At 60.2% G+C, this 44,122-nt stretch carries 40 protein-coding genes and 1 tRNA gene; 24 read left to right on the top strand and 17 right to left on the bottom strand.

The window, feature by feature from the left end; translation table 11 throughout:
- A partial coding sequence (locus ACTO3O_RS06455; protein ID WP_482596595.1) for a hypothetical protein occupies positions 1 to 190 on the top strand: 190 nt, incomplete at its 5' end.
- Positions 191 to 1,366: 1,176 nt separating this feature from the next.
- Here ACTO3O_RS06455 and lepB read toward each other — a convergent pair.
- The 6 genes from lepB to ACTO3O_RS06425 form a co-directional block, all read right to left on the bottom strand.
- Positions 1,367 to 2,281, bottom strand: coding sequence for a signal peptidase I (gene lepB / locus ACTO3O_RS06450; RefSeq protein ID WP_297830484.1), 915 nt, complete (start codon positions 2,279 to 2,281; stop codon positions 1,367 to 1,369).
- Between the two features lie 33 nt (positions 2,282 to 2,314).
- The gene (locus ACTO3O_RS06445) at positions 2,315 to 4,189 is read right to left on the bottom strand and encodes an O-antigen ligase family protein (protein ID WP_297830482.1); all 1,875 of its coding nucleotides are present in this window, start codon (positions 4,187 to 4,189) and stop codon (positions 2,315 to 2,317) included.
- A 678-nt stretch (positions 4,190 to 4,867) separates the two neighbouring features.
- A complete protein-coding gene (locus ACTO3O_RS06440; protein ID WP_297830480.1) occupies positions 4,868 to 6,019 on the bottom strand; it encodes a DUF4934 domain-containing protein in 1,152 nt (383 codons plus the stop codon).
- Positions 6,020 to 6,119: 100 nt separating this feature from the next.
- Positions 6,120 to 6,374 (bottom strand): hypothetical protein, encoded by a 255-nt coding sequence (locus ACTO3O_RS06435; protein ID WP_297830477.1) that lies wholly within the window; start codon positions 6,372 to 6,374, stop codon positions 6,120 to 6,122.
- A 294-nt stretch (positions 6,375 to 6,668) separates the two neighbouring features.
- Positions 6,669 to 8,177: a Gfo/Idh/MocA family protein gene (locus ACTO3O_RS06430; RefSeq protein WP_297830475.1), complete on the bottom strand. Its 1,509-nt coding sequence runs from the start codon at positions 8,175 to 8,177 to the stop codon at positions 6,669 to 6,671.
- Between the two features lie 39 nt (positions 8,178 to 8,216).
- Complete coding sequence (locus ACTO3O_RS06425) at positions 8,217 to 8,507, bottom strand: hypothetical protein (RefSeq protein WP_297627538.1); 291 nt, start codon at positions 8,505 to 8,507, stop codon at positions 8,217 to 8,219.
- A 162-nt stretch (positions 8,508 to 8,669) separates the two neighbouring features.
- Here ACTO3O_RS06425 and ACTO3O_RS06420 point away from each other — a divergent pair, with 162 nt between their 5' ends.
- The 3 genes from ACTO3O_RS06420 to rho all read left to right on the top strand — a co-directional run bounded on the left by ACTO3O_RS06420 (position 8,670) and on the right by rho (position 11,179).
- Positions 8,670 to 8,828, top strand: coding sequence for a hypothetical protein (locus ACTO3O_RS06420; protein ID WP_297830473.1), 159 nt, complete (start codon positions 8,670 to 8,672; stop codon positions 8,826 to 8,828).
- 52 nt (positions 8,829 to 8,880) lie between these two features.
- Complete coding sequence (locus ACTO3O_RS06415; RefSeq protein ID WP_297830471.1) at positions 8,881 to 9,096, top strand: hypothetical protein; 216 nt, start codon at positions 8,881 to 8,883, stop codon at positions 9,094 to 9,096.
- A 346-nt stretch (positions 9,097 to 9,442) separates the two neighbouring features.
- Complete coding sequence (gene rho / locus ACTO3O_RS06410; protein WP_297830469.1) at positions 9,443 to 11,179, top strand: transcription termination factor Rho; 1,737 nt, start codon at positions 9,443 to 9,445, stop codon at positions 11,177 to 11,179.
- Positions 11,180 to 11,202: 23 nt separating this feature from the next.
- Here the strand turns inward: rho and ACTO3O_RS06405 are convergent, their stop codons facing one another.
- The 3 genes from ACTO3O_RS06405 to ACTO3O_RS06395 form a co-directional block, all read right to left on the bottom strand.
- Positions 11,203 to 11,475 (bottom strand): hypothetical protein, encoded by a 273-nt coding sequence (locus tag ACTO3O_RS06405; protein ID WP_297830467.1) that lies wholly within the window; start codon positions 11,473 to 11,475, stop codon positions 11,203 to 11,205.
- A 646-nt stretch (positions 11,476 to 12,121) separates the two neighbouring features.
- Positions 12,122 to 12,319, bottom strand: a complete 198-nt coding sequence (locus ACTO3O_RS06400) for a hypothetical protein (RefSeq protein ID WP_297830465.1) — start codon at positions 12,317 to 12,319, stop codon at positions 12,122 to 12,124.
- Between the two features lie 22 nt (positions 12,320 to 12,341).
- Positions 12,342 to 13,373 carry a quinone-dependent dihydroorotate dehydrogenase gene (locus ACTO3O_RS06395; protein ID WP_297830464.1) on the bottom strand — a complete coding sequence of 344 codons (1,032 nt, stop codon included), beginning with the start codon at positions 13,371 to 13,373 and terminating at the stop codon, positions 12,342 to 12,344.
- Positions 13,374 to 14,164: 791 nt separating this feature from the next.
- On the opposite strand from ACTO3O_RS06395, the gene ACTO3O_RS06390 reads away from it, so the two are divergent.
- A tRNA-Asn gene (locus ACTO3O_RS06390) sits at positions 14,165 to 14,238 on the top strand.
- Positions 14,239 to 14,303: 65 nt separating this feature from the next.
- Here ACTO3O_RS06390 and ACTO3O_RS06385 read toward each other — a convergent pair.
- The gene (locus tag ACTO3O_RS06385; protein WP_297830463.1) at positions 14,304 to 14,927 is read right to left on the bottom strand and encodes an ATP-binding cassette domain-containing protein; all 624 of its coding nucleotides are present in this window, start codon (positions 14,925 to 14,927) and stop codon (positions 14,304 to 14,306) included.
- 608 nt (positions 14,928 to 15,535) lie between these two features.
- On the opposite strand from ACTO3O_RS06385, the gene ACTO3O_RS06380 reads away from it, so the two are divergent.
- The 4 genes from ACTO3O_RS06380 to ACTO3O_RS06365 all read left to right on the top strand — a co-directional run bounded on the left by ACTO3O_RS06380 (position 15,536) and on the right by ACTO3O_RS06365 (position 19,450).
- The gene (locus tag ACTO3O_RS06380) at positions 15,536 to 15,733 is read left to right on the top strand and encodes a hypothetical protein (protein ID WP_298081013.1); all 198 of its coding nucleotides are present in this window, start codon (positions 15,536 to 15,538) and stop codon (positions 15,731 to 15,733) included.
- A gap of 1,467 nt (positions 15,734 to 17,200) precedes the next feature.
- Entirely contained in the window at positions 17,201 to 18,067 is an 867-nt protein-coding gene (locus ACTO3O_RS06375; protein WP_297624646.1) for a Cbp1 family collagen-binding glycoprotein adhesin, read from the top strand.
- A gap of 138 nt (positions 18,068 to 18,205) precedes the next feature.
- Positions 18,206 to 19,228 (top strand): tRNA dihydrouridine synthase DusB, encoded by a 1,023-nt coding sequence (gene dusB / locus ACTO3O_RS06370; RefSeq protein WP_297832271.1) that lies wholly within the window; start codon positions 18,206 to 18,208, stop codon positions 19,226 to 19,228.
- A gap of 75 nt (positions 19,229 to 19,303) precedes the next feature.
- Complete coding sequence (locus ACTO3O_RS06365; RefSeq protein ID WP_297624640.1) at positions 19,304 to 19,450, top strand: hypothetical protein; 147 nt, start codon at positions 19,304 to 19,306, stop codon at positions 19,448 to 19,450.
- A 1,454-nt stretch (positions 19,451 to 20,904) separates the two neighbouring features.
- Here ACTO3O_RS06365 and ACTO3O_RS06360 read toward each other — a convergent pair.
- Positions 20,905 to 21,822, bottom strand: coding sequence for a DUF8429 coiled-coil domain-containing protein (locus tag ACTO3O_RS06360; RefSeq protein WP_294594714.1), 918 nt, complete (start codon positions 21,820 to 21,822; stop codon positions 20,905 to 20,907).
- Positions 21,823 to 22,229: 407 nt separating this feature from the next.
- Between ACTO3O_RS06360 and ACTO3O_RS06355 the strand changes: the two genes are divergently transcribed.
- The 7 genes from ACTO3O_RS06355 (at position 22,230) to ACTO3O_RS06325 (ending at position 31,541) form a co-directional block, all read left to right on the top strand.
- The gene (locus ACTO3O_RS06355; RefSeq protein ID WP_294594712.1) at positions 22,230 to 23,465 is read left to right on the top strand and encodes an ROK family transcriptional regulator; all 1,236 of its coding nucleotides are present in this window, start codon (positions 22,230 to 22,232) and stop codon (positions 23,463 to 23,465) included.
- A 1,641-nt stretch (positions 23,466 to 25,106) separates the two neighbouring features.
- Positions 25,107 to 25,973, top strand: a complete 867-nt coding sequence (locus ACTO3O_RS06350; protein ID WP_297832531.1) for a hypothetical protein — start codon at positions 25,107 to 25,109, stop codon at positions 25,971 to 25,973.
- Complete coding sequence (locus tag ACTO3O_RS06345) at positions 25,930 to 26,193, top strand: hypothetical protein (RefSeq protein ID WP_297832528.1); 264 nt, start codon at positions 25,930 to 25,932, stop codon at positions 26,191 to 26,193. Before ACTO3O_RS06350 ends, ACTO3O_RS06345 begins: the two co-directional genes overlap by 44 nt.
- A 61-nt stretch (positions 26,194 to 26,254) precedes the next feature.
- Positions 26,255 to 26,494 (top strand): hypothetical protein, encoded by a 240-nt coding sequence (locus ACTO3O_RS06340; RefSeq protein ID WP_297832525.1) that lies wholly within the window; start codon positions 26,255 to 26,257, stop codon positions 26,492 to 26,494.
- An 810-nt stretch (positions 26,495 to 27,304) separates the two neighbouring features.
- Positions 27,305 to 28,069, top strand: coding sequence for a 3-deoxy-manno-octulosonate cytidylyltransferase (gene kdsB, locus ACTO3O_RS06335; RefSeq protein WP_297832522.1), 765 nt, complete (start codon positions 27,305 to 27,307; stop codon positions 28,067 to 28,069).
- An 11-nt stretch (positions 28,070 to 28,080) separates the two neighbouring features.
- On the top strand, positions 28,081 to 29,400 hold the full coding sequence (locus tag ACTO3O_RS06330; protein ID WP_297832519.1) for a CinA family nicotinamide mononucleotide deamidase-related protein: 1,320 nt from the start codon (positions 28,081 to 28,083) through the stop codon (positions 29,398 to 29,400).
- 950 nt (positions 29,401 to 30,350) lie between these two features.
- The gene (locus ACTO3O_RS06325) at positions 30,351 to 31,541 is read left to right on the top strand and encodes a cation:proton antiporter (protein ID WP_297831470.1); all 1,191 of its coding nucleotides are present in this window, start codon (positions 30,351 to 30,353) and stop codon (positions 31,539 to 31,541) included.
- A gap of 71 nt (positions 31,542 to 31,612) precedes the next feature.
- Here the strand turns inward: ACTO3O_RS06325 and ACTO3O_RS06320 are convergent, their stop codons facing one another.
- A complete protein-coding gene (locus ACTO3O_RS06320) occupies positions 31,613 to 32,293 on the bottom strand; it encodes a hypothetical protein (RefSeq protein WP_297831473.1) in 681 nt (226 codons plus the stop codon).
- Positions 32,294 to 32,577: 284 nt separating this feature from the next.
- Complete coding sequence (gene ribD / locus ACTO3O_RS06315) at positions 32,578 to 33,657, bottom strand: bifunctional diaminohydroxyphosphoribosylaminopyrimidine deaminase/5-amino-6-(5-phosphoribosylamino)uracil reductase RibD (RefSeq protein WP_297831475.1); 1,080 nt, start codon at positions 33,655 to 33,657, stop codon at positions 32,578 to 32,580.
- 47 nt (positions 33,658 to 33,704) lie between these two features.
- Here ribD and prmC point away from each other — a divergent pair, with 47 nt between their 5' ends.
- The 8 genes from prmC (at position 33,705) to ACTO3O_RS06275 (ending at position 40,376) form a co-directional block, all read left to right on the top strand.
- Positions 33,705 to 34,553 (top strand): peptide chain release factor N(5)-glutamine methyltransferase, encoded by an 849-nt coding sequence (prmC, locus tag ACTO3O_RS06310; protein ID WP_297831478.1) that lies wholly within the window; start codon positions 33,705 to 33,707, stop codon positions 34,551 to 34,553.
- Positions 34,554 to 34,681: 128 nt separating this feature from the next.
- Positions 34,682 to 35,266, top strand: a complete 585-nt coding sequence (locus ACTO3O_RS06305; RefSeq protein WP_294593738.1) for a regulatory protein RecX — start codon at positions 34,682 to 34,684, stop codon at positions 35,264 to 35,266.
- Complete coding sequence (locus ACTO3O_RS06300; protein ID WP_297831482.1) at positions 35,260 to 37,002, top strand: M23 family metallopeptidase; 1,743 nt, start codon at positions 35,260 to 35,262, stop codon at positions 37,000 to 37,002. The genes ACTO3O_RS06305 and ACTO3O_RS06300 overlap by 7 nt, the downstream gene beginning before the upstream one ends.
- Positions 36,996 to 37,745, top strand: a complete 750-nt coding sequence (locus tag ACTO3O_RS06295) for a copper homeostasis protein CutC (protein ID WP_297831485.1) — start codon at positions 36,996 to 36,998, stop codon at positions 37,743 to 37,745. The genes ACTO3O_RS06300 and ACTO3O_RS06295 overlap by 7 nt, the downstream gene beginning before the upstream one ends.
- Entirely contained in the window at positions 37,738 to 39,000 is a 1,263-nt protein-coding gene (locus ACTO3O_RS06290; protein ID WP_297831488.1) for a BaiN/RdsA family NAD(P)/FAD-dependent oxidoreductase, read from the top strand. The genes ACTO3O_RS06295 and ACTO3O_RS06290 overlap by 8 nt, the downstream gene beginning before the upstream one ends.
- On the top strand, positions 38,997 to 39,380 hold the full coding sequence (locus ACTO3O_RS06285) for a hypothetical protein (protein WP_297831491.1): 384 nt from the start codon (positions 38,997 to 38,999) through the stop codon (positions 39,378 to 39,380). Before ACTO3O_RS06290 ends, ACTO3O_RS06285 begins: the two co-directional genes overlap by 4 nt.
- A gap of 26 nt (positions 39,381 to 39,406) precedes the next feature.
- Positions 39,407 to 40,141, top strand: coding sequence for an ABC transporter ATP-binding protein (locus ACTO3O_RS06280; protein WP_297831493.1), 735 nt, complete (start codon positions 39,407 to 39,409; stop codon positions 40,139 to 40,141).
- Positions 40,142 to 40,217: 76 nt separating this feature from the next.
- Positions 40,218 to 40,376, top strand: coding sequence for a hypothetical protein (locus tag ACTO3O_RS06275; protein WP_297831496.1), 159 nt, complete (start codon positions 40,218 to 40,220; stop codon positions 40,374 to 40,376).
- Positions 40,377 to 41,673: 1,297 nt separating this feature from the next.
- Here the strand turns inward: ACTO3O_RS06275 and yajC are convergent.
- The 4 genes from yajC to ACTO3O_RS06255 form a co-directional block, all read right to left on the bottom strand.
- Positions 41,674 to 41,994, bottom strand: coding sequence for a preprotein translocase subunit YajC (gene yajC, locus ACTO3O_RS06270; RefSeq protein ID WP_294593805.1), 321 nt, complete (start codon positions 41,992 to 41,994; stop codon positions 41,674 to 41,676).
- 102 nt (positions 41,995 to 42,096) lie between these two features.
- Positions 42,097 to 42,570: a DUF1573 domain-containing protein gene (locus ACTO3O_RS06265; protein ID WP_297832895.1), complete on the bottom strand. Its 474-nt coding sequence runs from the start codon at positions 42,568 to 42,570 to the stop codon at positions 42,097 to 42,099.
- Positions 42,571 to 42,588: 18 nt separating this feature from the next.
- Complete coding sequence (locus ACTO3O_RS06260) at positions 42,589 to 43,578, bottom strand: transcription antitermination protein NusB (protein ID WP_297626351.1); 990 nt, start codon at positions 43,576 to 43,578, stop codon at positions 42,589 to 42,591.
- Positions 43,579 to 43,639: 61 nt separating this feature from the next.
- Positions 43,640 to 43,861: a DUF2795 domain-containing protein gene (locus tag ACTO3O_RS06255; protein ID WP_294593799.1), complete on the bottom strand. Its 222-nt coding sequence runs from the start codon at positions 43,859 to 43,861 to the stop codon at positions 43,640 to 43,642.
- Positions 43,862 to 44,122 lie beyond the last annotated feature (261 nt).

Here is a 44,122-nt window from a genome sequence, read left to right as displayed (position 1 = left end):
CGGCACCGCCCCGGGCTACCGCGAAAGAACTACGGGCGAGCTAATGAGTCTCGGCAAGCATGGGTTCAGTTGGTCTTCCGAAACGAACGGGATGCACGGTGTGGATCTGAGTTTCCACACGCAATACTTCGATGCTCACGGGGCGAGCCATCGGGCGCACGGTTTTCAGTTGCGTTGCCTCTCGGAATAAACGGGGGTGCCGCTCGCGGGGGCAAGGGGTTGGAGTTACTCTAACTGGGTCGACTTTGGCGGACGGAGCCAGCGGGGGCCGAACGAGGCTCACGAGTTGCGGCCCTACGCCGGGGATGGCTCCGGCCCGCGCGACCCAAAAGGGTCGCAGAAGCAGTGCCTTGTTTGACGCCCCATTCTGTTGGTTTTGGACTGCGCGCTCCGGGGGTGGGCCGAAGGCCCAGCGCGCAGACCCGGCGGTTCTACGAACCGCAAAAGCACAGCCCATTCGTCCTCGGGCGCGCCCCCCCGGCGCCCGCCTTCGGCGTTCGCTGCGCGCCGAGGACGGCGATTCCGAACGGAATCGCGCTATTCGCTCTTAACCTAAGTTCGCCGCCAGCGGAGAGCAGCAACGAGCTCCGACGAGTTGCAGCCCGCCGCGTGGGGTGGCGGCGAACTGCGCGGCTCAAAGAGCCGCAAGAGCAACGCTTTTTTCTCTTGGGTTCGGCCTGTCGCCCACTCCCCCCGAGGCGCTCCGCGCCTGGGCGACAAGGCCGGCGACCTAAAGGTCGCAAGAGCAACACCTCATTCACAGCCCAAATACGTTGAACTCGTCCTCGGACTAAAGCACAGCCAACAAGTTCAGCCCAAAGCACTGCCCAATTCTCTGCCCCGTGTCACCCTCACTGCGGCTCCGCTTGCGCTCCGCCGCATTCCCGTCGCCCGCTGGGATTTCATCTCATTTTTGCTAACGCAAAACGAGCGAAATCCCCATTTAGGCGGGCGGGCGACGGAGTTCGCGCGCCGTTCTTTGTTCGCGCGCCTGGGGAAATCTTGTCAAAACGCACAAGTGCATTTTGACGATTTCCCTCCTAAGGCGTGGCGCGCGGCTTTGGCTACAGGAGGAGACTGCCCTCGGGCCGGGCAGGCCCCACGTCCCGTGGACGGGAAATGCTCGCGCATTTCCACTGGCAGCCTCTACCCGATTCTCTGTTCGCGCGCCTGCGCGATTCATCTATATTCGGCTCACGCCGAAATAGTTGAATCGCTTCTTTAGACGGGGCGCGCGGATTTAGTTGGAGGGTACTGTACCTTTCTTGAAAGAAAGGTACCCAAAGAACTTTTAGAGCGCATCCCTACGGGATGCTCTGGCTGGGTCTACCCGCATATATAAAATTGCTGCGGCCTCTACCAAGCCCTACTCCGCCGGACGGTACGAAACGTCGCGCCAGAGGCGACGCCACCGAACCCGCTCGCGCTGGCGATCATAAGAATAAGCCACGCGTGTCACCACCCCCAGCACGAAAACTTCCGGCACGAAACCCCAATATCGGGAGTCCATCGACGCCGTCGTATTGTCGCCGCACGCAAAGTAGAAGTTGTCCTCGAACGTGTAGTGCGTCACGACGCTGTCGCCCAGCACCGTCCGACGCAGCGAGTCGAGATGCGGACGGTGGCCCGTCTCGTACTCCACGGCCGCCGCATACAGGGCGAGGTTCGAACTGTCCAGCGGAATCCGATCCCCACGGCGCGGCACGTAGATCGGCCCGAAATCCCGAATCGTCCAACGCCCGTAGGCCGAATCGGGAGCCACCGTAAACCGCGTCTCGGGCGGGTAGAGCGACAGATCGAACCGGGCCAGCTCCCGCTGGCTGCGCGGCAGGCCCACCGTCCCCTCCACCCCGCGCACCCGGATCACGCCCCGCTCGGCATAGACCGAATCGCCCGGCAGCGCTACGCACCGCTTGACGAACAACGTATTGAAATCGAATGCGATACGACCCCACCCCCGCGCATAGGGATAGTTGAAGACGATGATATCGCCGCGCTGCAACGGACGAAGCCCCCGGTAAGTCCACCGCCGGATGTCGGGTTTCTCGGCCCCCATGCTCTTGAAACTGCGGTGGAGGCGGGCGCCGAAAAGGGCCTTGTTGACGATGATCCGGTCGCCGGCCAGCAGGGTCGGATACATCGACTCGGTCGGCACGGTGAACATCTCCCAGCAGAAAAAACGAGACAGCACCATCACGCACCCCGGAAGAACCACCAACAGGAAGATCCCCACACCCCGAAGCAGGGTCTGCCACCACTTTCGTTTGTGCCGTATGCTCATCTTTCCGTGTGTTTTACGCCTGCAAAGATAGGGTTATTCGAGCCACTTCCGCACCCGGGCGCGCATCTCGCGCACGGCGGGCGAGGAGACCCGCTCGTCGAACTCCAGCACGCGGCGGCCCATGGCCCGCATCCGGTCCTCCTGGCCGCTCTCGCGGTAGAGGTCGGTCAGCAGGTAGAGCGGATAGAGCCGTCCCGGTACCACGGCCCAGGCCCGAAGATAGGCCCGCTCGGCAGACGGATAGTCGCCGAGCGCCCGATAGTCGTTACCCAGCAGGTTATAGAGCATCGGGTCGGAACTGAGCCCCGCGGCGCGCTCCAGAATCGCGATGCTGCCGGTCGGGTCGCCGACCTTGTTCCGCACGTTGGCCCACTCGAAAAGAAACGAGGGTTCGGCTCCCAGAGCGGGAGCAAGACGTTCATAGTCAGCGGCAACGGTCTCGAACCGCTCCATCCGATAGAGCGGTTCGAGGCGACCCCACGCCGCATAAGTCCGCCTCAACGGCCACGCCGTCCAAAAGGATAACGCGCTGACGACCAAACAAAATCCGAGCACTACCCCACTCCCGATCCGGTCGCCCGCACGCACCCCGGCAACAGGCCGGGCGTCGTAGAGCCCGCCGATGCCGACGGCAACGAGCATCGTCCAGAGGATGCGAAACGAAAGGAGCTGCAAGGGATACGAAGCCGCGGCGAAGACGGAAAGGGCGGCCAGCGCGGCGGCAAAACCGCATCCTCCGCTACGCCACCTTCGCCGAAAGCCGCGGAAGGCGAAAAACAGGGCGGCGACCATAAGCAGCAAGCCGGGCAGCCCCAGTTCTGCGGCGAGTTGGAGGTAGTCGTTAAAGGCGGCTCCGCTGCTCCCGGCGACCTGTCGTTCGCCGTCGGAGGCGTGCGGGGAGCTCAGCCAGGCGGCCTGATAGTCGCCGTAAACGCCGGCGAAACGCCCGGGGCCGACGCCGTCCCACGGTCGGTCGGCAACCATCCGGAGGGTGGTCTTCCACATCAGCAGCCGTCCGTCGGCGGAACGGGCTTTCATGCGGTAAGCGGCGGTTGTCCCGCCGACGAGCACCAGTCCGGCGAGCGGAACGAGCACCCACACAACCCATTTCCGCTCCCGAAGCCACCGCCGGAGGGGCCGGACGAGCGGTTCCCAGCCGACGATCAGGAGGGCGGTCAGGGCGCCGAGCCAGGCGATGCGGCTCTGGGTGGCGGGCAGCAGGAGCAGGACGCCGAGCAGAAAGAGGCCCGAGAGTCCGAAGATCCAGAAGCCGGGCAAAAGCAGGAGCTTGGGGCTCCACCCCCGCCATCCGAGGTACCGGGCCAAGGGTCGCCCGAGCCGCGCGATCCGGTCGAGGGCGATTCCGGAGACGAGGGCGAGAAAACCGCCCAGCGGGGCGGGATTATGGAAGGTGCCGGTCACCCGGAAGCGGGCGTGGTTCGAGAGGCCGTAGCCGTAGAGCTGGCGGAGGGCGATGATCTCCTGGGCGAGTCCGACGAGCAGGAACAACAGGATGAGTCCGCTGAGGAGTCGCCTGCGGTCTCGCTGGGTGCCGAGGGAGAAGCAGAGGCGCAGGTCGAGATAAAAAACGGTGAGCAACAGGTAGTTCCACACACCGATCCGTGGCAACGCTCCGCCGCTGGCGCCGCGCAGGGCGGCGTAGAGTCCCAGTGCGACGACAAGGCTGTCGCCCAGACGGAATCCGGTCGCCGAACGGGGTGTGGCGACGGGGGTTCCGAGGACGGCTAGGAGGGTCAGCAGGCCGACGAGGGGGAGAAAATAGAAGAATTGGGAGCTCTCCATCCCTGCGGGAGGCAGCGTGCCGGGCACGAAGAGGGTGCCGAGCAGTGCGCCGAGCAACAGGAGGCTCGACAGGCTCAAGAGGCGGGACGACAGATTGCGGAACATACAGGTTATGAATCAATTCCGATCGGGATCGGATTTTTTACAATCAGAATGAATCGACCTCTTTTTCGAAAAAAACGAATCAACGATCGGTTCGAAGAGATAAAGGGGCATATCTGTATTTTTCGCACTATGACAAACCTGGACAATGTGTGAATCTTCTGTCAAAAACAAACAAGGAGTCTCGAATGACACTTCGTTTAAAAGAAGCGGTTTGTCCATCGTCCATATACTCCCTTGTATATCGGACAAATCCAAACCGCAATCCACCTGACCGCCAGGAGTATAAACAACGACCTGCATTCGGGTTCCATAGTCTGAGTAAAACAACGAATCCACCAACTTCAAATTATGCTGGACGCAGGGTTTACACATTCTGTAGTCTACATATACCAACAATTTGCGTCCGGCCAACAAGTCAGACAAAACAGATGGCGTTCGATCTGAACGATTCCACACGCGACGCTCCTCTGGCAATTGACACGCTAAGGTCTGCCAATTGCGATACTGGAAAGAACACAGTTCATTGATAATCAGATGCAATGTGCGTTTTTCCTGATTCATTTGCATAAGTCGTCGCGTATCCCGCCATCGCAACCCTGTCAATACACAATCGACTATTACCCCCAGCAATAGACTGAGAAACAACACGACGACAATTCTCCGGAGCATAACGTCAACCTACGCTTTAAACCGAAACAAAAGCAACAATATTTTACGATGACCTTGCGTCTTGGCAACGATTTCACGAGTAATGGGAGAATCGCTCTCAAGATCGGGAGAAAACATTTCAGCAGGATCCACTAATGCCACATAATAATCCTGATAAATTCCTATCGGAATCAGGATCCCTTCGGCATCTTTAATCCGCAACCGATCAATCAAAAGTTCTTTTCCTGTTCGTGAATTTTTCACATAAGCATGCGAAGCAGGCGGCAATTTTTCTTTGTCCCCCGAATGCCAATACCAAAACGACAGGAGAGAATCGTTCATAATAAAATATTGCGGTTTCAAAGCATGATCGGAGGCAAAGAAATCATCTACGAACGTCAACATACGTTCCGTTTCAGTCCACGATTCCTCAGGCATATTCCAACTTCCAAAATCTACGTTCAATACGGGAGTACACCGTGCAGAATCTATTCTATAAAGTGTATTCAGATGAGAGGGATGACAATACAACAAATCTCCATCCCCGGCAACCGACACTGAAGAGGGGGAAGCAGTACTATATGCCATTAGTCCGGAAGTATTGATCCACTGGTTGGTAATATCCCGATGGTTGCCGGTAGCTTGATTTAGGATGGTCGATTTCCCGCTCAACCCTACCTCATCATAATTGGACTGGGTAAAATAATGATCGGCATCAATCGGTTTAAACACGACATAGCTATTCGGATCATCCTTTTTGTAAACAAACTCTAACGAAGGAACGCGATAAGCATTGAGCGAACTCTGACAAGAATTAACAAGCAATAAATGACGAGCAGTATCATAAGCATAAAGAGATGCCTCTAAATATTCCTGAGGCCCTTTTCCGTACCGATCCAAAGTATTCAGATACCTCCCGGAGGTGTCATAAATATGTATTTTATTCTGATATTTATCATGCAAAAAAACATACTCAGAAAAAATACTCGCCTCGACAATTTCGCCCAATATCACACTATCGTCGAGTGACACTATTTTATAGTCAAGTTCCACGTCATCCAAATCATAATCCAGCGCAAGCGCAGGATTAACGACAACAGTCGGAAGAGCAGTCAAAGATTCCGGAGAGGAAGTACAAGCCATTGCACTTATAAGTATTCCTGCAAATATAAATTTCTTCATTACATGAAATATTTAACGGAACAGAAGGGTTTGCTTTTTAAGCAAACCCCGATAACATTATTCCGTAATTTGTGAAAACATGCGTAAACTTAAAGACTGTTTAGTTACGAATTTCACACATCCCTGTTCTACCTGTACATCCTCTTCCAAAAGGATTGTTATGACAATCTGGGAAAACCCCTACTTGATTGTCATCTAAAATTGTAGGTTTTTTTGCCATTGCTTCCAAATTTTGAAGGGTCAAATCGGACACCTCCAACTGCGGAGTTTGCGCTTTGAGGTAGGTCATTATCGACCCGCCGCAAATCAGGGCTGCGCCACCGGCAGCCAACAAGATTTTGGTTAATTTCTTCATGACAACAGGAATTTAAAAAGTGAAAAAATAGTTTTACTGCTCGATTTGAAATCGAACCGCACTTCAAATATAAACATTGCAATTGAATATTTCTAAATTTCGACGAATTATTTTATTTTTAAAATTATTCGATAATAAATAGACACCGATTTAGACGTTCCAAACGACGGATCGCCACCGAAAAAACAAGGTTCGCCGCTAAAAAAGGCAGGGCGAACACTGCCGCCCTGCCCTGTATGAAATGCCTCTGTATTCCAACGGAGAAAAAGATATATATCCCTAACAATCAAAGCACTACTCGCCTGCCGCATCGCCGATGCCCAGCGCCGCTGCGTCGGCTGGGGTAAAGGCGTAGTGCTGACCTTTCGTCCGGTTCCACGCGCCGCGCGTGAAGTCCGGAACGGCTACCGGCGCGCTCCCGTTCTCGATCGAGAGCTCCGACAGGCCGGTCAGGCACGACATCTCGGCGGCGTCGTAAACGTCCATGTCCAGCGGCAAACCGTTCCGCAGGCAGTAGATCAGCCGGTAGTCCATCACGAAGTCCATTCCGCCGTGGCCGCCCACTTCCTGTGCCAGGGCACCGACCTGACGGATCACGGGGTGCCGATAGTCGGCCATCAGGCGGTCGAAGGTCTCGCGCGGAACGTAGCTGTGGCCGCTCAGGTTCTGATAATCCAGCCCCTGCACCGCTTCGTTGTCTGCTTCGAGCGAAATCCCGGCTACGGGATACTTCTGGGCAAAGCCTTTCGTGCCGCTCACCTGGTGGATCCGACTGTAAGGTCGGGGACTGGTGACGTCGTGCTGGATCATCATGGTCTTGCCGTTCTCGGTGCGGATCAGGGTGGTGGTGTGGTCGCCCATCCGATAAGGGGTCTTGGCATAGGCCGAGGTGTCGCCGAATTTCTTGCGGGCGTATTCGGTCATCCCGAACTGGTCGGTGTTCATCGAGACGAGGGTGTTCATCTTATCGCCGCGGTGAATGCCGAGTATCTGGGCGATCGGCCCGAGGCCGTGGGTCGGATAGACGTCGCCGGTGCGCCGGGTGTTCTGTTTCAGCCGCCACATGTCGGCGTAGTGCCCCGGTTCGCCCGCTTCGGCGAAGTTCATGGAGCGGAGGTCATGCAAATAAGCCCCTTCGGTATGCACGATGTTGCCGAAGAGCCCCTGCTGGGCCATGTTGAGGGTGGTCATCTCGAAGTTGTCGTAGACGCAGTTTTCGAGCATCAGGCAGTGTTTGCGGGTCTGCTCGGCGGTATTGACGAGCTCCCAGCATTCGTCGACGCTGGTGGCGGCGGGCACTTCGATGGCGACGTGTTTCCCGTCTTTCATGGCCTGTACGGCGATCGGGGTGTGGGTGTCCCACCCGGTGCAGATGTAGACGAGGTCGACGTCGGGTTGCGCGACCATCTTCCGCCACGCTGCGGTGTCGCCGAAGTATTCCTGTGCGGCCGGAAAGCCGTTCTGCTGCAACATGGCGTTGGAGGCTTTGACGCGGTCTTCATACACGTCGCACAGGGCGACGATCTTCACGCCGGGGATGTGGGTGAACCGCCGCACGGCGTCGCCGCCGCGCATGCCGAGTCCGACGAATGCCACGCGGACGGTGTCGATGGGGTCGAGCGCGAGCCCGAGCACGTCGCTCTGCCCCTCTGCACGTTCAGGAACGGGGAGTTCGATCACGCCGTCGGCATTCCGCTGGCCGACGCCGGAGAGGGTGCTATTCCGGGAAGAGGTGCCGCAGCTCTGAAAAACGAGGGTGACGGCCAGGGCGACCGAAAAGAGTTGAATGAGTCTGATTTTCATGGATTCAGGTCTGGTGATTCGGGTGAAGTGGATGTGGTTTTATTTGGTTTTGCAAATCTGGCTGAGTTCTTCGAAGAGTTTTTCGACGCCTTCGGTCATCTCGCGCCGGATCTGGGCGTAGTGTTTCTTCACGAGGGAAGGGTTGTGTTTCTCGGCGGGCCGGTTGATGCGGTCGAGGAGGGTGTTGTTCAGCTCGGCGGCTTTTTCGACGAGGCCGAAGATGGCGTCGCGCTGCGAGGCGGGCTGGAAGTAGAGGGCCACGGAGGCGTCGGAAATCACGGCGTTGACCAGATAGGCGAGGTCTTTTTTCAGGGTGCGAATGCTTGCCATAGTAAAAATCTAAGGGTTTGTTTTTGTGAATTTTCCTCCAAAAGTAACGATTTCGGCGGCAATATCCAAGGCGGGGGTGTTTAATCGGGGGGGCTCCGGGCTCTCTTCGGGTGCGGAGCGGCCCCCGCCCCGGGCTACCGCGAGGCGGGCAATACTGGGCGATTGGGCGCGCTGATCAGCGTCGGCTACTACGGGTTCAGTTGGTCTGCCGCCACGAACGGCCTCTACGGCCTGGACTTGAACTGCGGCGCGACGGCACTCGACCCCAGCAGCTCGGACTATCGCGCCCACGGTCTTCAGTTGCGCTGCCTCTCGGAATAAACGGGGCAAAGTACGCGCAGGGGCGATTAGGGTAGGGGCAGCCAACTTTCGAGTGCCGAGCGGCACCGCCCCGGGCTTCCGCGACTATGGACGAACTCCTTTCGAAGGCACGATCAGATATACCGGCAACTGCGGTTACTGCTGGTCGTCTACCCCCATGACTGGTGATGTCACTGTGAAATATTTGGGTTTCAGCACGCAAGATCTCGGCCCCAACGACGCATACAGTCGCGCTTACGGTTTTCAGTTGCGTTGCCTCTCGGAATAAACAGGTCGTGTGTTTACGGGGCAATTTAGAGTAAAGGCGGCCCGACAATTCACCACACACATTGCACCGTAAGAAAATTTATCTATCTTTGGGTGCTGTTTTCAACCCGACTCGCTCGCCGAAGCACTCACCCTGTCGAAGCGCGGTTCGCAGAAGCGAGACTTTCACATCGAAAACATTCCTCTTTCACACACCTTAATATTCCACGCCTCTCGGGGCGTACCGCGAGACCCGACCGCGCACCCTCTGCCGACCGAACAGCGGAGAGCACGGAACGATACCGCCCATGCGGCGAACCGTGTCGCGGAACGACTAAGGTGACGAACAACCGCAATTTATATCACGTATGTCAGATAAAGAAACGCTGAAACGGCTGCCGCTCGGGCAGTTGCGTTCGATGGCCGAGGCCGCAGGTGTGGTCACCGGCAAAAAATATGTCAAAAAACAGGAGCTGATCGCCCGGCTGTTGGGCGAAGCTTACGACAAGACGGAGGAGACTCCGGAGGAAGTGAAAGAAACGCCTCGCGCGGCTGCCGAAAACCAAAAAATCGCCCCCGCTGCGACCGACGAGGGGCAGGAGCGGAGACGGCGCAGGCGGATGACGGCACAGGAGGGAGAGGCGACGGAAACGACTGCCAATCAGGCGCATTGGGGGGCACAAAGCGGTGGGCAGCAGGAGACCTACCGGACGGCCAGACCGGAAGCCGGGGCACGCGGAGGAAACATCAGAAGCAGCTACAACGCCAGTCCGGAAAAAACCGCACAGGAACACAGCGGACAGGGACAGTTGCCGCAGGGGGGAGGCTATGCGCCGCGGTACGGAAACAACTATAACAACAATAATTACAACAACCGGGAGAACAACCGGGGGCGGTACGGAAACACCCCGAACACGGCGGGCGACGGGCAGGGAGTTCAGTCGGCGGGCAACGAACAGCCGCGCAAGATCGACCACCAGAACGATTTTCTGGGTATCATCGACTGCGAAGGGGCGCTGGAGGTGATGCCGGACGGATACGGATTCCTGCGGTCGGCCGACTACAACTACCTCAACTCGCCGGACGACGTCTACGTCTCGCCCGCACAGATCAAAAGCTACGGCCTGAAACAGGGGGATACGGTCAAGGGGATCATCAAACCGCCGAGAGAGGGCGAAAAATACTTCCCGCTGGTCAAGGTGATCGAGGTCAACGGCTTGGCACCGGAGATGGTGCGCGACCGGATTCAGTTCGAATACCTCACGCCGCTCTTTCCGGAGACCAAATTCGACATCACGGACAAGGGGCACAACAATCTGTCCACCCGAATCGTCGACCTCTTCGCGCCGATCGGGAAGGGGCAGCGGGCACTGATCGTGGCACAGCCGAAAACGGGTAAAACCATGCTGCTCAAGGCGATTGCGAACGCCATTGCGGACAACCATCCGGAGGCGTACATGATCATGCTGCTGATCGACGAACGGCCTGAGGAGGTGACGGATATGGCCCGGAGCGTCAAGGCGGAGGTGATCGCGTCGACGTTCGACGAACAGGCGTCGCGGCATGTCAAGGTGGCGGAGATGGTGCTCGAAAAGGCGAAACGGATGGTCGAGTGCGGACACGATGTGGTGATCTTCCTCGACTCGATCACGCGGCTGGCACGGGCTTACAATACGGTGCAACCGGCGTCGGGCAAGGTGCTCTCGGGAGGGGTGGATGCCAATGCGCTCCACAAACCGAAACGGTTCTTCGGGGCGGCCCGGAATACAGAAGAGCGCGGTTCGCTGACGATTATCGCGACGGCGCTGATCGACACGGGTTCCAAGATGGACGAGGTGATTTTCGAGGAGTTCAAGGGGACGGGGAACATGGAGCTGCAACTCGACCGGAAGCTCTCGAACAAGCGAATCTATCCGGCGGTGGACATTACGGCTTCGTCTACGCGGCGGGACGACCTGCTGCTCGACCGGGACACGCTCCAGAAGATCTGGATCCTGCGTCGCCACCTGACGGATATGAACTCGGTGGAGGCGATGGAGCTGGTCAAAAAGCAGATGGAGGGGACGGTCTCGAACGAGGAGTTCCTGGCGACGATGAACAAGTAGGGCACGGACAAAGGGGTGGGCTGTCAGCGGCTTGAGGATGCGCAAGCATCCGTCGAAAGTCTTTTTGGTTCTTTTTCTTCAGAAAAAGAACAGTTCGAGGCGGGGCAAAGCTTTTCCGCGCGCGACTGCTGGATAAGGAAATCATTCAAAGCGTCTTGCGCTTTGAATAAGATTTCCGCCAGCGCGCGGACAAAGGATTGGGCCGAGGCTGCCGCAGCAAAACGAAGTTTTGCCCGTCCACGGGACGTGGGGCCCGCGCGCAGTTTTAGGCAGCTTGAGGATGCGTCAGCATCCATCGAAAGTTTCTTTGGTTCTTTCTGTGAACAGAAAGAACAGTTCCAGGCGGGGCAATGACCAGACCGCGCGCCGCCGCCTAAAGAGGGAAATCGTCAAAACTCGCTTGAGTGTTTTGACAAGATTTTCCCAGGCGCGCGTAAGACAGCCTCAATCCAAAGCCGGCCGGAGCCAGCAAGCCGGAAACGAGCCTCGCGAAGTTGCAGGCCTACGCCTTGGGTGGCTTCGGCCCGCTTGAGCTGAGAGCGACGAGGCCGAACTCGACAGATTTGGGGCGAGTTCTTGGTTGTGCTTTGGGCCGTGCTTTTGCGGTTCGTAGAACCGTCGGGCCTGCGGCGGGACATCTTCAATGCCCGGGCCGGACGCCGCAGCCCGAACCTGAAAGAATAGGGCATTGCCAAACGGGTCGGACGCCCGGGCGGAGCGCAACGAACGTAGTGAGTTTGCGGGCCTCCCGAGGGGGAGGCGTCCGGCCCGCGCGGTTCTTCGAACCGCAATAAATGAAAAAAGGGTGACGCCTAATTTAGGATAGCTCCGGTGGGCTTCGGATAGAGAATGCAGATAGCTTGGGGCAGGCCTGTAGAGATGGAGGCTGCCCTTATTTTTAGGGTAGTCCAGCCCCTTGCCCACCGCGGGCACGCGGCCCGTTTATTCCGAGAGGCAACGCAACTGAAAACCATAGACACGGATATGTGTCCAACTGGGTTGATAATCGTTCGTCACGGAACGCAAGCCCAAACCATCCGTACCCTTGGTCGAGGCAGACCACATCGAACCCTCACGTCCGACAGCATCCAGCCCGCCAGTCCCATAATTGCGGACGCCCGGGGCGGTGCCGCTCGGCACTCGAAAGCCGACCGGTGACGAATCAGCGGCTGCTGGCCAGCCGTTTGCAAATCCGCTTCACGAAACCCGGCCCTTCGTAAATAAAACCCGAATAGAGCTGCACCAGCGAAGCACCCGCCTCCAACATCGCCTCCGCATCCTCGACACTCATCACCCCGCCCACACCGATAATCGGAAGCCGGCCACCCGTCTTTTCGCGGATGTAACGCACCATCTCCCGCGACCGGACCGTCAGCGGCGCGCCGCTCAGCCCCCCCTTGCCGATCCCGGCGACACGAGCCTCGTCCGTCGCCAACCCCTCGCGCGAAGTCGTCGTATTGGTCGCCACGATGCCGTCGATCTTGCACGTCTCGACCACCTCGATCATCCGGTCGACCTGTTCGCGCGTCAGGTCGGGCGATATTTTGAGCAGAATCGGCCGATAGTCGGACTGCCCCTGCCGAAACTCCTTGAGCGGTTCGAGGATCGCCACCGTCGAGTCGGTGCTCTGCAACGCCGTCAGGTTCAACACGTTCGGGCAGCTGACATTCACCACGAAATAGTCCACGTAATCGTACAACGCGCGAAACGCCCGGAGATAGTCTGCCGGAGCCTCCTCATTCGGCGTGAGGCTGTTTTTGCCGATATTTCCGCCCACGATCAGCCCCGGACGCCGGTGGCGGAGATTCCGGACGGCGTGTTGCACCCCCCGGTTATTGAACCCCATGCGGTTGATAATGGCCCGGTCTTCGGGCAGGCGGAAACAGCGCGGTTTGGGATTGCCCCCCTGCCCCTTCGGGGTGACCGTTCCGATCTCGACGAAACCGAAGCCCAGCGCACCCAGCATGTCGTACACCTCGGCATCCTTGTCGAACCCGGCGGCCAGCCCGATTGGGTTGGGAAACTTCAGTCCCAGCACCTCGCGTTCCAACGCCGGCGAACGATAGCTGTAAATCGCCCGAAGCAGCGCCCGCGCGCCGGGCACATAGTGCAACAGACGCAGCAGACGGACGATCAGGTGGTGGATGGTCTCCGGCTGGAGGCGGAAGAGGAGCGGTCGAAAGAAGCGATACATGGTGTGGTTCGTTCGGAATATTCGGAATAACTAAAATCGCGCAAAGATACACATTACGGGAGAAGAAAAAATCAGGGTGCCGGGATAAATGCTCGAAGAGGCAACGCAACTGAAAACCGTGGGCGCGGTTGTCCGAGTTGCTGGTGTTGAGGTTCTGCGAATTGAAATTCAAGTCCAGGCCGTTGATGCCGCTCGTGGCGGAAGACCAGCTGAACCCGTTGTTGCCGACGTTCACCGGTTCGCCCGAGTTTGCGTTGCGGTTGCCCGGGAGAAGGCGCGCGAGGCCAGCGGCCGCTGAGGGATTCCGCCCGAGCTGACGCCGCGGAGGGCGAAAGACCGGGGGCGGAGCGCTCTCGTTGGGCGAGAGGGGCTTAACTAACCGGGCCGCCCGTCCGCTTTCGGAAGGGCACGGAACCGGGTCAGTGGGCCGCTGAATTTATGTTCGCTCTGCCGCCGCCTCTCCGACGAAGCGGCGGCACTCCGGAACGGACACCCTGAATGAGAAGGAGCGCGGTCGAGGCGTTTTGCCTTTGTCTTTACCTTTGCCGGACGAAGATAGGCAATTCCGGCGGAATACCGCTCGCGCCCGCCGCCGAGAGCCGCCGGGAGGGCCCGTTTCCGACACACGCGGCCGGATTCCGGAGGCGGCGGACGGGCGCTGCGGCGGCGGATGCAGATTTTTTTTAGGATTTTTTATCTCTCTGTTTGGAGGTATCGGAAATTTGATTACTTTTGCATCGTCAAACAACGCTCGACGGGTTCGCCTGCGGGGGTCGGGCGACGAAAAAAATTCCTCGATAGCTCAGTTGGTTAGAGCACCTGACTGTTAATCAGGGGGTCCAAGGTTCAAGTCCTTGTCGAGGAGCTTCCTTACAAAACGAGGGACAACGCGATTCGTTGTCCCTCGTTTTTCTTTTTTACCGGCCGACCTTATCCGATCGACAACTCGACGGTCTCCGTACGGTCGTCGTGCGAAATGACGACCAACGACCCGCGATAGTCACGAAGCGTGTCGGTCAGAATCGCGAGGCTGTCGATATCGAGGTGGTTGGTGGGTTCGTCGAGCAGCACGATGGCGGGGTCGTGGAGAGTCCACCCGGCCAGCAGGGTCTTGGTGCGCTCGCCGCCGCTCAGGGCGTCGGAGGGGGTGTCGAGGGCGACGTGGCTCAGGCCCCATGCGTCCAGGGCGGCGCGACTCTGCGCTTCGATCTCCCAGTCGTCGCCGAGCGTTTCGAAATCGTCCGGTTCGACGGAGCCGGAACAAATGGCGCGCAGGGCCCGCAATTTATGGGCTATGCCGAGCAGTTCGGCGACGTTCCGCCGGTCGGGGGCGGTCTGCTGGGGAACGAGATAGGGGGTCGACGAGCGGACGAGGCTGCCGGTCGCGGGGGACAACCGACCGGCCAGCAGGTGCAGCAGGGTCGTTTTCCCGGCTCCGTTGGGGCCGACCAGGGAGACTTTCGCGCCTTCGGGCACGGAGAGGGTCAGGTTCTCGAACAAAAATGGAGAATGGGGGTGGTGACGGTACGAAATACCGTTCGCGATAAGACTCATATGGAATAAACGATCGAATGGTGTGCCTCCGCGATGCGGAGGCCCGGTGAAACCTGAATGCGGGTCTGAAGGCGGCATCGGTTCCTCGGAACCGGCCTATCGAACGTTTATGCTCATCGGAGTAGAGTTTGATTTCGGGGACAAATGTAAGCAATTAATCTGAACGGATCAACCGGTTTCCTCTCCTCCCGACGAGTCGGGCTATGGCAGGCGGGGATGAACCACGTGGGAGGAGAGGTGGCCTGAGGGGCTGTATAGATGATGCCGCGGCGGTTCCGTTGGGGTTCGCCGGGGCTTTTCGCGCCGTTTGGGGGACGAGGAGGGGCTGGGGCGCATGACGAAGGGACGAAGAAGCAAAAAGGCGATAGTCGTGCCTAACAAAAGGGTCGGTATGAGTTCTGGGGTTGTCATGGGGATATTTTCTAACATCATTATATAATAATAGGTGGGGCGCCGGGCCGGAGTGTCACATATCAAGTTTCGTGCAAGAATGGATCGGATGGGGGTTTTCTGTCGAACGGGGCGAAAAGATCGCCGGGATTTCGAAGGTTTTTTGGGGGTCTTTATTAGGGGGGAGTTTTTTAGGGGGTTTGTTTTTTTGGGGGGACATGGCCCCGGGCTACCGCGATGCGGGAAACAACGATCTATTCGGGGCGCTGGGCCTCGTCGGAAATCACATAGCCAGCTGGTCTGCGTCGGCTAACGGGGCCTACAGTCTATATGTATATTCCTACAAGCATTACTTCGGTACCGGCGGCTCGGGCCACCGTGCTCACGGTATTCAGTTGCGTTGCCTCTCGGAATAAACGGGCGCACAGGGCGTTCTACTGGCAGCCTCGGCCCTGAGTAACCGCCAGCCTCTACCCTACTTTGGTTTGACTTGATGGGTCGGACGCCCGGGAGGAACGGCAACTCTCGGCGCGCAAGCGGCGTGTTGCGGGCCTCCCGAGGGGAGGCTTCGGCCCGCGCGACTCTGCGAGTCGCAAGAGCATAGCCCAAAGCTCGCCCCAGTTCCCTGCCCCGTGTCAGCCTCACTGCGGCTCCGCTGTCGCTCCGCCGGTGCCGCTCGGCACGCGAAAGATGGGCGGGTCTATCCCTATTCCCGTCGCCCGCGGCAATTCTTGCCGGATTGGCTCTCCGCCAACCGGCAGAATATGCCATCTTACGCGGGCGGGCGACGACTTTTTGACGGGGTCGAGTTTTTTCGCGCGCCTTGCGCGATTCATTCTATTTCGGCTCACCGCCGAAATAGCCGAATCGCTCCTTTAGGCGGGGCGCGCGTCTTTGGCTACAAGAGAGGACTGCCCTTACGCCCGGCGGGCGCACCCTTCGGGTGATTTACTGGCCGCCTCTACCTTATTCTTTGTTTCGCGCGCCTGCGCGATTCATCTATTATTCGGCTTGCGCCGAAATAGCTGAATCGCTTCTTTTGGCGGGGCGCGCGAGCAACTGGAAAGTAGTAACGGCCGCGCGCCATGACGCGAACGCGTCGGCCAAGCGGGCCACACGTCCCGTGGACGGGAAATGCTCACGCATTTCCACTGGCAGCCTCTACCCCCGTTCTTTGTCCGCGCGCCTGGGGAAATCTTGTCAAAACGCGCCAGCGCATTTTGACGATTTCCCTCCCAAGGCGGGGCGCGCGGTCGAGCTTCGAGCCGGACGGAACTGCCCTGCGCGGGCGGCGTCCGGGTGACCCCGGCGGGACGGAGCGATACTGCGTATCGCTTAATCAGTTCGGCCCAGTTCTTAGTGCGCGCCGGGGGAAATCCTGTCAAAACGCGCAAGCGCATTTTGACGATTTCCCTCTTTAGGCGGCGGCGCGCGTTTGTCCTAAAGGAGGGTACTGCCCTTACGCCGGGCGGGCGCACCCTTCGGGTGTTTTACTGGCCGCCCCTACCCCCGTTCTCTGTCCGCGCGCTGGCGGAAATCTTATTCAAACGCGAATCACGCGTTTGAATGATTTCCTTTTCCAGCAGTCGCGCGCGGTCGAGCTTTGACCCGCCTGAAACTGCCCTGCGCGGGCGGCGTCCGGGTGACCCCGGCGGGACGGGAAATGCTACGCATTTCCACTGGCAGCCTCCGCCCTATTCTCCGCGCGCGGGCCTCACTTAGGACACGGAGGGGACGCCAACAAAACACCCAACGGGGATCGCCACCTATCCGAAAACCGACGGATCGAAAGAATTTTAACCCTCGGAAAGCTATTCTTCCACCGAATGGCACTATTTTTGTAACTTCACAAACCCGATATATCCATTAACCCACGAAAAAAGATGAAACGATTACTGATTCTGGGCGCTGTGGCGACCCTCGTCGCTGCTTGCGGCCCGAAACAAAACGCGAAACCCGATCCGCTGGTCGTGGCGAACGACTCGCTCTCGCAGGTGATCGCCGCCAAAGACTCGATCATCAACGACGCCTTCAACAGCATCGGCGAAATCGCGGCCAGCATAGACCGAATCGCTGAACACGAACGGCTGGTGACCGCGGCGGCCGCCTCAGGAACCGAGCTCTCGAAACCGATGAAAGAGCGAGTGGCGGAAAACATCACAGCCATCAGCGAACTGCTCGACAAAAACCGCGCGGCGATCGCCCGGTTGCAGGTGTCGGCCGACAAACTCAAAGAGGCCCGCGTGCAGATCGGAGGACTCGAACGGCTCATCACCCAGTTGCAGGAACAGCTCGACCAAAAGAACACCCAACTCGCGTCGCTGACCGACCAGGTAAAGGCTATGAAAGTCGAAATCGCTGCGCTGGGACATACGGTCACCAACCTCGAACAGGACAAAACCGAATTGCAGGGAGCCGTAGCCGAACAGGATGCCCAGCTGCACACGGTCTACTACATCGTCGGGAAGGAAAAAGAGCTGCTCGACGACCAGATCATCGACAAGAAGGGCTTTATCGGACGCACCCGCGTGATGAACGATCAGGCCAAGCTGGACGACTTCACGGCAGCCGACGACCGGGTGATCGAACGGATTCCGATCGGCAAAAACCGGGTGCGGATCGTCACGATTCACCCCGAAACGAGCTACATCCTCATCAAGGGCGACAACAACCAGATCGAAGAGTTGGTGATTACCGACAAGGACGCTTTCTGGCAGAACTCCAGAATGTTGGTCATCTCGCACAGATAGACGACACGGCCACTCAACGAATCGACCGGGGCTTCTCTTCCACACAAGAGGAGCCCCGGCCTTTTTTATTTTGCCCGGGCCGTTTTGCCGGCGACCGGGGAGACGTTATTTTTGTAACCGACTTTTACCCCCCCGACTATGAAAATCGGAAACCTGGAGCTGGGCCCCGTGCCGCTCTTTCTGGCCCCCATGGAGGATGTCACCGACCCGTCGTTCCGCTACGTCTGCAAGCGGTTCGGGGCGGACATGATGTACACGGAGTTCGTCTCGGCCGACGGGCTGATCCGCGATGCGCGCAAGTCGCTCGCGAAGCTCCGGCTGGCGGACGAGGAGCGTCCGATCGGGATCCAGATCTACGGCAACGAGATCGAACCGATGGTCGAGGCGGCGAGGATGGCCGAGGCGGCGGGGCCGGAGGTGATCGACATCAATTTCGGATGCCCGGTCAAAAAGATTGCGGGGCGGGGAGCCGGGTCGGGCATGATGCGCGACGTCCCCAAGATGGTGGAGATGACGAGGCGGATCGTACAGGCGGTGAGGTTGCCGGTGACGGTCAAGACGCGGCTGGGGTGGGACGAGGAGTCGAAAAACATCGAGGAGATCGCCCTGCGGTTGCAGGACGTGGGGATTCAGGCGCTGACGATCCACGGGCGGACGCGGGCGCAGCTCTACCGGGGCGAGGCGGATTGGACGCTGATCGGGGCGGTGAAGAACCATCCGTCGATCCGGATTCCGATCATCGGCAACGGGGACATCGATTCGGGGCCGAAGGCGGCGCAGATGCTGGCGCGCTACGGGGTGGACGGGCTGATGATCGGGCGGGCGACTTTCGGGCGGCCGTGGATTTTCCGCGAGGTGCGGCACTTTCTGGAGACGGGGGAGGAGCTTCCGCAGCCGACGGTAAGGGAGCGGGTGGCGCTGGCTCGGGATCACCTGGCGCGGTCGGTGGAGCTCAAGGGGGAGCGGACGGGAGTCTTGGAGATGCGCCGACACCTGAGCAGCTATTTCAAGGGGTTGCCGGACTTCCGCGAAACGCGGGCCCGGCTGGTAACGGAGCCTGAGGCGGAGGGGGTGGCCCACTTGCTCGACTACATCGAGGAACGGTGGGGTGAATGGGATGCGAGGGGCATGGTGCCGCCGTTCATCTACGAGAGGCCGTAACGGGGCTCTCGGGGCCCGTTTCCGAAGGTCGGATGGCCCGCCCCGGGCACTCGCTATCGCACGTCGGGAGAGCTGATGGGGGTCGGCGGGAATGGTTACAGCTGGGCGGCTGCAAGCAGGGGGGCCAATAGCCTGTTCTTGGATTTCAGCGTGCTGAATCTAAATCCGACGAGTGCATACTATCGGGTCTACGGTTTTCAGTTGCGTTGCCTCTCGGAATAAACGGGGCAAGAGCTTTCGACGGAACCGATTGGGGACTTAGAATCCGGGCTTATATTTTGTTTCCTTAATTCTGATTTTGGAGGTGCTGAACCGCACGGCCCGCCCCGGGCTTCCGCAGCCACGGAGGAGGTTCATTGTGGAACATCGGCAACGGCGCATATCACTGGAACGCAGAGGGCCATCTCATCCACGCCATACATTTGCACTTCACCATCCAAGAATTACTTCCCCACAATTCGACCTATCGAGCTACCGGTTTTCAGTTGCGCTGCCTCTCGGAATAAACGGGCCGAATGCCCGCGGTGCGCAAGGGGCCGGGTCTACCCTAAACAATCGGGTAGCCTCTACCCTAATTTGGGTTGAATCTCTGCGGTTCGTAGAACCGCGCGGGCCGGACGCCTCCCCCTCGGGAGGCCCGCAACACGCCGCTCACGCGTCGAGAGTTGCCGTTCCTCCCGGGCGCCCGGCCCAAAAAAGCTATCCCCCATTCACCGCCCAATCTGTCTAGTTCGACCTGCTGCGGCGTCCGGCCTGCACGATTCTTCAAATCGCAAGCATTCGCACCCCGTTTTTCGGTTTCGGTCTGCGCGCTCCAGGGGTGGGCCAAAGGCCCAGCGCGCAGGCCCGGCGGCTCTACGAGCCGCAAGAACACCGCCACCTCTCATTCGGCGACATTCGTCCTCGGCGCGCCCCCCCGCGCCGCTGATGCGTCGCTCTCGCCGAGGACGGCGATTCCCTGCGGAATCGCGCTACTCGCTCTCGGCCCAAAGCACAGCCCAATTCTCCGCCCCGTGTCCGCCTCACTGCGGCTCCGCTTGCGCTCCGCCGATGCCGCTCGGCACTCAAAAGATGGGCGTGTCGACTCCTAAACGTCGCCCGCGGCAATTCTGCCGGATTGGCTCACCGCCAACCGGCAGAATATGCCCTTTAAGCGGGCGGGCGACGGGTTTCTCGTGCAGAATCCAGTTTTTTCGCACGTCGTTCTGCGTTCGCGCGCCTGCGCGATTCATCTATATTCGGCTCACCGCCGAAATAGTTGAATCGCTCCTTTAGGCGGGGCGCGCATCTGTTCGACAGGAGGGGACTGCGCTCGGGCCGCGCGGGCCCCACGTCCCGTGGACGGGAAATGCTCGCGCATTTCCACTGGCAGCCTCTACCCCCGTTCTCTGTTCGCGCGCCGGGAAATCTTGTCAAAACACGCAAGCGCATTTTGACGATTTCCCTACTAAGGCATCGGCGCGCGTCTGTTCTACGGGAGGGGACTGCGCTCGGGCCGCGCGGGCCCCACGTCCCGTGGACGGGCGAAACTTACGTTTCGCTACGGCAGCCTCGGCCCACGTTCTTTGTTCGCGCGCCAAAACCGCATCGAATGGGAAGCCAAAAACAAAAGCCGCATCGGGTAACTCCCGATGCGGCTCGCTTATCTGAGAACAAGGCGATAGCCCTGTTCAATTCTATTTCAAGATCACGTCGCTCTGACCGACCATCTGGCCGTCCACATAGACCATCACGGTGTATTGCCCCGCATACAGACCCGTGATGTCATAGTAGATGCTCACAGGCAGATCGTCGCCCTGATAGTCCACCACACGTTTAGCGGTGTACGGGATCGATTCGCCGGCGAAGGTAAACCGACCGCCGTCAGGCGATCCCAGAATATCCGCTTCCGGCGTAATCACGCGAACGTATACGGTCCGTTCCCCAGGAATGGCCACTTCGTTCGCCGTCAGGATAAACTCGGTGACGAGTTTTTCGGTCTGCTTAGCCCGGCTGACGAGTTTGTTCCGTTTGCTGTATGCCAGCAAGGCGACATCCCGTGCCCGAAGTTGCGATGCCCGTTTCACTTTATTGTTCAGTTCCTGGGTCATCTCTTCGGCGGCTTCGGCCCGCAGCCGGTAGGAGGACATCTCGCGTTTGAAGCGCATGTTTTCGCCCACGAGCTGCTGATTGAGCCGGTTCAGGGAGTCGATCTGACGCACGAAGCCCTGCATGGTCGCCCGAAGTGTCCCGAGTTCGCGCTCGTACTTCTTGATTTTGGCGTAGTTCCAGCCGCGTTCTTTCTTGAGCCGATCGAGGAGCGAGTCGGCGATGTGCCGCTGCTGCATGAGCGCGATGTTCATCGTATCGTTGTCGACTTTGAGGTCGCCCATCTGGCCGAGCAGAACGGTCAGCCGATTGGTCAGGGTATCGCGTTCTTCGGTGATTCCGATCTGATCCCGCTTGAGCTCCTGCACTTGTTTCCAGAAGAAGAACGAGATCACGGCCAGAACGATCAGCAGAATGATGATCGCGATCTTCAGCCCTTTGACCGATCCGTTGCCGTCGTGCTGCGGATAGTCGTTGTAGTCGTAGTCGTTGTCGTTATACTCCATAATCTCTCTGTGTATTAGAAAGCTGTCGTTTTTCGTTTCGCGCGCCGGCGACTCCACTTTATATATATGAAGTCCCGACTGATCACACTAACAAACGGCGTGCCACCGATACGGCTTCCGTTCGGAACGAAACCGCGCGGAACACGATTTATGGCAGAAAAAACGGCTCTTGCCATGGGTCGGAAGTTGTCGTGACCGCTACAATTTCGGTGCAAGATAGATAAAAATTCGGATACCAAAAAACTTTTTTTCTGACACTCCATATTTTTCCCTAAAAAGGAGTCATTACCGGAATTATTCGAATACCCTCTTTATTTTAATCACAATTTTCACTAACTTGCGCCGCTCTTCGCGAGACCGGAACGAACGCAACAAAACCCACATACAGAATAACTTAACTTCTTTTTATGACAACCAACCAATCCATTCTCAGCACACCGACGGACGAAAATATGAGCGTTGTGGCTTACAAGGCTTTTATGCTCAAACGGCGTATCATCCTGACTTTGGCGACGGAAGGGGACTGTACGATCGCCGATTTGTCGAGAATCCTGAATGTCAGCAATCCGACGATCACGAAGCTGGTCGGGGAGTTGATCCGCGAGGGGTTCGTGCGCGACCAGGGGAAGATCGAAACGGGCGGAGGACGGAGGCCCTGTGCGTTCGGGCTGGTGTCGGATGCGGGCTATTTTCTCGGGGTGACGATCCAGGAGGGGGAGCTCGGTTTCGGGGTGATCGACCTGAATAAAAACACGGTGACGGTGACGCAGCATGTGCCGTTCACGTACCATACGAATGCGCAGTTTCTGGACAATCTGGCGGCGCGGATCGAGGAGTTCATCGAGTCGCTGGGGGCGGCGGCGCGCGAAAAGATTCTCGGGATGGGGATTGCGGTCAAGGGACGAGTCGATGCGTCGTCGGGGATCATCTATAATGCGATCAACATCGACGGATATCCGCTGGCGCGGCTGATCCACGAAAAAACGGGGATCGAAACGGTGGTCGAAAACGACACGCGGGCGATGACGTATGCGGAGTACCTGAACGGGGATCGGAATGAGGTGCAGAATGCGCTCTTCATCAATATCGGCCGGGGGATCGGGGTCGGAATCATCGTGGGCGGGAAGCTCTACTACGGAAAGTCGGGCTTCTCGGGCGAGTTCGGACACATTCCGTTCTTCGACAACGAAAAGATCTGTCAGTGCGGCAAAAAGGGGTGTCTGGAGACGGAGGCGTCGGGGATGGCGCTCGAAACGAGCTTTGCGGAGAGCTTGCGCGACGGGGCGTCGTCGATCCTGTCGGAGAAGTTCGAACGGGGCGAAACGGTCACGATGCAGGATATCATCAAGGCGACGGAGAGCGACGATGTGCTCTCGATCGACTTGATTACGGATGTGGGCGAGAAGCTGGGACGGGGGATCAGCGTGCTGATCAACCTGTTCAATCCGGAGCTGGTGGTGATCGGGGGGCCGCTGGCGGAGGTGAGCGATTATCTGATGCTGCCGATCCGCACGGCGCTGAACAAATATTCGCTGCGGCTGGTGACGCGGGACACGACGCTGCGCATCTCGACGCTGGGCGAGACGGCGGGGGTATTGGGGGCTGCTCTCCTGACGCGGAACCGGATGCTGGGGATCCTCTAACGACACGTTCGGCGTTCCTTGTATCGGCCTGAGGCACTCCGCAGGGCGGGCTTGTATTATTACGGTCTCAGCGCGCTTTGCGCGCGAACTGATGAATGGGGCGAGGCGGCCAATAAAACGCCCTGTGGGCGCGCCCGCCCGGCGTAAGGGCAGTATCCTCAAACCAAATCGCGCGCCACGCCTAAAGAAGCGATTCAGCGATTTCGGCGGTAGCCGAATATAGATGAATCGCGCAAGGCGCGCGAAATAAAGAACAATGCGAAACACCGTCGCCCGCCCTTTTAAGCGGGCGATGGCCAAGGCGGCGGAGCGAAAGCGGAGCCGCAGTGAGGCTGACACGGGGCGGAGAATTGGGGCAAGCTTTGGGCCGTGCTGTTCTTCGGGCTCGAAAACCGCAGCCGGTTTTCGAGCCGCGCTGGGCTTAGCATAGGGCTGAGATTTGGGCTTTGCTTTGGACTGTGCTGTTGGCTGAGCTTTTGCGACTTGCAGAGTCGCACAGTCCGCCGCCCCGGCAGGCGGAGGGCTGCAACTCGTCGGAGCTCGTTGCTGCTCTCCGCTGGCGGCGAACTTCCCATGATGGGGCGGTGCTTATGCGACCCAAAGGGTTGCCGGCCTTGTCGCCCAGCGGCGAAGCCGCTCGGGGGGTGGGCGACAGGCCGAAACCAAGAGCTTTAGGCGGTGAATGGGTGCGGTGCTCGTGCGACCTTTAGGTCGCCGGGCCTGCGCGCTGGGCCTTTGGCCCACCCGGGGAGCGCGCAGCCCGAAACCGACAGAATTGGGGCAGAGAATTGGCTGTGCTTTGGGAGGTCAGACGCTCGGGAGGTACTGTCATGGGGTAGAGGCGGCCAGTAAAAGACGCTGTGCGTCCCTCCCGAGGGAGAGGCGTCCGGCCCGCGCGGTTCTGCGAACCGCAGGAACACAACAAGGGTAGAAGCTGCCGCTTGGGGTAGAGACAGCCAGCAAAACACCCTGTAGACACCGCCCCGGGCTACCGCGACGCAGGCAACGATGGGCGACCGGGGGGATTGATAAGCACTTGGAATGGCGGTTACATTTGGTCTTCCACATCCTATGATTCGGGTAGCCATTACCGCAGTTTGTACTTGTACTTCGGCATGCAAAGCCTCGGCTCCAACGGCACGGGTTATCATGCCACCGGTCTTCCGTTGCGCTGCCTCTCGGAATAAACGGGACACGGGCGACACGCAAAAACTGGCCGGATCTACCCGAAACGTGAACACAAGCGGCCCTCCGGGCTTCCGCTACGGCACCTCGGGCGCGGCAAGCAACAGCGGCAGCAGCGGGTTCGGCTACTCGGCGTCGGTGAGCAGCAGCCAGGGGATGTACTTGGATTTCCATGCGGCGGGCCTCACTCCCAGCAACTCGGACGGCCGCGCCTTCGGTTTTCCGTTGCGTTGCCTCTCGCGCCCACAGGGCGTTCTGCTGGCAGCCTCTACCCAAAAACTGGCTGGAACTACCCCAAGGGGCAGCCGCTACCCGAAAGCGACCCCAAGCAACTGGCCGCCTCGGCCCAAAAGCTTTCGAATGCCGAACGGCCCGAGACAGAGCATCTACGGGATCGAACGCACACCGCTGCCCGTTTTTTATAGAAAGAACTGATTATCATCAAATAAAACAGCCATGAGCAAACAAAACTTTTCGAACGATTTTCGGTACCTGCTGGCCCGGCTCGGGATCGGCATCGTCGCCTCGGTAGCCGTCACGGGGATTGCCGCCGGACTGCTCCACCTCGGATTCTGGAACTACTGGTGGACGCTGCTGGTAGGAGCCGCACTCGGCGGCATACTCTTCTACAAACGCTTCTTCGAAGCCCAACGGGCCATCTTCTGGGCCGGGATGATCCTGACCGCGCTGCCCGCCGCGGCGTTCCAATACACGCTCTTCTACACCGAAGACAAAGCCGCCGTATTCGACTCGCTGGGCGACTACAACCCGACCGAAGACCACCACAGATTCCTCGAAATCGAGCACTGGTACTACAGCACCGGCGACATGGGAGCCGTGGAGGTCACCACGGAACGCAGACGGCGCGGGCGGGTGACAGGCACCTCGAAACGGGTTTATGTGGCGGTTCCGATGTTCGTCGATTCGACGGATACGCAGCCCAAGGTCTGGATGGCGCTGGACTTCGACCAGAAAAAGGCCGACCGCATCTTCCGATCGGGCAACGACGATGATCTGATCGGGTTCGACCGCATCTGCTGCTTTGAACGCGTATCGCCGTCGCTGGCCGACGACTTCCGAAGCGCGATCGACTACTGCGACGCGGACAGCATGAAATGCCTCCGCGACGAGGCGATTTTCCTCATGCCGCTCTACAAACCGTTCATCCCGCGCGGCCAGTGGATGCTCTACAGCCTGTACACGCTGGCGGGGGCGATAGCGGGGATGGCGATTGTGGCGCTCTGTGTCCGCGATCCGGAAGAAGACGAAGACGAGGAAAATGAGAACGAGGAGGAAGAGAGCGACGAGAGAGAGGATAATTAAGGTAGAGCGATCTGCTTTCGAAGCACACGATCGGCGCGCCCCGGGCTACCGCGTCGCGAGCTCGGGCGAAGCGGCGAACGTCAGTTCCTTCGGATACTATTGGTCGGCGGCGACCAGCGACACTTTCGGAAAGCGTTTGGGTTTCAGCGCGACGTGGCTCGATCCTTGCGACGCATACGGTCGCGGTTACGGTTTTCAGTTGCGTTGCCTCTTGGAATAAACGGACGCACGGCGGCTTTTGATGGCCGGGGCTACCCCAAATGGGAAACAAGGCAGGCCGATTGTTTGAGGTAGAGACACTTAGGGTAGAGGCGGCCAGTAAAACGCCCTGCGGCACCGCCCCGGGCTACCGCCATTATACGAGTGGAACGGGGGGCGACGGCGGCAACAACGGGTACAGTTGGTCGTCCATCGCTCGAGGGGTGGGGAGTCTGTGTTTGTATTTCGGCGGGACTGTGCTGGGCCCCAGCAGTACGCCGGGTCGTGCCCACGGTTTTCAGTTGCGTTGCCTCTCGGAATAAACGGTGCCGCTCGGCAACCGAAAGATGACTGGAACTACCCCAAGGGGCAGCCTCTACCCGACTGTAATTTAATTCCGGCGGACGGAGCCAGCGGGGGCCGAACGAGCATCGCGAGTGGCGGCCCTACGCCGGAGGTGGCTCCAGCCCGCGCGGTTCTACGAACCGCAGAAGCACCGCACAATTTTCTGAACTTCGGCCTGTCGCCCACCCCCCGAGGCGCTCCGCGCCTGGGCGACGAGGCCGGCGGTTCGGAGAACCGCGCTATTCACTCTTAGTTAAAGCGGGTCGAAGCCTGCGGGGCCTAAAACGAGCCTCGCGAGTTGCGGGCCTCCGCGGGCGGAGGCTTCGGCCCGCGCGACCCTAAAGGGTCGCAGAAGCGCAGCCAACGGTTCAACCCAACCCACCGCCCCATGCTCGGCCCAGCGCGGCGCGAAAACCGGCTGCGGTTTTCGCGCCCGAAGAACAAGCACAGCCCAAAGCGTACCCCAATTCTCCGCCCCGTGTCCGCCTCACTGCGGCTCCGCTGTCGCTCCGCCGCGTTTTCGCGCGCCTTGGGAAATCCTGCCAAAACACGCCAGCGATTTTTGACGATTTCCCTCTTTAGGCGAAGCGCGCGGATTTAGTTGGAGGGTACTGTACCTTTCTTGAAAGAAAGGTACCCAAAGAACTTTTAGAGCGCATCCCTGCGGGATGCTCTGGCCGGGTCTACCCTAACGGCCCCTGCCTCGGAACGGCACAAACTGCGTAACACTGGATAATAACACCCGCCCCACCTCCCTTCGAACCCTCGGAACAAACACGAACAAACACATGAAATATTTAGCGTTGATCCCCGCACGGTACGCCTCCACCCGATTCCCCGGAAAACCGTTGGCCGATATTCATGGAAAACCCATGATCCAACGCGTCTACGAACGATGCCGGGGGGTGTTCGGCGAACCCTGCTACGTCGCTACGGACGACTCGCGGATCGAGCGGGCCGTCACTGCGTTCGGCGGGAAAGCCATCATGACCTCCACCGCGCACCGGTCGGGCACTGACCGGTGCGCCGAAGCGCTCGACACCGCAGAACGCCTCACCGGCGAACGGTTCGACGTCGTGGTCAACATCCAGGGCGACGAACCGTTCATCGCCGTCGAACAGCTCGAACAGATCCGCCGCTGCTTCGACGATCCCGCCACACGGATCGCCACGCTGGTCAAACCGTTCGGGCACGACGAAGATATCTTCAACCCCAACTCGCCGAAAGTCGTCCTTTCGACTACAGGCGACGCGCTCTACTTCAGCCGCAGCCCCATCCCCTTCCTGCGCGGCGTGCCCCGCGAGGAGTGGCAGGCGCGACACACCTACCTGAAACACATCGGATTATACGCCTACCGCAGCGACGTGCTCCGGGAGATCACCCGCCTCGCCCCGTCGACGCTCGAACAAGCCGAATCGCTCGAACAACTGCGATGGATCGAAAACGGCTACCCGATCCGCACGGCGGTGACGCACGCCGAAACCCACGCCATCGATACACCGGAAGACCTGCAACGGGTGCTCGACCTCTTCCCGACGGACGACACGAAATAAACTGAGAACCAATGGTTAGCATCGAATTAATTACAGTGGGCGACGAGCTGCTCATCGGACAGGTAGTCGACACCAACTCGGCCTGGATCGGGCGCGAACTCGGCAACATCGGGGCGCAGGTCGACCGGATCGTCTCGGTGCACGACACGGCGGAAGAGATTGCGGGAGCTGTCCGAACGGCTCTGGAACGGGCCGACACGGTTATCCTGACGGGCGGACTCGGGCCCACGCGGGACGATATCACGAAACGGACGCTGGCCGGGCTGTTTTCGGAGGGAAAGATGGTGCGGAACGAGGCGGTTTTCGAACAGGTGCGCCGGATGACGACCGAACGGGGCATGGCGTTCAACGCGCTGAATCAGGCCCAGGCCGATGTGCCGGAAGGGTGCACGGTACTGCCCAACCGGCTGGGGACGGCTCCCGGGATGCTCTTCGAACGGGAGGGCGCAGGAGGGGGGCGGAAACTCGTCTTCTCGCTGCCGGGGGTGCCGTTCGAGATGAAGGCGTTGGTCGAAGAGCAGGTGATTCCGCAGATTCGCAGGCACTTCGCATTGAGGGCGGTGGTACACCGTACGATGATGACTTTCGGACTGGCGGAGTCGGCGCTGGCGACGACCATCGCGCCGTGGGAAGAGGCGTTGCCGGAGTGGCTCCATCTGGCTTACCTGCCCAATCCGAGGGGGATTCGGCTGCGGTTGTCGGCCTATGATGTCGAACCGCAAACGGCACGGGAGGAGATCGAGGCGCGATTCCGGACGCTCGAAGGGTATATCGCGCCGTATCTGTTAGGGTATGAACCGGCTTCAGTGGAGTCGGCGGCGGCGAAGCTGCTGGCGGAGCGGGGGGCGACGCTGGCGGTGGCGGAGTCGTGCACGGGAGGAGCCATATCGGCCCGGATCACGGCTCTGGCAGGGGCGTCGGAGTACTATCTCGGGGGGGTGACTTCGTACAGCAATACGGCGAAAACGGCGATGCTGGGGGTCTCGGCGGCCGACATCGAACGGCACGGGGCGGTGAGCGAGACGGTGGCGCGCCAAATGGCGGAGGGAGCTTTGCGGCGGTTCGGAGCGGATTTTGCCGTCTCGACGACGGGGGTGGCGGGGCCGGGAGGCGGAACGCCGGAAAAACCGGTGGGCACGGTCTGGATGGGGTTGGCATGGCGGGAGCCGGCTACGGATTCCGAACCGCAGGTGCAGAGTTTCGCCCGGTTGATGCGGTTCGGTGAGTTGCGCGAACAGAACATCGAACGGGCGGCGACGCATGCGCTGAACATGCTGCGTCTCCACTTGCTGGGCTTCCCGGAGGCGTTCCAACAGACGGGGATGCTGTAACAAAGCCGGGTGGCGTGCGGGCAGAGTGTTGGGCTGAGCTGCCGTGCGTTACTTGGGTGTAGAGGCTGCCATTTGCCCACCGCGGGCACGCGGGGCCTGCCCGGCGTAAGGGCAGTACCCTCCTATAGCCAAAGACGCGCGCCCCGCCTAAAGAAGCGATTCAACTATTTCGGCGGTGAGCCGAAATAGAATGAATCGCGCAGGCGCGCGAAAACGCGGCGAAGCGCAAGCGGAGCCGCAGTGAGGCGGACACGGGGCAGAGAGTTGGGGCGAGTTTCTGCGGCTCGTAGAGCCGCGCGGGCCGAAGCCTCCCCCAGCGGAGGCCCGCAACTAACGTTGCTATGGGCCCCGCAGGCTTCGGCCGCTTGAACTGAGAGCGAATAGTGCGATTCCTCACGGAATCGCCGTCCTCGGCAAGAATTGCCGCGGGCGACGGTTAGGACACGTTCATCTTTCGCGTGCCGAGCGGCACCGGCGGAGCGATAGCGGAGCCGCAGGGAGGCTGCACGGGGCAGAGAACTGGGGCGAGTTTTGGGCGTGTCTGTCTTTTGGGCGGGAAAACCGTAGCCGGTTTTCCCGCCGCGCTGGGCCGAACATGGAGTTGGGATTTGAGCGGTGCTTGTGCGCCCCGCAGGGTCGCCGGCCTCGGCGAGGGCGACGCTTTAGCGGCGCGAGGGGGGCGCGCCGAGGACGAACCCGACAGGCCGAAACTGACAGGCTGGGGGTAATGAAGGAGGCGTTGCTCCTGCGACCCGTTGGGTCGCAAGCCTCGTCGCCCAGCGGCGAAGCCGCTCGGAGGGAATGGGCGACAGGCCGAACTCGACAGAAAAAGGCCGAGCTTCTGTGACCCGCAGAGCCGCAGAATACCCCAAAACCTCCGCTTCAGAACCCTACAACCGCTCCGAAGCCCCGAAATACAACCGACCTCAAATCATATCATTCAAAAACCGATGCGAAAAATACTCCTATTTTCTCTATTCCTCGTAGTCGGGCTCACCGCCTCTCAGGTACTGCCCAACCTCCTCTCCGACAGCGGGTACGGCACATTCAAACAGACCGCCGATCTGATGCTCTACATCTGCCTCGCCTTCATCATGATCAACGTCGGGAGGGAGTTCGAAGTCGAGAAATCACGCTGGCGGAGCTACGTGAGCGACTACTTCATCGCGATGGCCACCGCAGCGTTACCGTGGCTCCTGGTTGCCGTCTACTACGTCTTCGTGCTGCTGCCCGAAAGCTATTACGGAGACTGGGGCGCGTGGAAAGAGAGCCTGCTGCTCAGCCGGTTCGCCGCACCGACATCGGCCGGAATCCTCTTTACGATGCTCGCCGCCATCGGACTCCAGAGCAGTTGGATCTACCGGAAAATCCAGGTGCTGGCCATCTTCGACGACCTGGACACCATCCTGCTGATGATTCCGCTGCAAATCATGATGGTCGGATTCCGACTGGAAGTAATCGTGATACTGGCGGTCGTCACCGTCCTGCTGGGTTTCGGATGGAAGTTTCTGGCCCGGTTCCGAATCGGACAACGCTGGTGGGCCATTCTGCTCTATGCCGTGGGGGTGATCTTCGTGACGTGGCTCGTGAACCGGCTCTTCCACATCCATATCGAAGTCTTGCTGCCGGCGTTCGTCTTAGGGATGGTGATGCGTCATCGGCACATCGACTCCCGCGTCGAACGCAATGTATCGACAGGTATCTCGCTCCTATTCATGCTGTTAGTCGGGCTGAGCATGCCGTATTTCGTGGGCGGCGGGGCGATGAGCGGTTTTTCGGCCTCGTCGGCGGCCGAGGGGGGCGAGCCTTCGATCCTCGGGATGCAGCCGATGATCTCGTGGGGGGCGATTGCGGTGCATGTGGTGGTGGTTTCGCTGCTGTCGAACGCGGGTAAGTTGGTGCCGTTGTTTTTCTACCGCGACCGGATGCTGGAGGAGCGGCTGGCGCTGTCGGTGGGGATGTTCACGCGGGGCGAGGTGGGAGCCGGGATTATCTTCATCGCGCTGGGATACCGGATCGGCGGCCCTGCTTTGGTGATTTCGGTGCTGACGCTGGTGCTGAACCTGGTACTGACAGGCGGTTTCGTGGTGTGGGTAAAGAGACTGGCGATGCGGGCCTACGGCGAGCAGCAGACGGCGTAATATATAGATATTAAAATAGAAAGGGGGTGCTCGATGAGCACCCCCTTGTCTTCTATCTTTTTATTCTTCGGTTATAAATCCTCGCCGTCGGCACGATTGTATTCGTTGTCGTAATACATTAAAATAGAATATTCCCCATACGACGACTCTTTAATCATAAACCAGACCGACTTTTTCGAATATCTCTCCATCATATATTCAAACGACATTTTGAACATATCCGATCGCATTTCGTCTGTCGCATTCGCAATTTGCTCCTCTGTATACTTCGACAATAAAATAGACTTCAACTCTTGTGTAATGGCCGCTGAATCAGTAGCCGGTTGTTGGTAGAAAACCGCTTCGTACCGTTTTTTATTGACCAATATTTCATAAGAAATCTTCTCATCCTCGGGTATTGTATAATCATCCTGCAAGGCCGTATACCGAGAATTATTTGCGAATTGTTGGCATAAATGGTTAAACCGAATCCGAATAGCGGTTTCATTAACGGGATAAGCATCGGCAACCAGAATCCGGTAAACCTTATTATTATTCGTTACGACATGGACTTTAACCCGATAACCGTTGAATTCCCCGTTCAAAATATCGCTATCATAGGAAGAACTTCGAAAACCCTTCTCTTTTAGTTTGCGAATCATCTCGGACTTGCTGCCATCGACCGGAATACCCAGAAAACGGGTCACATCTTTTTGCGCCCATGCGGCGATTGAAAGCAGGAGCAAAAACGTCAGGGTAAATAACTTTTTCATAGCATTTTCTCCGTTCTCCAGCTCCGTAAGAACCTTTTGTATTAAACGACGAAGCGTGGAACTGCCATGCCACGTCTTTGTTTGGAGGTCCTGAGAAAACCCGAGATACAGATGTAGAAATAGCAGCCCACGCTATACGCGTGAGAACCGCTACGCCATCCTTGTATCTCGTTTTGAAAATTTCTCAGGTTTCCAAACTACAAGATGAGCATAACGCTTCTTTTCATATGTTCAGGAAAGAGTCGCCTCTGTCCGAATACAAAATTACGTAAAAGTTATCAACTTTATTTCTCGTAAACCCGCAGCCCCACGGCTGGAAGCTCGTCCGCCAATTGCGCCTCCGGAGGCAGCAGCGGCGCAGCCACCCCCCCGCTCCACCGCACCGCCTCGACCGGGTAGAGCTCACGCACCGACAAACCCGACGTGAAGACCCGCGCCTCGTCCCACAACCCCGTGCCGATGAACGACTCCAACACCCGACGCCCCCCCTCCACGATCAGCGACTGCACCCGATACGGCACTCCGGCCAGCACACGCAACACATCGGCCAGCGTCTCGAACCCCTCGACCGTCACCTCCGACCGACCGGCGAACCGCGTCCGCGCCTCGGCACACCGCTCCGGCGAGGTGAACAGCACCGTCCGCGCAGCGCCGTCGCTGAACAGATGCAGCCCCTCGGGCAACGACAGCCGACGGTCGAGCACCACCCGCAGCGGGTTCCGCCCCTCCCACGCCCGCACCGTCAGCGACGGATCGTCCAGTCGCGCCGTCTCCGTCCCGACGAGGATGGCATCCTCCTCGGCCCGCCAGCGGTGCACCAGCACCCGCGCCGCAGGGCCCGTCATCCACGCCGCCGGAACCTCCCGACCCGGCCGGACGGCATCCAGATAACCGTCCGAAGTCTGCGCCCACTTCAGTATCACATAAGGCCGCCCGCAGTTCTGGGCCGTGAAAAACCGGCGGTTGAGGTGCAGACACTCGGTCTCCAGCACCCCTACCCTCACCTCGACGCCCGCCTCGCGCAGCCGAGCCACGCCCCGGCCGCTCACCTCGCAATACGAATCGATGCACCCCACCACGACCCGCGGAATGCGCCGCGCGACGATCAGTTCGGCGCACGGCGGCGTCCGGCCCCAGTGGCTGCAAGGCTCCAGCGAGACGTACAACGTGCTCTCCGGCAACCGATCGCCGTATCCCCGGGCCTCGGCATCGGCCACGGCGTTCACCTCGGCATGGGCCTCGCCGCACCGACGGTGCCACCCTTCGCCGATGATCCGCCCGTCGTGCACGATCACGCAGCCCACCATCGGATTGGGCGCCGCCGCGCCGGCTCCGAGGGCGGCCAGCTCCAGGCACCTTTTCATATACAATTCTTCGGTCATGGAGGCAAATTTACGTATCTTTGCTCAATATGACGCTTCGGGAAACAAGTCGCCTCGCCGTCGCCCGGCTGAGCCCGTTGTACGGGACAGACGAGGCGCGGGTCGTCGTCTCCAGGCTGTTGGAAGAGAAATACGGCATCGGACGGTTAGCGGTCGCCTTGCAGGGCGACGCGGCGTTCGAGCCCGGCGAGGCGTGGGAGGAGGATCTCCGGCGGCTGGAGCGGTGGGAACCGGTGCAGTATGTCACGGGGCGGGAGGAGTTCTACGGCCGCTCGTTCGAGGTGACGCCCGACACGCTGATCCCGCGGGGCGAGACGGAGCAGCTGGTACGGACGATTCTGGACGGATCGCCCCGGCGGCGGGTGCTGGACATCGGGACGGGGAGCGGGGCGATCGCCGTCACGCTGGCGGCAGAATGGGGGGCGGAGACCTGTGTCGAGGCGTGGGACATTTCGGAGGGGGCGCTGCGGGTGGCGGCTCGGAATGCGGAGGCTCTTGGTGTGGGAGGGCGTGTGCGGTTCGTGCGGCGGGATGTGTTGAGCGGCGGGCCACCGGTGCCGGAAGCGGAAAAGTTCGACCTGGTGGTGAGCAATCCGCCCTACGTGCTCGATTCGGAGCGGGCTGAGATGCGGGCCAACGTGGTGCGCTATGAACCGGAGGGGGCGTTGTACGTGCCGGACGACGACCCGCTGCGCTTCTACCGGGCGATCGCGCGGCTGCCGCTCCTGAAACCGGGGGGCGAGCTCTGGTTCGAGATCAACGAACGGTTCGGCCGCCAGACGCGGGAACTGTTGCAGGGACTGGGCTATGCCGATGTGCGGGTGATGCGCGATCTGCACGGGCGCGATCGGTTCGTGCGGAGCAGGCGGCAGGAATAACCCCAGGAAACGCCCGGAGCCGGCGACAACGCCGACGAGCAGGGCGAGCGGCGGCCCGTCGCGGGGGCGGCTCCGGGCCGACAGGAAAAGCTTCCGGCCCGTATGACACAAAAACTACATCTATTATCATGGTCTACTACGGCGACGAAGAGTTCGGCTACGACCGCCACCCGAGGCGGCGGAGGCTCGAAAACATCGACTTCTCGAAACCGGCCAAAACGCCGGAACGCGCCCTGGAGTCGCTGATGCTCAGCTGCGCGAAGAGCGAACGGTGTATCAGCGACATCCGGCGGTCGCTCTTCCGGTGGCGGATGAACAAGGAGGACTACGACCCGATCATCGAACGGCTCGTCCGCGAGAAGTTCGTGGACGAGGAGCGCTATGCCCGGGCCTATGTGCGCGACAAGATGAGCTGCGCCAACTGGGGCCGACGGCGGATCGAGCTGGGGCTGAGAGCCAAAGGGATTCCGAAGGAGATCATCGCCGAGGCGCTGCAGCAGATCGAGCCGGAGCGCCAGACGGAGAAGCTGGAGCTGATCCTCTACCGCCGGCTGCTGCGCGAGCGCGATCGGGCGAAGAGCGCTTACGACCTCCGGACGCGGCTCTTCCGGTGGGCCATGGGGCGGGGATACGACTACGCCGAGATTCAACGGATGCTGGAACGAATACTGGCCCCGGACTACGATCCGGGCGAAGACTTCACACGATGGTAATCGACTGGAAACGACTGTTTTTCATGGCCGCGACGACCGTTTGGGGCGTCGCGCAGGCCGCCGGAGCCGCACAGGGAAAGGCGGTTTACGGGGCGGAGTACTACCGTTCGCCGGTGGGATTCGCGATTCAGCTGGCGGGGAACGTGGGCGAGATCCGCTCGGGACACTTCCACACGGGGCTCGACATCCGGGCGCTGCAGGGGCCGGGCAGTCCGGTCTACGCCGCGGCGGACGGCTTCGTCTCGCGCGTGGGGGTCTCGCCGACGGGCTACGGACACGTGCTCTACATCACCCATCCGAACGGCGAGACGTCGGTCTACGGACACCTGGAGAGCTTCGAACCGCGCATCGCGCGGTGGGTGCGGAGCCAGCAGTATGCCAAGCGGTCGTTCCGCGTAGACCTCTATCCGGCGAGCGGACAGTTCCCGGTGAAACAGGGCGAACGGATCGCGGCGCTGGGCAACACGGGCTCGTCGGGCGGGCCGCACCTCCATTTCGAGATCCGCGACGCCTACGGACGGCCGCGGAACCTGATCGCCGAGGGGGTCTTCACCGTGCCCGACCGGATTCCGCCGACGGTGAGCCGGGTGCTGCTCTACGAGATCGACTCGGTGGCGGGAGCTCCTCGTCGGCGGCTGCGGCAGGCGGTGGCGGTGCGGACGCTGCCGGACGGGACGACGCAGCCGGAGGACTCGGTGCTGACGCTCCACGGGCCGGGGTACTTGGCTTACGAGGTGATCGACTACAAGGACGGACGGTCGAATACGATGGGGGTCTACAGCCTGCGGCAGGCGGTGGACGGGGGACGGCACTTCAGCTTCCGGCTCGACCGGATCGACTTCGCGACCACCGGCTATGTGGCCGCTTTCGTCGACTATCCGGAGAACCGCTGTGCGCGACGGACGTCGGTGCTGCGGGCGTACGTCTCGCCCAATAACCGGCTGGCGAACTACGGGCCGGAGCGGCGGCTGGGCGACGGGACGATCCGGGTGGCCGATTCGGCGGGACGGCGGGTCGAAACGGTGATCCGCGACGACGCGGGGAATACGACGACCCTGAGGTTCACCATTGTGCGGGGCGAGCCGATGCCGGCGGCCGAGGAGCCGCAGGGGCGGGGGGTGATGTGGTGGAGCGGCGCGCAATTCCGGCTGCCGGGAGCGACGGTCGACATCCCGGGGCGGGCGCTGTACGAGTCGATGGTGCTGGAGGCGGCGCAGGATACGGTGGCGGGGCGACCGGTGGTACGGATCGGGTCGGAGGATGTGCCGCTGCAACGGGCGGCGACGATCTCGCTGGCGGCGGACAGCGTGCCGGCTTCGCTGCGGAGCAAGCTGGTGGTGGTATCGGTCGACGACCGGGGCCGGCTCTCGAACGTGGGCGGAAGATGGGAGGCGGAGACGCGGCGGGTGGTGGCGCGGAGCAAGCGGCTGGGGTGTTTCGCCGTAGCGGCGGACACACTGGCACCGGTGGTGACGGGGGTTTACGCGTCGGAGGGCCGGATTCCGGCGGGCGAGACGGTGCGGTGGCGGGCGACGGACGACCTGTCGGGCATCGTGCGCTACTCGCTGACGGTGGACGGGCGGTGGGAGCTGCTGGCGTGGGATCCGAAGAGCCGCACGCTGGAGTACGTGCCGCAGCGGGCGGCGGCGGGAGCGGAGACGCGGCACCGGCTGGTGCTGACGGTGGGCGATGCGAAGGGAAATGTCAAAACATGGAAAGGGACATACATATGGTAAATCCGAAGATCGAAGTATGCGCCAATTCGGCGGCGAGCTGCGTGGCGGCGGAGCAGGGAGGAGCCGTGCGGGTGGAGCTCTGCGCGGGGATTCCGGAGGGGGGGACGACGCCGAGCTACGGCGAGATGGTGACGGCCCGGCGGACGATCGGAATTCAGCTGAACGTGATTATCCGGCCGCGGGGGGGCGATTTTCTCTACACGCCGGCGGAGATGCAGACGATGCTCCTCGACATCGAGGCGGCCAAGGCGGCGGGGGCGGACGGAGTGGTCTTCGGCTGCCTGCGGGCGGACGGGACGATCGACGTGGAACGGAACGCGGAGCTGATGGCGGCGGCGGGCGGCCTCTCAACCACGTTCCACCGGGCTTTCGACGTCTGCCGCGACCCGTTCGAGGCGCTGGAGGAGATCATCGCGCTGGGGTTCGACCGGATTCTGACCTCGGGACAGGAGGCCAGCGCGCCGGCGGGCTCGGCATTGATTGCCGAGCTGGTGCGCCGGGCGCAGGGGCGGATTATTATTATGCCGGGTTGCGGGGTGAACGAATCGAATGTGGCGGATTTGGCGCGGGCGACGGGTGCCGCAGAGTTCCACATGTCGGCGCGGCGACGGGTCGAGGGGGGAATGGCGTACCGCAACGAGCGGGTCTCGATGGGCGGGACGGTGACGGTCGAGGAGTTTGCGCGGGATATCACGGATCCGGAGCGGGTGGCCCGGTCGATCGAGGCGTTGCGGCATGTATGACCTGATCGTCATAGGCGGCGGGCCGGCGGGCCTGATGGCGGCGGGACAGGCGGCGGCATATCTTGGCGGACAGGGGCGTGTGCTGCTGCTCGAAAAGATGGAAAAACCGGCCCGCAAGCTGCGGATTACGGGCAAGGGGCGGTGCAACGTGACGAACGACCGGCCGCGGGAGGAGTTCCTCGCGAAGGTGCGGCAGGGAACGGACTTTTTCCGCCCGGCGTTCGAGGCGTTCGACAACCGGGCGGCTATCCGCTGGTTCAAATCGGAATTGGGGATGCCGCTCGCACACGAGCGGGGCGGGCGGATTTTTCCGGCTTCGGGACGGGCGTGGGACGTGGCGGAGGCGTTGGCGGCGTGGGCCGTTTCATCGGGGGCGGAAATTCGGTGCCACGCAGCGGTCGGGGAGCTGACGATAGCGGACAACCAAATTCAGGGGGTGATGCTGGAGTCGGGAGAGCGGCTCGAAGCGCGGGCGGTAGTGCTGGCGACGGGCGGGGTGAGCTATCCGACGACGGGCTCGACGGGCGACGGACACGAGATGGCGGACGCAGCGGGACACCGCATCGAGCCGCTGAGACCGGCTTTAGTGCCGTTGGAGGTGGCGGTTCCGGGAGGACTGAAGGGGCTGATGCTGAAGAACGTAGAACTATCTTTGCTGGTGGACGGCACGGTGGCGGAGCGGCGGTTCGGCGAGATGGAGTTCACGGCGGAGGGGATCGCGGGCGGGGCGATCGTCCTGCAAGTGAGTCGGACGGCGGTGGACGCGCTGATCGACGGGCGGCGGGTGGAGCTCTCGGTAGACTTGAAGCCGGCCCTTTCGGTGGAAAAGCTGCGGAACCGCATCGGACGGGAGATCGAGGCGCTGGACGGGGATACGCCGATTAAGGTCTTATTACAGAAGCTATTACCGACACAGTTGCGATCGGTTATCGCACGGGCGGCGGGGCTTTCGCTGTCGGCACCGGCGGGCGAGCTGACGGAGCGGGAGAGGGAGCGGCTGGCGACGATATTGAAAGGGTGGCGGTTTGCGGTGCGGGACTATCGGCCGTTCACCGAGGCGATCGTGACGGCGGGCGGGGTCGATCTGGCGGAGGTCGACCCGCTGACTCTGGCTTCGCGACGGGTCAGGGGGCTCTACTTCGCGGGCGAACTGCTTGACATCGATGCGGATACGGGCGGATACAACATCCAGATCGCTCTCTCGACGGGCTATCGGGCGGGGCGGTCGGCGGTGGCACGAATAAATCGCAAATGACACGGTATCAACTCTATACACGACTTCAACACGCGCTTACGGCACGGCATTGGCGGGGACATGGCATCCACTCGCCGATGATGTACCGTTTCGTGCGCGAGGTGGTTCTTCCGCAGCGGCGAAGGCGGTTGCCGGAGGTCATTGCGGCTCGATATGGGGCTGAAAATGTGAAAATTGTGCGTTCCGTAGCGGAACTGACCGACGGGGAGGGGACAAAGCGGGTGGTCTGTCTGCTCGAACCGTTCCGCACGGCGCAGGAACGGCGCGATTTCGATCGCTGGTTCGCCGAAACCCATGTCGTGGCGGCTCATTTACAGGGACTTCTGGTTCTCTTTTTCGACCCGAAGCTCCAAAAACAGTTCTTCCGCATTCGAAACTAACCTTAACTCTCTTACAACCAACCATTATGGAGAATCGAGAGCCGATCATCCTGATCGACGACATACACAAGACTTACGAGGTGGGCGACCAGCTGGTGAACGCGCTGGACGGGGTCGATCTGACGATCTACCGCAATGATTACGTGGCGATTATGGGCCCGTCGGGGTCGGGAAAATCGACACTGATGAACATGCTGGGGTGTCTGGACACGCCGACTTCGGGCCGCTATGTGCTGAACGGAACGGATGTGAGCGACATGGACGAGGATGAGCTGGCCGAGGTGCGCAACAAGGAGATCGGCTTCGTGTTCCAGACGTTCAACCTCCTGCCGCGATACACGGCGGTGGAGAATGTGGCGGTGCCGCTGATCTACGCGGGGATATCGAAGTCGCGACGGCTGCGGCGGGCGGAGGAGGCGCTGTGCAGCGTGGGGCTCGAAAACCGCATGGAGCACCGGCCGAACGAGATGAGCGGGGGACAGCGGCAGCGGGTAGCGGTGGCGCGGGCGCTGGTCAACGATCCGTCGATCATCCTGGCGGACGAACCGACGGGAAACCTCGACACGAAGACGTCGATCGACATCATGCACCTCTTCGAACGGATCTACCGGGAGGGGAACACAGTGATCGTGGTGACGCACGAGGAGGATATCGCACGTCATGCGCGGCGCATTGTCCGGCTGCGGGACGGCCGGATCGAGTCGGACGAATACAATCCGAATCCGACGCTCCAGGCAGGCGCGCGCTCCGAATCTGTTTAGGGTAGTCGGCGGTCTGTTTTTCTCGGGGCGAGCTTACCCCGCCCCGGGCTACCGTGACGCGGGCTATTATGGGCGATTGGGCGATCTGACGGACATCGGTAACTACGGGTACAGCTGGTCTTCTACGATCAGCGGTGCTAATAGCCAAAAGTTGCGTTTCTACGTGACAGGTCTCACCCCAAGTCACGCGGGCAATCGCGCCTACGGCTTTCAGTTGCGTTGCCTCTCGGAATAAACGGACGCACAGCGTCTCTTAATGGCAGCCTCGGCCCCAAGTAACCGCCAAGCCTCTACCCTACTTTTGTTTGACTTTGGCGGCCGGAGCCAGCGGGGGCGCAGCGAGCATCGCGAGGTGGCGGCCCTACGCCGGGAGTGGATCCGGCCCGCGCGACCCTACGGGTCGCAAGAGCACAGCCCATTGACTGCCCCCCATTCTTGGACGTTCGTCCTCGGCGCGCCTCCCCCGCGCCGCTGATGCGTCGCTCTTGCCGAGGACGGCGACCTAAAGGTCGCAACAATTCCGGCACCAGCACCGACCAATTTTGTCTGGTTCGGGCTGTGCGCTCCGGGGTGGGCCGAAGGCCCAACGCGCAGGCCCGGCGACCATAAAGGGTCGCGACAGTTTCGCCCAAACCACCGCCCACTCCACAAACCAAATCTCTCGGAGCTCGTCCTTGCGTGCTATTTCGTTCTTAACCTAAGTTCGCCGCCAGCGGTGAGTGCAACGAGCCTCGACGAGTTGCAGCCCGCCGCTCGGGGTGGCGGCGAACTGCGCGACCCTAAAGGGTCGCAGGAGCAACGCCTTTTCTGTCAAGTTCAGCCTTATCGCCTGAGCGGGTCGAAGCCTGCGTCGCTTCAGGTAGAGGCTGGCAGCAAAAGACGCTGTGCGTCCCTCCGCGGCGGGAGGCTTCGGCCCGCGCGGCTCTACGAGCCGCAGGAGCTCGGCCCAAAGCACTGCCCCGTGTGTGCCTCACTGCGGCTCCGCTTTCGCTCCGCCGCGTTTTCGCGCGCCTGCGCGATTCATCTATATTCGGCTCATCGCCGAAATAATTGAATCGCGTCTTTAGGCGGGGCGCGTGGCTGTCCTACAGGAGGGTACTGCGCTCGGGCCGCGCGGGCCCCACGTCCCGTGGACGGGAAATGCTTACGCATTTCAACCACCAGCCTCTACCCCCGTTCTTTGCCCGCGCGCCTGGGGAAATCTTGTCAAAACACGCAAGCGAGCTTTGACGATTTCCCTCTTTAGGCGTGGCGCGCGTCTTATCCTACAGGAGGGGACTGCCCTTACGCCGGGCGGGCGCACCCTTCGGGTGATTTAATGGCAGCCTCTACCCCAACAACTAACGACCGCCTCGACCCAAAAACCGACATCGCACTCGCCGTGGCATGAACGCGTGGCTCGGACACCCCAAGCTCTTCCTGAAACGACAAAACCGGATATTGCCGCATGAAACTACATGCTGCAATACCCGGTTTCTATTCAACTGTTTGGGGAATAAAGGGATACAAAGGCCCCTGTTACCCTCCAAAAACTACTTCTGTACCATGTCCGACGGATCGCGCATTACCATGCTCTTGGCAATCCGCAACTTCACGCCGTTGTCTACTTCCACCAGCACGCTGTCTTCGTTCACCTCTTTCACCGTGCCGTAGATCCCGCCTGCGGTAACCACTTTCGTACCGTTTTCCAACGAGTTGCGGAATTTGTTCAGCTCTTTCTGCCGTTTCTGCTGCGGACGGATCATGAAGAAGTACATCACGGCGAAAAGCAGAATCATCATGATCAGAAACGAGTAGTTTCCGCCGCCTTCTCCCCCTTGGGGTGCCTGAAGCAGGATTGTGTTGAGTGTCATGTTGTCTATTGAATTGAATTAAGTTTCAAAGTCGGTAAGGTGCTTTTCGATAAACGCAAAAAACGGGCCGTTTCGTATATCGAGAACCCTTTTATTATTTAATTAATCCCCCAGAACGACTTCGCCGTCCAGATAAACGGTCGCGCACTGTCGCTCTGCGGTAATGATTTCGATCGACTTGAACTGCTGGCCGAGCCGCCCTCGGCTGTCGAACCGCCAGGTCATCAGGATGGTATCTCCCGGCGCGATCGGCGCGGGATCGTAATCCGCCGTGGTGCAGCCGCAACCGGTAATCACCTGAACGATCACCAAAGGCCGCTCCGAAAGGTTCGCCACGCGGAACCGCCCTTCGAGCACCTCTCCTTCGGCCATCCGTCCCATCCGGATGGTATCATAGCTGCGCGCCGCATCCCGCCCCTCGTCGGTCACCGGAAGAGGCAACCGGACGGTCAACAGGCCTGCCGTATCGGTCACGGTCGAGTCCGAGCGATCGCCGCCAGCCGAGGATGCCCCGCCGCAACCGATCAAGAGGAGTCCGAAGAGGCTCAAAAACAAAGATGCAAAAAAACGACGCATAAATACCGGTTACTACGATTATCCCTTATTAACCCCCGCCCGAGCGACGGTCTTGTCGATCAATCCCCGCCCCTGTTTAGCGATTTTCCCCTCCTGAGTCAATTGAACGACGGCTTTGTCGAGTATCCCATTAACGAAAACGCTGCTCCCGGGGGTCGAGTAATATTTCGAGATTTCGATGAATTCGTCCAAAGTAACCTTGACCGGAATGGTCGGAAACTGAACGAGTTCGGTCATGGCGGCGAGCATGATGATCTTGTCCATGAAGGCGATCCGGTCGAAGTCCCAGTTGCGGGTAAAGCGGTCGATGTAGCCGAAGTACTCTTCGTGGTTCAGGAGCGCTTTGCGGAACAAGGTCTCGACGTATTCTTCGTCTTCTTTGTTCTTGTACATGGGCATGATTTCGGGATCGGTCGAGGTCTCGTTCAGGAAGCCGATGGTGCGGATGGCGAGACCGAGGCAGTAGGAGAGGTCGTCGACCCAAAAGAGGGAGCTCTCTTCCAAGGCCTCTTCGAGGTATTCGTTGTCTTCGATATGGGTGGAGAGGAAGTCGATGACGAATTTCCGATCGGCAGCGAAGGCCTCTTTTTCGTCCTCGGGCACGGGTGCCTCCATGTACCGTTTATAGTACGGTGCGGCGATCATGTCCTGATAGAGGCGTTTGACGATGGCTTCCTGTCCCCGCCAGGAGGCTTTGCAACGGGTCATGGCGTCCCCAAGAACCGAGCTGTCTTCGATGATCCGCACGACGCGGTTGTCGACGAACCGCACGTTAGGGTGCAGGTCTTCGTCGGTGGGCATGAGTTTGGCTCGGTTGATCTCGATCCGTTCGCGCGCGAGGCGGGCCACTTCGCCGATCAGGGCGATGAGCAGGAGGTAGAGTTCGTAACTTTTCCGAATGGCGGTGTCGAGTTCTTTCTCGGAACGGGGAATGGATTCGGCACCGGATTGGAAGTAGCTGTACAACGCTTTGACGGTTTTGATTCGAAGCAGTCGGCGACTCAGCATAGGGAACGGTCTGGAGGGGGGAGTGAAAAGTGGGTGGCTCGCGGGAGGGTCGTGCGGCCGATTAATATTCGTCTTCGTTGAAGAAGAAGTCGTCTTTGCTGGGGTAGTCGGGCCAGATGTCTTCGATGCTTTCGTAGATCTCGCCTTCGTCTTCGATCTCCTGGAGGTTTTCGATCACTTCCAACGGGGCGCCGGAGCGGATGGCGTAGTCGATCAGCTCATCTTTCGTGGCGGGCCAGGGTGCATCTTCGAGTTTGGATGCGAGTTCGAGTGTCCAGTACATAGTCTGTTCGGGTGTTTGATTGTCTCAGGGACTGAATCGGAATTTCGACGCGGTGGGTTCGGCAACTGCCTCGCGTCGAGGTCTGCAAAGGTAATCATTTTCGGTGATTTTCTGCAAATTTCCGTCGTTTTCGGGCGGTTTTCGGTGGGCTCGCGGCGGGGCCCCGGGCTACCGCGATGTGGGAACCGATGGGCGGTTGGGGGATTTGATGGTCGTTGGTAATTACGGGTATAGCTGGTCGGTCGCCACAAAAGACATTAC

It is taken from the genome of Rikenella sp., assembly GCF_056799795.1.
This window is presented reverse-complemented; position numbering and strand designations above follow the sequence as displayed.

Coding starts and splice junctions, on each gene's coding strand:
- lepB (WP_297830484.1), bottom strand. CDS start 2,281: ATGAGCATACGGCACAAACGAAAGTGGTGGCAGACCCTGCTTCGGGGT.
- ACTO3O_RS06445 (WP_297830482.1), bottom strand. CDS start 4,189: ATGTTCCGCAATCTGTCGTCCCGCCTCTTGAGCCTGTCGAGCCTCCTG.
- ACTO3O_RS06440 (WP_297830480.1), bottom strand. CDS start 6,019: ATGAAGAAATTTATATTTGCAGGAATACTTATAAGTGCAATGGCTTGT.
- ACTO3O_RS06435 (WP_297830477.1), bottom strand. CDS start 6,374: ATGAAGAAATTAACCAAAATCTTGTTGGCTGCCGGTGGCGCAGCCCTG.
- ACTO3O_RS06430 (WP_297830475.1), bottom strand. CDS start 8,177: ATGAAAATCAGACTCATTCAACTCTTTTCGGTCGCCCTGGCCGTCACC.
- ACTO3O_RS06425 (WP_297627538.1), bottom strand. CDS start 8,507: ATGGCAAGCATTCGCACCCTGAAAAAAGACCTCGCCTATCTGGTCAAC.
- rho (WP_297830469.1), top strand. CDS start 9,443: ATGTCAGATAAAGAAACGCTGAAACGGCTGCCGCTCGGGCAGTTGCGT.
- ACTO3O_RS06405 (WP_297830467.1), bottom strand. CDS start 11,475: ATGGATGCTGACGCATCCTCAAGCTGCCTAAAACTGCGCGCGGGCCCC.
- ACTO3O_RS06395 (WP_297830464.1), bottom strand. CDS start 13,373: ATGTATCGCTTCTTTCGACCGCTCCTCTTCCGCCTCCAGCCGGAGACC.
- ACTO3O_RS06385 (WP_297830463.1), bottom strand. CDS start 14,927: ATGAGTCTTATCGCGAACGGTATTTCGTACCGTCACCACCCCCATTCT.
- ACTO3O_RS06380 (WP_298081013.1), top strand. CDS start 15,536: ATGGCCCCGGGCTACCGCGATGCGGGAAACAACGATCTATTCGGGGCG.
- ACTO3O_RS06375 (WP_297624646.1), top strand. CDS start 17,201: ATGAAACGATTACTGATTCTGGGCGCTGTGGCGACCCTCGTCGCTGCT.
- dusB (WP_297832271.1), top strand. CDS start 18,206: ATGAAAATCGGAAACCTGGAGCTGGGCCCCGTGCCGCTCTTTCTGGCC.
- ACTO3O_RS06365 (WP_297624640.1), top strand. CDS start 19,304: ATGGGGGTCGGCGGGAATGGTTACAGCTGGGCGGCTGCAAGCAGGGGG.
- ACTO3O_RS06360 (WP_294594714.1), bottom strand. CDS start 21,822: ATGGAGTATAACGACAACGACTACGACTACAACGACTATCCGCAGCAC.
- ACTO3O_RS06355 (WP_294594712.1), top strand. CDS start 22,230: ATGACAACCAACCAATCCATTCTCAGCACACCGACGGACGAAAATATG.
- ACTO3O_RS06350 (WP_297832531.1), top strand. CDS start 25,107: ATGAGCAAACAAAACTTTTCGAACGATTTTCGGTACCTGCTGGCCCGG.
- ACTO3O_RS06345 (WP_297832528.1), top strand. CDS start 25,930: ATGAGAACGAGGAGGAAGAGAGCGACGAGAGAGAGGATAATTAAGGTA.
- kdsB (WP_297832522.1), top strand. CDS start 27,305: ATGAAATATTTAGCGTTGATCCCCGCACGGTACGCCTCCACCCGATTC.
- ACTO3O_RS06330 (WP_297832519.1), top strand. CDS start 28,081: ATGGTTAGCATCGAATTAATTACAGTGGGCGACGAGCTGCTCATCGGA.
- ACTO3O_RS06325 (WP_297831470.1), top strand. CDS start 30,351: ATGCGAAAAATACTCCTATTTTCTCTATTCCTCGTAGTCGGGCTCACC.
- ACTO3O_RS06320 (WP_297831473.1), bottom strand. CDS start 32,293: ATGAAAAAGTTATTTACCCTGACGTTTTTGCTCCTGCTTTCAATCGCC.
- ribD (WP_297831475.1), bottom strand. CDS start 33,657: ATGAAAAGGTGCCTGGAGCTGGCCGCCCTCGGAGCCGGCGCGGCGGCG.
- prmC (WP_297831478.1), top strand. CDS start 33,705: ATGACGCTTCGGGAAACAAGTCGCCTCGCCGTCGCCCGGCTGAGCCCG.
- ACTO3O_RS06305 (WP_294593738.1), top strand. CDS start 34,682: ATGGTCTACTACGGCGACGAAGAGTTCGGCTACGACCGCCACCCGAGG.
- ACTO3O_RS06300 (WP_297831482.1), top strand. CDS start 35,260: ATGGTAATCGACTGGAAACGACTGTTTTTCATGGCCGCGACGACCGTT.
- ACTO3O_RS06295 (WP_297831485.1), top strand. CDS start 36,996: ATGGTAAATCCGAAGATCGAAGTATGCGCCAATTCGGCGGCGAGCTGC.
- ACTO3O_RS06290 (WP_297831488.1), top strand. CDS start 37,738: ATGTATGACCTGATCGTCATAGGCGGCGGGCCGGCGGGCCTGATGGCG.
- ACTO3O_RS06285 (WP_297831491.1), top strand. CDS start 38,997: ATGACACGGTATCAACTCTATACACGACTTCAACACGCGCTTACGGCA.
- ACTO3O_RS06280 (WP_297831493.1), top strand. CDS start 39,407: ATGGAGAATCGAGAGCCGATCATCCTGATCGACGACATACACAAGACT.
- yajC (WP_294593805.1), bottom strand. CDS start 41,994: ATGACACTCAACACAATCCTGCTTCAGGCACCCCAAGGGGGAGAAGGC.
- ACTO3O_RS06265 (WP_297832895.1), bottom strand. CDS start 42,570: ATGCGTCGTTTTTTTGCATCTTTGTTTTTGAGCCTCTTCGGACTCCTC.
- ACTO3O_RS06260 (WP_297626351.1), bottom strand. CDS start 43,578: ATGCTGAGTCGCCGACTGCTTCGAATCAAAACCGTCAAAGCGTTGTAC.
- ACTO3O_RS06255 (WP_294593799.1), bottom strand. CDS start 43,861: ATGTACTGGACACTCGAACTCGCATCCAAACTCGAAGATGCACCCTGG.